Here is a 54,651-nt window from a genome sequence, read left to right as displayed (position 1 = left end):
CCACCGCTGCCGCAGAAGAGGCGACGGACGGTGTTGACCGTGACGCCGTGGCGCAGGAGCACCATGACGGTCGGGTCGCTGTCGAGCCGTCCGCGCCACCCGGCGCCGATGCTCGCGCTGGTCACAGACCCGACTCGGCCGTCCGCACGAGGATCCGGCTGCACTCGGGGCAGCGCAGCACCTCGTCCTCGGGGGTCGCGGCGATCTCACGCAGGTCGGCGCCGTTGATCTCGAGGCGGCACCCCTCACAGGCGCGGGCCCGCAGCGCCGCGGCACCGGACCCGTACTGGGCGCGCACCTTCTCGTACAGCGCGACGAGCGGGTCGGGGAGGCCGCTCGCGAGCGAGCTGCGCTCCGACGCGAGCTCACCGCTCTGGCCGTCGAGGTCGCTGAAGGTGGCGTCACGGGTGACCGTGACCTCGGCGATCTTGGAGCGCACGGCCTCGAGTGCCTCCAGCACCCCGCTGAGCTCGCTCTCGGCGGTCTCGACCTTGTCCATGACCTCGAGCTCGTCGTCCTCGAGGGTCGTGATGCGGCGCTCCAGCGCCTGCATCTCGTGCTCGAGGTTGGTGAGGTCCTTCGGGTTCGAGACGGCGCCCGAGTTCAGGCGCTGCTCGTCGCGCGTGCGGCGCGTGCGGACGAGCTCGACCTCGGCCTCGGCCTGACGCAGCTCGCGACGCAGGTCGCCGACGAGCGTGTCGAGCTCGATGCGACGGTCGTCGAGCCGGGCCTCCTCGGCCGTCGCCTCCGCCAGGATCGCGAGCTCGGGGATCGCCGAGCGGCGGTGCGCGAGCTGGCTCAGGTGGGCGTCACAGGTGGCGAGGTCGAGCAGGGTGAGCTGGTCGTGCGGTGCGGCTTTCAGCGTGGGCTCCGGTGTGAGAGATCGGGATGGACGAGCGTGGCCGTCCACGGGTCGGTGACGATCGTCGACACGTGGGCCTCCACGGTAGCGCCGAGGCGTTCGACGAGTGCAGCCGCCGCGACCGGGAGCCAGGTCCACTCGGCCGCCCAGTGCGGGACGTCGACGACGGCGCAGGCTCCCGGGCGCTCGAGGTGCTCGCTGACGGCGTGGTGCTTGAGGTCGGACGTGACGTAGACGTCGGCTCCGGCAGCGGTGGCCGTGCCGAGCAGGAAGTCGCCCGACCCGCCGCAGAGGGCCACCGTGCGGACGAGGCGGTCGGGGTCGCCGGCCAGGCGCGTGGCACCGCCGTGGGCCGGTAGCGCGTCACGGACGACCTCGGCGAAGCGCGCCAGCGTCAGCGGCTCGGCCAGCGTGCCGATGCGTCCCGTGCCGCGGTCGGAGGGCGCCGGCTCGGCACCGACGACGTCGAGGGCCGGGACCTCGTAGGGGTGCGCGGCGAGCGTCGCGGCACGCACCGTCTCGCGCACGCTCGGAGGGGCGACGAGCCGCAGGGCGACCTCGTCGACGTGCTCGACCTCACCGACGGTGCCGACGGCCGGGCGGGCGCCGTCGAGCGGACGGAACTGCCCGGTGCCCGGCCACGAGAAGGCGGCGAGGTCGTAGCCGTCGTGGTGACCCGCACCGGCGCCGTGCATCGCCGCGAGCACGGGCTCGGCGTGCTCGCGCGGCACGAAGACGGTCCAGAGGTCGAGCGCTGCGCCGGGGGCGGTCTCGAGAGGTCGGACGTCGTGCAGGCCGAGGGCCTCAGCCATCGCGGCCGAGACGCCGAGCGGCGGCACGTCGGCGTTGGTGTGGCAGGTGTGCAGGGCGATGCCGTGCGAGATCAGGGTGTGCGCGACCCGGCCCTTGGGGTCTGACGCGGCGACGGACGTGACGCCGGAGAGCCAGAGCGGGTGGTGGGTCAGCACGAGGTCGTAGCCGCCGGCCACTGCCTCGTCGGCGACGGCCTGCACCGGGTCGACCGCCAGCAGCACGCGGCGCACCTCGGCGTCCGGGTCGCCCACGGCGGTGCCGACCGCGTCCCACGACTCGGCCCACCGCGGGTCGTAGAGACCGTCGAGCACGGCGACGACGTCACGCAGCGTGGGCATGGGACGCAGCCTAGCCGCGCGTCATCCGACCGAGGCGAGGGCGAACGGGAGCACCGAGTCGGCACCGGCCTGACGGAGCGTGCGGGCGGCGACGGTCATCGACCACCGGCTGTCGACGAGGTCGTCGACCAGCAGGATGGGCCCACGGGTGGCCTCGAGCTCGGCCCGGAGGGCGTCGCCGGCCACGAACCGCTCCCAGACGGCGGCCAGGCGGAAGGCGCTGTTGCCCGTCGGGGTGGCCTCGGGGGCGCCGGGCGTGAGGTCGAGCGGCGGGAGGAGCGGGAGCCGGCCCAGGTTCGACAGTCCCTCGGCGACCGAGGCGACCAGCAGGGGGCGCTTGACCGACGGCACGGCCACGACTGCGACGGGGCGTTCGCGCCAGCCCCAGTCGCGCAGCGACCGGGCCGACGCCGTGAGCAGCGCCTCGGGAACCGGTGCGTCGTCGGCGCCGGCGGCGAAGATCTCGCGCAGCGCGCCACCCCAGCCGAGGTCGGTGAGACGGGCGACGACCCGGCCGACCTCGGGGCGCTCGGCGACGTCGATGCGACCCGAGACCTCGACCCCCAGGTTGCGCATGCCCGAGGGCCACTGACCGCGCGGGTCGATCGGCACGCCGACGCGGTCGAGGGAGGCGTTGGCCTGGGCGACGGCCTCGCCGTCGGTGGACGTCGGGTACCAGGGCCCGACGCAGACGTCGCAGCGACCGCAGGGCGAGGCCGTCGGGTCGTCGAGGTGCCGCTGCAGCAGCTCCATGCGGCACGTCGTGGCGCGCTGGTACTCGATCATCGCCTGCTGCTCGTCGAGCCGCGCCTGCGCGATGCGCTCGTAGCGCTCCTCGTCGTAGACCCAGGGCTGCCCCGTCGAGACCCAGCCGCCCTGCACGCGGCGCACCGCCCCGTCGACGTCGAGCACCTTGAGCAGGAGCTCCAGGCCGGTGCGACGGAGATCGACCCGCGCCTCGAGCGCCGGCACGGACATCGGCTCAGGACCGAGCACGCCGAGGACCTGGTCGACCTTCGCCTGCGTGGGCATCGACGCGGTGGCGAAGTAGTGCCAGATCTCGGCGTCCTCGCGGCCGGGCAGGAGCAGCACGTCGGCCGACTCGGTGGCACGGCCGGCGCGGCCCACCTGCTGGTAGTACGCCACGGGCGACGACGGGGCGCCCACGTGCACCACGAACCCGAGGTTCGGCTTGTCGAAGCCCATGCCGAGCGCGCTGGTGGCGACGAGCGCCTTGACCTCGTCGTCCTTGAGCGCCTGCTCGAGCCGGGCCCGCTCATCAGGATCGGTGCGACCCGTGTAGGCCGCGACGCCGTGCCCGGCCTCGTTCAGGAGCCGGGCGGTGTCCTCCGCCGCCGAGACGGTGAGCGTGTAGATGATGCCGCTGCCCGGCAGGTCGCCCAGGTGCGAGACGAGCCAGCCGAGGCGCTCGCGGGCCGACCCGAGCGAGAGACAGCCGAGCCGCAGGCTCGTGCGCGCCAGCGACCCGCGCAGCGTGAGGACGTCGTCGCCGAGCTGCTCGGCGACGTCCTCGACCACGCGTGCGTTGGCCGTGGCCGTGGTGGCAAGCACGGGGACGCCCTCCGGCATCGAGGCGACGAGGTCGGCCAGCCGGCGGTAGTCGGGACGGAAGTCGTGCCCCCAGTCGGAGACGCAGTGCGCCTCGTCGACGACCAGCAGACCCGTGCGGCGCCGCAGCTCCGGCAGCTGCTCCTCGCGGAAGCGCGGGTTCGTCAGCCGCTCGGGCGAGACCAGCAGCACGTCGACCTCGTCGGCCGCGAGCTGCGCCCGGACCTCGTCCCACTCGTGGGCGTTGGCCGAGCTCATCGACACGGCACGGACCCCGGCGCGGCCCGCCGCCGCCACCTGGTCGCGCATCAGCGCGATGAGCGGCGAGACCAGCAGCGTCGGCCCCGCCCCGCGGCGGCGCAGCAGCGAGGTCGCGATGAAGTAGACGGCCGACTTGCCCCAGCCGGTGCGCTGGACGACCAGGGCCCGGCGGTGCTCGTCGACCAGTGCCGTGATGGCCTCGAGCTGGCCGTCGTGGAACACGGCGTCGTCGCGCCCCGTGAGCCGTCGCAGGGCCTGCAGGGCGTCATCGGTGGTGCTCGTCGCCGTCATGCGGCCATGGTGTCAGCGAGGTCGGACATCGGTCCGGCTGAGGTCAGTCCTGGGCGACGAGCGCGGTGAACAGCGCGGGAATGAGGTCCTCGAGCTGGGTCAGGTCGGCCTCGTCGGCGTCGGACTCCAGCAGTGCGTCGCGCATCGCCATCTCGTAGGCACCGATCAGCAGCGTCACGGCCTGCTCGGCCGTCACCAGGAGCCGGCCGCCCAGCAGCTCGACCCCGCGCTCCAGCACCTTCTGGATGTCGTCGCGGGTCTCGACCCAGACCTGGCGGTAGACCTCGGCCACGGCCCGCTCCCGCACGCCATGGGTCACGAACTCCAGGTGCACCAGGAAGCTCTTGCGGTCGCGCGGGTACGCCGCGAGGAAGCGGTCGACCGCGCGGAGCGCTGCCGGCACGCCGTCGACCTCGCCCTCGCCGCCCATCTCGGAGTCGACCGCCGACTGCATCAGCGCGATCATCTGGACCTTCTCGCGATCGAAGATCTCGAGGATCAGCTCGTCCTTGGTGTCGTAGTTCGAGTAGAACGCACCCCGCGTGAACCCTGCCCGCTCGCAGATCGACTCGACCGTCGCGCCCTGGATGCCGATCTCGGCCAGCAGCTCACGCGCCGCCTCCACGAGCCGTTCACGCGTGGCTTCGCGTCGCTTCGTCGTCACGACGGCGACCGTACACCCGCGCTGGATCCCGATACGGGAGTGCATCCGACGTCACGGCCGCTCCGCCTCCGTCTGAGTGGGTCCGAGATGGGTACCTTCCGGGGGTGAGCATCCTCGACGCGCCGGACACCCCGGGTCCGGACGTCCCGCCGCAAGCGCGGCCCGTGAGCACCATCGACCCGGCGCTGACTGCGCTGCTCGACGAGGCCCGCGAACGGCTCGGCACGCAGTCGGCCTCCCTGCTGCTCGTGAACGAGTCCGGGACCGTGCTCGAGCCCCACGTCTCCCTCGGACTCCGGCACTCGATCCGCGCCGCGTCCCGCGTTCCCGTGGGCGAAGGATTCGCCGGCCAGATCGCGTTGTCGCGTCAGCCCTTGAGCGTCGACGTCTCCCGCGACACCGTCATCAACCCGCTGCTGCGTGCCGCCGGCATCCGCTCCGTGCTCGGCGTCCCCGTGCTGACGGCTGCTCGCCTCGTCGGCGTCCTGCACGTGGGTGCGTCCCACGCGCGTGAATTCGCCGCCGACGACGTGACCGCGCTGCGGGAGATCGCCGATCGCGTCGCCACGATCGCCGACGCGGCCACCCCTCGCCGCACCCACGACGCAGCGCTCGTGCTGCAACGGAGCCTCCTGCCCACCACCCCGCGCAGGATCGGCGACCTCGAGACCGCAGCACGGTACGTGCCGGCCGAGGGTGAGCTCGGCGGCGACTGGTACGACGTCTTCACCCTGCCCGACGGCGGGGTCGGGCTCGTCATGGGCGACGTCGTGGGCCACGGCCTGCCCGCCGCGGTCGTGATGGGCCGCCTCCGCAGCGCCCTGCGCGCCTACGCCCTCGAGCACGACGACCCCGCTCGCGTGCTCGAGCAGCTCGACCGCAAGATCCGACACTTCGAGGACGACGCCTTCGCCACCGTCGTCTACGCCGTGGTCCGTCCGCCCTACGACACCATCGCGATCAGCTCGGCCGGACACTGGCCGCCGCTCCTCGCCGCTCCAGGTCTCGAGTCCCGAGCGCTCGACGTGACCCAGGACCCGATGCTCGGCGTGGCCGAGTTCGAGCGGCGCGTCACACACCTGCCGCTCCCCGCCGGCGCGATGCTCTGCTTCTACACCGACGGCCTCGTCGAGCGTCGCGACGCCAACCGGCCGGGCGTCCCCTCCGTCGACGAGCAGATCGACCTCGTCCGAGGACTTCTGCGGCCCGACGACGATCCCGAGACCGCCTGCAGCCGACTCATCTCCAGCACCATCGGCGACGACTTCACCGAGGACGACACCGCCCTGCTCGTCGTGCGCCGGACCTGAGTGGGCGAAGAGGGGCTCGACTCCCCCTCGCTCTCCGCTTCGCTCTGAGCTGGGGGGACCCCCACCCTGCGGGGGTTCTCGCCCGCAGCTCATCGCATCTGACGGTGGGCGAAGAGGGGCTCGAACCCCCGACCTTCCGGGTGTAAACCGGACGCTCTGACCAGCTGAGCTATTCGCCCTGGAACGACGGAACCCTACCCCAGACGCGCCGCGACGGGTCCGGCCCGCGGGCGGGAAAAGACACGGCCGCCAGGGTCTCGGGTCCCGGGCGGCCGTGCGAGACCCATCGTGGCGCATCCGAGGTTCACGCCGCAGACAAATGCAGAATTACAGCCATTTCACAGGCTTTCCAGGCGAAAGACGATCAGATCGCGGCGAGCGCGGCGCGGTAGTCGGCCAGCGAGCGGGCGTCCGGGATGGCGTTCTCGACCTTCCACCGCACGACGCCCTCGCCGTCGATCACGAACGTGCCGCGCACCGCGGCGCCGACGTTCTCGTGGAAGACGCCGTACGCGCGCGCCACCTCGCCATGGGGCCAGAAGTCGCTGAGCAGCGAGAAGTCGTAGCCCTCGGCGTCGGCGAAGACCCGCAGCGCGAAGCGGGAGTCGCACGAGATCGCCAGGATCTCGGCACCGTCGGCCGTGAGGTCGCCCAGGTGGTCGCGCAGCTCGCAGAGCTCACCGGTGCAGACGCCGGTGAACGCGAAGGGGTAGAAGACCAGCACGACCGATCGGCCGCGGAGCGCGGCAAGGGAGACGTCCTCGCCGTGCTGGTTCTTGAGAGTGAAGTCTGGCGCCTGCTGACCGATCTCGATGCCCATGCGGTCAGCCTAGGGGCGCGCGCCCTAACGCTTGTGCGTCGAGAGCTTCGTGGCCGCCCAGTCGTCGGTCGCCGACGACGTGGTGGTGGTGGACATGCCCGCCACAGGGGCCGCCTCGCCGATGTCGGCGCCCGAGACGTATCCCGGTCGGCCCACCTTCGGCGTCAGCAGCCAGATGGAACCGCCCTCGACCAGGTCCTGCAGGGCGTCCATGAGGGCGTCGGCAAGATCGCCGTCACCGTCGCGCCACCACAGGATGACCCCGTCGACCACGAGTCCTACCTCGCCGTCCACGAGCTGGTTTCCGGAGACGTCCTCGACAGCAGCGCGCAGCGCGTCGTCGACGTCGTCATCCCATCCCAGCTCCTGGATGACCGTGTCGGGCTCGAACCCCAACTTCGCCGCGTCCACGCTGCTCCTTTCGTCGGATGTCGCCGGGATACCGGCAGACCTGTAAAACCTACTGAAAAGTAGGGAAAACCGCAGCCTTCCCGGTCTCACCCTAGCGAACGGTGCGTGGAAGGATGGGAGGGTCCACAAGACAGTTCTAGGGAGTCACCATGCCGCAATCCGGCTCGAACGATCGCCGCCCCGTCATCCACGAGGGCCTCCCCACCCAGCTGCCCGACATCGATCCCGACGAGACCTCGGACTGGGTCGCCTCGCTGGACGCGATGGTCGACGAGCGCGGACGTGACCGGGCGCGGTACGTGATGCTCCGTCTGCTGGAGCGTGCGCGTGAGCGTCAGGTCGGCGTGCCCGCCCTGCGCAGCACCGACTTCATCAACACGATCCCGCCGGAGCGCGAGCCCTGGTTCCCCGGCAACGAGGCCATCGAGCGCCGCATCCGCGCCTTCATCCGCTGGAACGCCGCGGTCATGGTCTCGCGCGCGAACCGACCCGGCCTCGGCGTCGGCGGCCACATCGCGAGCTACCAGTCGGCGGCCAGCCTCTACGAGGTCGGCTTCAACCACTTCTTCCGCGGCAAGGACCACGAGGGCGGCGGCGACCACATCTACTTCCAGGGTCACGCGGCGCCCGGCATCTACGCCCGCTCGTACCTCGAGGGCCGCCTGACCGAGACGCAGATGGACCGCTTCCGCCAGGAGAAGTCGCACGGCGAGGGCGAGGGCCTGTCGTCCTACCCGCACCCGCGCCTCATGCCCGACTACTGGGAGTTCCCCACGGTCTCGATGGGACTCGGCGGCATCAACTCGATCTACCAGGCGCGGTTCAACCGCTACCTGCACCACCGCGGCATCAAGGACACCAGCCAGCAGCGCGTCTGGACGTTCCTCGGCGACGGCGAGATGGGCGAGCCCGAGTCGCTGGGCGCGATCAGCATCGCCGCCCGCGAGGAGCTCGACAACCTCACCTGGGTCATCAACTGCAACCTCCAGCAGCTCGACGGCCCGGTGCGCGGCAACGGCAAGATCATCCAGGAGCTCGAGGCGTACTTCCGCGGAGCCGGCTGGAACGTCATCAAGGTCGTGTGGGGCCGCGAGTGGGACGACCTCCTCGCGCGCGACACCGACGGCGTCCTCGTCAACCAGATGAACCGCACGCCGGACGGTCAGTTCCAGACGCTCTCGGTCGAGACCGGCGACTACAACCGCCAGAACTTCTTCGGCCCCGACCCGCGCCTGCAGCAGATGGTCGAGCACCTCTCCGACGAGCAGATCGAGCGCCTCCCCCGCGGCGGCCACGACTACCGCAAGGTGTACTCGGCGTTCGACGCCGCCACGAAGCACACGGGTCAGCCGACCGTGATCCTGGCGCACACGATCAAGGGCTGGCTGCTCGACTCCTTCCAGGGCCGCAACGCGACCCACCAGATGAAGAAGCTCACCAAGGACGACCTCAAGGGCTTCCGCGACCGCCTCAACATCCCGGTCACCGACGAGCAGATCGACCAGGACCTGGCGCCGTTCTACCACCCGGGGCCCGACAGCGAGGAGATCCAGTACATGCTGGCCCGCCGCGAGTCGCTGGGTGGATCGCTGCCGAAGCGCAAGGTCGACCCGGTGCCGCTCAAGCTGCCTGGCGACGACGCCTACGCCGAGCTCAAGAAGGGGTCGGGCAAGCAGCAGATCGCCACGACGATGGCGTTCGTCCGCCTCCTGCGCGACCTCATGAAGGACAAGGAGATCGGGAAGCGCATCGTGCCGATCGCGCCCGACGAGTACCGCACGTTCGGCATGGACTCGATGTTCCCGTCGGCCAAGATCTACAGCCCGCACGGCCAGACCTACGAGTCGGTCGACCGCAAGCTGCTCCTGGCCTACAAGGAGTCGACCGAGGGCCAGCTGCTCCACGAGGGCATCAGCGAGGCCGGCGCCGTCGCGTCGGCCACCGCTGCCGGCACGGCGTACTCGACGCACGGCGAGCCGATGATCCCGGTCTACCTCTTCTACTCGATGTTCGGCTTCCAGCGCACCGCCGACTCGATCTGGGCGATGGCCGACCAGCTCTCGCGCGGATTCCTCATCGGCGCGACCGCCGGCCGCACCACGCTGACGGGCGAGGGCCTGCAGCACGCCGACGGCCACTCCCCGCTCATCGCGCAGACCAACCCGGCCGTCGTGCACTACGACCCGGCGTTCGCCTACGAGATCGCGCACATCATGCAGTCGGGCCTCGACCGCATGTACGGCAGCAGCGAGGGGCACCCGCACGGCGAGGACGTCCTGTACTACCTCACGGTCTACAACGAGCCGGCCGTCCAGGCGGCCGAGCCCGAGGACCTCGACGTCGACGGGCTGCTCAAGGGCATCTACAAGTTCAAGCCCGCCGAGGGCGGCACGGCGGCCACGCGCATCCTCGCGTCGGGCGTCGCGGTGCCGTGGGCGGTGAAGGCGCAGCAGATCCTGGCCGAGGAGTTCGACGTGAAGGCCGACGTCTTCTCGGTCACGTCCTGGAACGAGCTCGCCCGTGACGCCGCGAAGGCCGAGCGCGCCAACCTGGCCGAGCCCGAGGCCGAGCAGTCGGTCCCGTTCGTCACCAGCGCCCTGAGCGACGAGGTCGACGTGACGGTCGCGGTCAGCGACTACATGCGCGCCGTGCCCGACCAGATCGCCCGCTGGGTCCCCGGCCCGTGGATCGCGCTGGGCGCCGACGGCTTCGGCTTCGCCGACACCCGCGCGGCGGCGCGTCGCTACTTCCAGATCGACGCCGAGTCGATCGTCGTGGCGACCCTCACCGGTCTCTACCGCGAGGGCAAGGTCGACGCCTCGGTCGTCCGCGAGGCCGCCGAGCGCTTCCGCATCGACGACCCGATGGCCGTCGCCGGCGTGGCCCAGGAGGGCGGCGACGCCTGAGTCACGCGACGCAGCATGGTCGAACTCACGGACGTCTGAGAGGCCTCTCAGACGATTCGGTTTAGGATGACGGCCATGCTGCGTCGCAATCCCTACACGTTCATCGGCATCGTGGCGCTGGGCTTCGCGATCATCGCTGTCACGTTCTCGATCCAGCTCGACATCAAGCTGCGTGACCCCGAGGGCTTCCTCGGCCCCGCCTACGTGCGCCTACCCCTGCTCGCCCTGATGTTCTTCGCGGCGGGCATCATCCCGCAGGCCATCGGCCGCTACGGCATCAAGCGGGTCGTGTGGGGCGTGCGCGAGGTCATCCGCACCGACTGGACGTGGGCCCGCTTCGGCTACATCGCCGCCGGCCTCCTGGCGTTCTACACGTCCTACGTGAGCTACCGGAACCTGAAGGGGTACCTCCCCGAGCTCCGTCCGCCGACGTGGGACCTCGAGCTCGAGCGCTTCGACCACTGGCTGTTCTTCGGCAACTACCCCTCCGATGTCCTGCACAGCCTGCTGGGCACCGGCATCGTCGCCCAGGTCATCGCGGTGATCTACGTCAGCTACCTGATGCTGATCCCGATCACTCTCGGCGCGTACCTCGTGCTCAACCGCGACGTCTCGATCGGCGCCTGGTACGCGACGGCGCTGAGCCTGAACTGGATCCTCGGCACGATCAGCTACTACATCCTGCCGACGGTCGGCCCGGCGTTCGCCTTCCCGACTCGGTTCGAGGTCATCGACGGCACGCCTGCCTCAGAGCTGCAACGCTCGTTGTTCCGAGCGGGACGCGACGTCATCGAGAACGAGGCCAGCACCAGCATCTACGGCATCGCCGGCTTCGCCTCGCTGCACGTCTCGGTCGTGTTCACGGCCTGCCTGTTCTTCGAGATGACGAAGATCCACCCGCTCCTGCGCCTCACGGCCTGGATCTACTTCGTCGGCACCGTGCTCGCCACGGTGTACTTCGGCTGGCACTACGTCTCCGACGACCTCGCCGGCCTGGCCATCGGCGTCATCTCCGTGTGGGGTGGTGCGTGGGCCACGGGCAACACGAAACGGCAGAAGGCCAGAGCCGCGGCCGGCCATCCGGACGTCGACATCCCGGACGTGCGCCCGCACGACGACGAGCTCGAGAAGGCTCAGACCACGGCGGGCGAGGACGACTCGGACACGGTCTCCAGCAGGGCCTGATCGCCGCGGCGCAGCATCGCCCGCCACCGGCCCCGGTGGTAGGAGGCCGGTGCGTTCTCGGCGACGAACTCCGTGACCATCGCGGCGAAGCGCTCGGGATGGTCACGGTGCGGGAAGTGTCCCGCGTCGTCGAGCAGCCTGACGTCGGTCAGCGAGTGGTGCTCGGCGTTCACGGCGTGGCTCGCCGGGATGACGCGGTCGTCGCGGCCCCACACGACCATGACCGGCATGAGCTGGGCGAGGTAGGTGCGGTCGGTCATCGTCACGAACTGGCCGCGCCAGTCGAGCACGTGGCTCGTCAGGCGCCGCACGGCGGCCCGTGAGCGCGGCTCGGCGAACGACTCGTAGATGCGCGCGACCTCGCCGAGGTCGCGCGTCGAGCTGAGACCGGTGGCGGACAGGCCGCGCAGGCCCGCGGCGACGAACGGACGCCAGGCCCGCGCGGTGGCGAGGGCCATCACCAGCGGTGCACCCGGCAGGGTCAACGCGCGGATGAGGGGCGAGACCTCGCGGCCGAGCCCGCCGCTGGAGACGAGCACGACCCGCTCGGTGCGCTCGGGGAACTGGTAGGCGAACTGCATCGCCACGCCGCCGCCGAAGCTGTGGCCGACGATCGTGACCTTGTCGACGCCGAGCACCGTCAGCAGGTCGCGCATGCCGTTCGCGTAGCCGCCGATCGAGTAGTCACCGTCGGGCTTGTCGGACTCGCCGTGGCCGAGCAGGTCGGGTGCGATCACCGTGAAGTGCTGCGCGAGGGGCTCGATCACGCGGTCCCAGGTGGTCGAGTCGCACGCCATCCCGTGGATCAGCAGGAGCACCGGCCCACTGCCGACCTTGCGGTACGCCCGCCGATATCCGTGGACGACGACGAACTGGAGCTCCGTGCTCACCGGGGGGCTGATCACCCGCGCCATCGTAGAGGCGCTCCGTTGCAGCGACGTTACGTCGGACTCGGGCGCAGACGCCGGTAGAATGCCCTCATGGTGTCCGAGGGGGAGGTCAGGTCGACGGTCGTCGACCTCGTCGTCCGCCTCACAGGCACCGAGATGACGCAGATCGAGCGCACCAGCCGGCTCAAGGACCTGGGCATCGACTCGCTGCTCACCGTCGAGCTGGCCGACGAGCTCGGCCGGCGCTACGACCTCTACCTCTCCGACGCGGCCGTCGACTCGATGCGCACGGTCGAGGACGTCGTGCGCTCCGTGGTGCACCACGACGGAGCGACCGCCCCGGCCTGGGCCCAGGCCCCGGACGCCGCACCGAGCACCCCCGTCGGCGCCGACGAGCCCGCTCCCGACGACGGTGGCCCGTCGCCCCACGACGTCCCCCTCGATCGCAAGCGGCTCACCGCCGGAGCCGTCACGACCATCATCACGATGGTCGTCGTCGGCACCATCGTGGGCGGCGCGCTCGGTCTCGGCGCCTCCACCCTGCTCAGGTCGGCCGGGCTCGGCACCTCCGAGCTGCCGCCGATCTCGGCGTCGCCCACCGACGAGGACGACGCGGAGGCGGAGCCCAGCAGCACGCCCTCCCCCAGCGCGTCCGCCGAGCCGTCGGAGTCGGCAGCGCCCGAGCCCAGCCTGACCGCCTCGTCCACCACGGTGGCCCCGGGCACGCGGTTCACGCTCGCCGGCGCCATCCCCTCGCTCGGACCGGGCGCGCAGCTGCAGGTCCAGGTCAAGGACGCCGGCAGCGACTGGGACGACTTCCCCGTCACCCTCACGACCGGTGCCGACGGCGGCTTCTCCGCCGAGGTCTACACCTCCCGCACGGGCGCCCGCGAGTGGCGCCTCGTCCACGTGGAGTCCGGCGCCGCGACCCCTGCGGTCGCCGTCACGATCGGCTGAGCCTCACACCACCTGGTGCAGCCAGCGCACGGGTGCGCCGTCGCCCGCGTGACGGAACGGCTCGAGCTCGGCGTCCCAGCGCACGCCGAGCAGCGCGTCGAGCGCCTCGTCGAGGCTGACGTCGCCGCGGGAGGCCCGCTCGCGCACGGCCTTGATGCGGTCTTCCGGGATCACGATGTCGCCGTGCACCCCGACGACGGCGTGGAAGATCCCGAGCTCCGGCACGTAGGAGTAGCGCGAGCCCTCCGACGACGCCGAGGCGTCCTCGGTGACCTCGAAGCGCACGAGGTCCCAGCCCCTGAGCGCGCTGGCGATCGCGGCACCGGAGCCCACGGCACCGCTCCACGACAGCTCGGCGCGATAGGTGCCGGGCTCGGCGGGCTGGGGCTGCCAGGCCAGCTCGGTGCCGTCACCGAGCACGCCGGTCACGGCCCACTCGATGTGTGGGCACAGCGCGGAAGGCGCGGAGTGGATGAAGACCACTCCGCGTGCTGAGCGCACAGCGGCGCCGTCGGCCATGCTCATGGGGACCTCCCGGTCTCGAGTGGATGCCTTCCCCAGCGCCTCTCGAGCCGACGTGCCCGTGCACACCAACATGACCATTCTGCCCGACCGCGGGGCACCTGCCAACTGCAATGCCGGTCAGGAGCCGACGTCGTGCGCCGTGATGCCCTCCTCGCGCCACATCGCGGACACCCGCTCCTGGTCGTCCCACGCCTCCAGGACCCGGTAGCCGTCGTTCCCGATCGTGGTCAGGATCTCGCGCTTCACCTCGACGTCGGGGCGGAAGTCGCCCACGATCCGCAGGTACACGGCGTCGTGCGGGACCTCGTGCTCCACGAGCCAGTCGAGGGTGTGGTCGAGCCAGATGAACTCCCGCGAGGAGACGATGAGGACCGCCCGACCCGCCGCGGCCTGCTCGCGCGCGACCTCGACCAGCGCAGGGTTCGGCGGACATCCCACCGCCGCCTCCTGGAAGGCGCGGAAGTCCTTGTCCTCACCCTCGAGCAGGTGCTCCACCCCGGACGTGTCGACCAGCGTGCCGTCGAGGTCGATGATCACGGCGTCGCGCATGGGGTCAGTCTGCCCCAGGCGCGAACCGACCGGCAGGATGGACGTCATGACTCGGACCCGACGCCCGTCCCGTCCCCTCGTGCTCGGCTGCCTGCTCGCCGTGCTCGGCCTCGGTCTCGCCGCGTGCGGCGACGACGCGGAGCCCGACTCGTCGTCCGAGAGCACGGCCTCCGACGAGTCCGGTTCGGCCGACGCGGACCTCACCGAGATCGATCCGGTGGAGGGCATCGCGTATCCCGAGACCCCCGCTGACGGCGCCCCGGTCGTGGAGCTCTACACCGACTTCCAGTGCCCCTCGTGCGAGGCCTTCGCGTCGACCTACCTCGACGACCTCCGCACCGCCGCCGACGACGGGCGGATCAACCTCGTGTTCCACCAGTTCGCCTTCCTGGACCGCGCGAGCAGCAACCAGTACTCCAGCCGGTCGGCCAACGCCGCCTACTGCGTGTTCGCCGAGGGCGGCAGCACGTCCTACCTCGACTTCTACGAGGCACTCTTCGACGACCAGCCCGCCGAGGGCACGGCCGGTCCGGGCGACGACGACCTGGTCGAGCTCGCCGGCACGGTCGGGGTCACGGGCATCGACGACTGCGTGTCCGGCGGTGCCTACGCCGACACGGTGAAGGACGCCGCCGACGCCGCGACGGACGCCGACGTGAGCGGCACGCCCACCGTGCTCATCGACGGCGAGGTCGTGGACCTCGCCGAGCTGGAGCAGGTGTTCGGCGAGCTCCTGGCGTCGTGACATCTCGGTAGGGAGGGCGGGGCTCGAACCCGCGACCCAGGGATTATGAGTCCCCTGCTCTGACCGGCTGAGCTACCTCCCCGGGTCCGACCACCCTAGTGGAGCGGCCCGCGTCGAAGGGCGACCCGTGACGCGGCTGGGTACGTTGGCGGGATGCGCCTCCCGATCCCCGACCCCCGCGACGTCGCCGCTCTCGCTGCTCGAGGGCCCGCCCTCGCCGAGGGCCTGCTGACAGCACTCCCGCGCGCGCTGGCGCTGCTCGACGCGGCCGAGGCGCTCGTGGCCCGCGCTGCGCTGCTCGTCGAGGAGATCGACCAGACGCGGCAGGCCGCCGACGAGGTCGTCGAGCGCACCAACGAGACCGTCGAGGCGGCGAATGCCGTGATCGTGCGGACCGCGGGCACCGTCGCCAGCGTGGAGCCGACGCTGGACCGCGCGGAGAAGCTGATCGACCGTTTCGCCCCGGCGCTCGAGAAGCTCTACCCGACGCTCGACCGGCTCGCGGAGACGACGGACCCGAAGGAGGTCGACGCGCTGGTCAAGCTGGTCGACCAGCTGCCCCACCTCGTGGAGCGCCTGGATGCCGACATCCTGCCGATGCTGGCGAACCTGCAGACGGTCGCGCCCGACATCCACGACATGCTCGACGTGACCCGCGAGCTGAACCTGATGCTCGCGAAGCTTCCCGGCATGGGTCGCATCAAGAAGCGCGTCGACGAGCAGCAGGCGGTCGAGGGCGCCTGAATCTGTCCGATTCTCGCCCGCGAGGGCCCGTTCTCGGTTCATGATGCTGCTCATGCGTCGTTTCCTTGCTCCGTTCGCTCTCGTCGCCGTGCTCTCGCTGACCGCCTGCGGAGGCGGCGACAGCGAGACCGAGTCCGATGAGAGTGCCCCCTCCGACACCGGCCAGCCGGCCAGCACCGGCGACGTGTCGCCCTGCGACCTGACGACCGAGGAGACGGTCGCCGAGGTCTTCGGCGGCACCGTCGAGAGCGCCGCCGAGGGCGAGGCCCGCAACTGCGAGTACACGCTCTCGGGTGCGTCGGTGATGCTCGTCGAGGTCTACTACTTCGGCACCGCCGACGACTGGGACGCGCTGAAGGCCGGCTACGAGGCCAACCGCGGCCCGCTCACGCCGGTCGACCTGGGTGACGAGGCGTTCTACCCGGGTGACCTGCTGCAGAACGAGCACGTCGTCCTGGCGGGCGACACGGTCTTCGCGGTCGGCGTCGGCGACTTCACGACCGAGATCTCGCCGGGCATCGCCGAGCTGGCCGGCATCATCGCGGGCGAGGTCGACTGACCCGACGTCTCACGTCCGCCGGTGGGGGCGGGGTGGTGGGGATGTGTAGGTGTGCTGGGTGGGGGTGGTCCACGTGACCTCGCCGCCAGATCCGGCGTGGACGTGCCAGCCGGGGAGTTCTTTGACGAGGTTGGAGAGTCGGCACAGTCCTTGGCCGTTGGCTTGCGTGGTGGGTCCGCCGTTGCGGTGGGGTCGGATGTGGTCGATCTCGCGGATCCGGCACGAACAGCCGGGTTGGCGGCACTGATGGTGGTCGCGGGTGCGGATCCAGGAGGCCAGCGTGCCGGTGAAGCAGCGTCGGCGGGTGTCCAGACCGGCGAGGGAGCCGGTGGGCTCGGTGAACAGGCGGCGGAACCAGGCCTGCCCTGCGCTGTCGACGAGCTCAGCAGCCAGGTGCGGCGTGATGGGCCCGTGGCCGGTGAGGTCCGCGGCGCACGGGACGCCGGTGAGGGCTTCGATGGGCAGCACGATGGACAGGTCGATGTCGGGTCCGGCGACGGTCTCGACGCCGGTGACCCGCTCGAACAGGGTGTTGACCATGATCTGGCCACGATCGCGGTCGTCGCCGCGGGCGCGGAGTCGGTCGGCATGGGCCTGCAGGCTCTGACGGATGCCGACGAGCTGTTCGGCGGGCCCGTGGACGATGAGCGTGCCGACCCCGTCGGGTGAGGGCCAGTACGACACGAACTGCTCGGCGCGGGCCCTGCGCTCGCGTTCGGCGGCGGCCTCGACGTCATGACTGACGACCAGCTCGCGCACCAGGTCGGCCGCCTGCGCCGGCGTCAAACCGGCGAGGGCTCCCTCGAGGGCGGCGTCGATGAGGGTGATGGTGGCCGGGTCGAGGGTGCGCACGACCCGCACGATCGCCCGCACCACCGGCTCGGACACCACCCCTTCACCGAACGCGGTGCGCAGGATCGGCATCGGCCGCAGGCCCATCGCGAGCTCCAGCAGGTTGCGTCCCGCCGTGGGCGACTGACCCCGGGCCATCGCGGTCTCGGCCGCCACGGTCAACGCCAGGTCACGATCACCCGCATGCGTGGCCAGACGCAGCTCGTAGAAGTCGGCGACCTGCTCGACCAGACGCGCCTGCGCGACCCGGATCAACCGCTCCAACGCCACGATCGCATCGACATGCTTGGCGCCCATCACGTCGATCGGATCCACCACGCAAAAGTCCGCACCCGCCACAGCAGCAAGCACGCCCTCAGGTGCCAGGTCCTCGAACATGAGACCAGCCAACCCGCCCCCACCGACAGCGGCCCACGACGCCGACGGGGCCTGTGGGTAACCCGCCTCAGGCTCCGGCGTCGATCCTCTGGCGCAGGGCCTCGTGCAGCACGATCGAGCCGGTCACGGCGACGTTCAGCGAGCTGGCGGTGCCGACGACCGGCAGCGCGACGGTCGTCTCGCAGGCATCCCGCCACGCGGTCGACATGCCGCGGGTCTCGTTGCCGAGCACGATGACGGTGCGGCGCACGAGGTCGAGCTCGCGCAGCTCCCGCTCCCCGGTCTCGTCGGTGCCGACGTACTGCCACGTGCCCGGCTCGAGCCACTCCTGCACCTGCTCCGGACCCTCGGCCCGCAGCACGGGCACCGCGAGGAGCGAGCCGGTCGAGGCGCGCACGGCCTGCGGGTCGTAGGGGTCGGCGGCGTGCCCCGTCACCACGAGGGCCGCTCCCCCGAACGCGTCGATCGAGCGCGCCAGCATCCCGAGGTTGCGGGGCTGCGTCGCTCGGTCGATCACGACGATCGGACCGGCGTCCCGAGGCAGCCGTGCCGGATCGTCGGCCGGGATCTCACCCACCCCGACGAGCTCGGTGACGTCGGCCTTCTCCCCCAGCTCGTCCAGCATCTCGCCGGGCATCAGGACCCGTCTGGCGCTGCTGGACTGCCAGGTCTCGAGCGCCCAGTCGCTGACCTGCCGGTCGGACGGCCCGAGCAGCGCCCGTATCGGCCAGCTGCGCTCAATCGCGATGCTCAGCGGACGCACGCCCTGGATCAGGAACGCCTGCTGCCTGTGCCGCTTGGTGCGGTTGGCGACCAGCGCCTGCAGCTGCTGGAACTCCGCGTTCCGGGTGTGCAGGACCTCGTCCGGCTGCTCGAGCTGCTGCATGCGGCCTGTCTACCAGAGGGGCGCGGAGGTGGCGTCACCGTTCAAGCGCGACGGTCGGTGAGGATCTGCTGGAGGGCTTCGTTGCGCTCTGCGAGGAGCCGCGTCATGTAGTGGGTCAGGACCAGCGTCTCGACTGTGCGTCCGAGCAGACCGAGCGGAGCTGCGAACTCGACGACGTCGGTCATGCGAGTCGCGTCGCCGTCCTGCTCGAAGCGGTGCTCGTGCCACCACCGCTTGAACGGACCCTTCGTCTGCTCGTCGACGAACCGGTGGGGTGCCTGGTGCTCGGTGATGGTCGACGTCATCGTGAACGGAAGCCCGAAGTGTCGGGCTCTCCAGGTGACGCTCTCGCCCAGCGCCATCGCACCAGTCGTGACTCCGGCGACCGCCCGCTCTCCGTAGCGAGACATCGACCCGGTGTGGGCATCCACCGAGAGGCTCAGCTCGAAGCACTCCGCCGGGGTTGCTGGCAGCAGTGTCTCGAGAACGATCTTCGGCACGCACCGACGGTAGCGCGACGCGGCCACACGCGCGCGAGCCACTGGGCGCAAAAAAGCCCGGCTCCGCAGGGAGACCGGGCACTCTTGCTCCCCCATCTGGACTCGAACCAGAAACCCTTCGATTAACAGTCGAATGCTCTGCCAATTGAGCTATGGGGGATCGGCTCCCTCAGCGGGAGCACGGTGCACCACCTTAGCAAGCCCCTGCCGGAGTTGTCGCATCGCCTGGGCCTCTCGATCACGGACCTGCGACTCGGTCAGTCCGAGGAGCCGCGCGACCTCGTGGCGAGGGCGCGAGCGGCCCGCCGGCTCATCCAGTCCGAAGCGGAGCCGGAGCACCTCCGGCACCTCGGCGAGCGGGAGATCCGCAGACTTCACGTCGGACGACGATGCGGCCGCGAGGTCGTCCGGGAGCGGGTCCGTCACCACCGGCACGGCCGAGCGCATCGCGTCGCCGATCCACCACCAGGCATAGGTGCGGAGGCGGGCTCCGCCTTCGGGATCGAACCGGTCCACCGCGCGGATCAGGCCGAGGCAGCCGGACTGCACCGCGTCGTCGAACGCGTCACCGCGGAACCCCAGCATCCGCGCGCGCTGCACGACGTGGCGGAGCCCGGAGCGGATCAGGGCGGCACGGGCCTCCGCGTCACCGGCGCGGGCTCGACGAGCGAGGTCCCTCTCCGTGTCGGCGTCGATCTCGGGCTCGGCCAGCACGCTGCGGACCCACGGAGTCGTCATGCACCCACCGTGGTTCGGTGCGGACCACCACGGGGGCCTCGATCACGCGCCTGTGGAGGGAACCGGCGCCAGGCTCACCTGGGGACGACGCCGCCGACGGCCTTCTCGCGCAGCTCGCGGTGCTGCTGCTCCAGGGCGATCAGCTCGCCGAACATCCGGTTGTACGCGTCGGCCTCGTCGATGGGGTTGGTGCGCTGCAGCCGCGACTTCAGGTCGGAGACGAGACGCCCCACCGTGAGGACCTGGAGGCGGAAGATGCTCGACGACACGACCTGGACCGTGGTGCTCTCCTGGGCGAGCAGCGGCTCGACCGCGGCCCGCGAGAGCACCGGGCGCAGCGCCTCCGGCAGCAGCTCCGAGACGCGCGGGATCCAGGTGGGGTCGGGCTTCTCCGGCCAGCCGTGACCCTTCAGAGCGGTGAAGATCTCCCGGGAGACCGGGTGCGTGAAGTCGTCCTCGTCGAGGTCGACCGCGAACTCGTGGGCCAGGTGCGGGTACTGCGCCAGGGCCTTGAGCGCCTCGCGCTCGTCGGCGAACTGCGGGGCCCCGAACGACGGACCCGTCGCGACGGGCGCTGCCTCGCCGGCCGGGGCATCCTGCGGGGCAGAGCTCCGCGAGGGAGCGGCGGGCTTGCCCTTGTTCTTCTGGTGCTCCGCGCGGACCTGCTCGACCTCCACGCCGATGCGGCCGGCGACCTCGCGCAGAAACGCGTCGACCTTGGAGGCGTCGCGGATCGCGCTCGCGAGCTGCACCGCGTCGCGCACCGCGTCGACACGCTGGTCGCCGCGGTCGAGGTCGTACTGCTTGAGGGTGTTGTCGAGCACGAACCGGTAGAGCGGGATGCGCGACGCGATGAGCTCACGCACCGCGGCGTCGCCGTCGGCCATGCGCAGGTCGCACGGATCCATGCCGCGCGGCTCGACGGCCACGTAGGTCTGGCCGACGAACTCCTCGTCGCCCTCGAACGACTTCACGGCGGCCCGCTGACCGGCCTCGTCGCCGTCGAAGGTGAACACGACCTCGCCCCGGAAGGCGTCGTGGTCGAGCATCAGGCGACGCAGGATGCGGGCGTGACCCTCGCCGAACGCCGTGCCACACGTGGCGATGGCCGTCGTGACGCCGGCCTGGTGGCACGCCATGACGTCGGTGTACCCCTCGACCACGACGGCCTGGCTGGCACCCGAGATCTGACGGCGCGCCAGGTCGATGCCGTAGAGCACCTGCGTCTTCTTGTAGAGCGGCGTCTCGGAGGTGTTGACGTACTTGCCGGCCATGAAGTCGTCGTCGTAGAGCTTGCGGGCACCGAAGCCGATGATCTCGCCCGTCATCTCCTTGATGGGCCACAGCAGACGACCCTGGAAGACGTCGAACGTGCCGCTGTTGGTGCGGCGGGCGAGACCCCCGACGACGAGCTCCTCGTCGGTGAACCCCTTGTTCTTGAGGTGGCCGGTGAGGCTCTGGCGGTCCTTCGGCGCGTAGCCGAGCGTGAAGTGCTCGGCCGCCGACTGGTCGAAGCCGCGGTCCTTGATGAACTGGCGGGCGACCTGCGCCTCGGCCGCGGAGCCGAGCTGGGCGGCGTAGAACTCCCCCGCCGCCGCATGGGCCTCGAGGAGGCGCTGCCGCTGACGCGGGTCGCGCCGGGGACCGGACGGTCGGCCGTCCTCCTCGTAGCGCAGCTGGATGCCGAACTTCGTGGCGAGCCGCTCGACCGCCTCGGCGAACGGCAGGCCCTCGATCTCCATGAGGAACTTGATCGAGTCGCCGCCCGCTCCGCAGCCGAAGCAGTGGTAGAAGCCCTGAGCCGGCCGGACGTTGAACGACGGCGACTTCTCGTCGTGGAACGGGCACAGCCCCTTCCGAGCGCCGCCGCCGGCGCTCTTGAGCGTCACGTACGACTCGACGACCTCGTCGATGCGGGCACGTTCGCGGACGAGCTGGATGTCCTCGTCCTTGATCCGCGGCATGCGCGCATTCTACGGCGCGATGACCAGCTCGGTGATCAGGTCGTGGTCGAGCCCGAACCGTTGGTGGAGCGTCGCGGTGCCGCCTGGGAAGTTGCCGTCGATGCGCACCTGCACCACGACGTGACCGGCGTCGTCGACCTGGTGGCCGAGCCGGGTCGTCGTGTACTCGAAGGTCGTGGAGGACTCCTCGATCCACGCGCGGATCTGGTCGGTGCCGACGTGGGTGCCGCCGTCGTCGGCCACGCGTGCCGCGGGGGTGAACGCCGCGACGGCACCGTCGACGTCCTTCGCATCGCGGGCGTCGAGGTAGGAGGTGACGACGGCGGGCAGCGTCTGGAGATCGGTCATGCTTCGACGGTAGGGCCGACGTCGGACAGTTCAGAGGCCGAGGCGGGCGACCCAGATCGGTGCGGAGACGTCCGTCAGGCACGCGACCTGGTCGACCGCGACCCGCAGGCGGGCGGCGTCGTCAGCGGCGAGGGCGAAGTCGGCCGCGAGGTCCGTGTCGAGATCACGGCCCTCGCGTTCGAGCAGCGCGGCGACCAGGGCTGTCAGCAGGTCACGCTGCTCGGCGAGGTTTGCCGTGCGGTCGTCGGCCAGCATCACGTGGTGGGCGGCGATCGACTTCAGGATCGTGATCTCGTCCAGGGTCGCGACGGGCACCTCGAGGTCGGCGTCGAAGCGCACGAGAGGACCGTCACCCCACCGCTCGGTCGTCGCGCTCTGCGCCGCCGTGGCGAAGCGGCCGATCAGGGCACTCGTGAGGCTCTTGATCGCGGCGAGCGATCGCCGCGTGCCGTCGAAGCGGACGGTCGGCCACTCCGGCAGCGCCTGGAGCCGGTCGAGCGCCGCACCGAGCCTGGCGTCGTCGGCCTCGGGGAGGTACCAGTCACGCGCGACGGCACAGACCTGCGTGAGCTGGAGGTCGTCGGTCAGGTCGAACCAGCCGCCGACCACGCCGTCCTCGACGTCGTGCACCGAGTAGGCGATGTCGTCGGACAGGTCCATGACCTGCGCCTCGAGCGGCCGCACGAAGGGGGCCGCGTCGGCGCGGATCCAGGTGTAGATCGGCAGGTCGTCCTCGTAGACACCGAACTTCGGGCCGCCGTTCGGGGCCTCACCACGGCTCCACGGGTACTTGATGCAGGCCGCCAACGTGCCCCGGGTGAGGTTGAGGCCGACGCTGGCGCCGTCGGGGCCGAAGGTCTTGGCCTCCAGCCGGGTCAGCAGCCGCAGGGTCTGGGCATTGCCCTCGAACCCGCCGCAGTCGGCCGCGAGGGCGTCGAGGGCGACCTCGCCGTTGTGGCCGAACGGCGGGTGGCCCAGGTCGTGGGCCAGGGCTGCGGAGTCGACGATGTCGGGATCGCAGCCGAGCGAGGCACCGAGCTCGCGGGCGACCTGCGCGACCTCCTGGGAGTGCGTGAGGCGGTTGCGGACGAAGTCGTCGAAGCCGGCGCCGAGGACCTGGGTCTTGGCCGAGAGCCGGCGCAGGGCGGCGGAGTGCACGATGCGTCCGCGGTCGCGCTCGAACGGGGTGCGACCGGCCCGCTTCGGCGGCTCGGGCACGAACCGCGCTCGCGCCTCCGTGCCGTAGCTCGTCACGCCAGCACCGTAGCGGACCGCTCGCGAGAGACATTGTTCGTGGTCACGAGCGACTTTGTTCGTGGACAGGAGGAGAGAACTCTCTCCTCTGTACAGACAATCTCACTCGCGAGGGGTAACAAAGTCTCTCGCGAGGGGTACTAGAAGCGGCCGTTGCGGGGACGGGGCTGGCAGCGGGGGCACCAGTACGACGAGCGGTTCATGAAGGGGCTGCGGCGCATCGCGGTGCCGCAGCGTCCGCACGGCTCGCCCTCGCGACCGTAGGCGTTGAGCGAGCGGTCGAAGTAGCCGCTCGCGCCGTTGACGTTCACGTAGAGCGCGTCGAAGGACGTGCCGCCCTGCTCCAGCGCCTCGGCCATGACCTCGGTGACGTGGTGCAGCAGCGTGTCGACCTCGGCGCGGCGCAGCGTGCGGGTGTTGCGCGCGTAGTGCAGCGGCACGCGCCACAGCGCCTCGTCGGCGTAGATGTTGCCGACACCGGAGATCAGACTCTGGTCGAGGAGCGCCCGCTTGACCCCCGTCTCACGACGCTTGAGGCGCGACGCGAACTCGGCCGGGTCGAACAGCGGGTCGAGCGGGTCGCGGGCGATGTGCGCGACCTCGGCAGGCAGCTCGGCGCCGTCCTCGCTGAGCGCGAGACCGCCGAAGATGCGCTGGTCGACGAACCGCAGCTGCGTGCCGTCCTCCAGGTCGAGCGTGACCTTGAGGTGCTTCTGCAGCGGCGCGTCGGGCTCGCTCACGAGCATCTGTCCGCTCATGCCGAGGTGGGCCAGGAGCGCGTCGCCGTCGTCGAGCGGCAGCCACAGGTACTTGCCGCGGCGCCGGGCGTCGACGACCGTGCGTCCGGTCAGCCGCAGCGCGAAGTCCTCCGGCCCGGCGACGTGGCGTCGCAACGAGCGGACGTCGAGCACGCCCACGGAGGTGACGCGCCGACCCACGACGTGGTCGACGAGGCCGCGGCGGACGACCTCGACCTCGGGGAGCTCAGGCACTCGCGGCGCGGCCTGCGGTCAACGACTCCCACGCGATCTGGGCGACCTGCTGCTCGGCCTCCTTCTTGGAGGTGCCGGCACCCCCGTCGAAGACCTGCTCGCCCACCTGGACCGCGGCGGAGAACACGCGGGCGTGGTCGGGACCCTTGCTCTCGACGAGGTAGCGCGGCACGCCGAGCCCCTGGTCGGCCGTGACCTCCTGCAAGGAGGTCTTCCAGTCGAGCGCCGCGCCCAGGCGGGCCGCATCGGCGATGACCGGGTCGAAGATCAGGTGGACCACGGCGGAGGCCCGCTCGATGCCGAACTGCACGTAGATCGCGCCGATCAGCGCCTCGACGGTGTCGGAGAGGATCGAGGCCTTGTCGCGGCCACCCGTGGTCTCCTCGCCCCGGCCGAGGCGGACGTGCTCTCCGACCCCGAGCGTGCGCGCCACGACCGCGAGGGCCTTGGCGCTGACCACCGCGGAGCGCAGCTTCGCGAGCTGCCCCTCCGGGAGGTCGGGATGGGTGTGGAACAACGTGTCGGTGACGACGAGCCCCAGCACCGAGTCGCCGAGGAACTCCAGGCGCTCGTTGTTGGGGATCTGGCCGTTCTCGTACGCGAACGACCGGTGCGTCAGGGCATGCGTCAGGAGTCCCGGATCGAGATCCGGGACTCCGAGGACGGCACGCAGCTCATCAGCACCGGGCTGGTGCGCGCCGGAATCCTGCACGACGGGTCGGTCGGGCTCAGTCGCTCAGAGGACCTGGCGACGCTCGCCGCGCGCGCCGTACTGGCCGCACTGGCCGCACGCACGGTGCGGGATGACCTTGCTGTCGCACGCGGGGTTGGCGCAGTCGACGACCTGCACCTTCGTGGCCTTCCAGGCCGAACGACGGTGACGGGTGTTGCTGCGCGACATCTTCCGCTTCGGGACGGCCACGATTACTCCTTGGGGGGTTCGATCAGCTGGGTGAGGGCCGACCATCTCGGGTCGACCGGCTCTCCGTGCGTGTGGTCTGGATCGTCCGCGAGCCGGGCCCCGCACTCGGGGCACAGTCCCGGACACTCCGGATCACACAACGGGTGGTGCGGCAGTGCGAACACCGTCGCGTCACGCAGTGATGGTTCGAGGTCGAGCAGGTCTCCCTCGAGCCACTGGGACTCCTCGGCCTCCTCCTCGTCGGAGGGTCGGTCGAAGAGGTACAGCTCCTGGACCTCGAGGTCGATCTCGTCCTCGACATCCGTCAGGCACCGCACACACTCGCCGACTGCCGTCACCGTGGTGGTCCCTGTTGCCAGGATCCCGTCCACCAACGTCTCGAGCCGCAGCTCCAGCTCCATCGGTGAACCCTCGGGGACGCCATAGACGTCGTAGCCCCACTGCGCCGGCACCCTGACGGACAGATGGTACGAGCGTTCGTTTCCAGGTCGCCGCCCCAGCTCGTGGGTGTCGATGACCAACGGTCCCGTCTGCACGCTCATCCATTCGTCGAAAGTGCACAACACATGACCTGCGTACAGGCCAGCGTCGATCATAGCCTGCGGACCGCCCCGGGCGGTAATCGAGGGACCCCGTCCTCGGCAGTCCTGTCGGCGCCCACCCCCATGATGGGGGCATGACCGCAGGCCTCACCGAGGGCACCGTGCTGCACGCCGACCTCGACGCGTTCTTCGCGTCCGTCGAGCAGCGCGACGACCCCTCCTTGCGGGGCCGTCCGGTCATCGTCGGCGGGGGCGTCGTCGTCGCGGCCTCCTACGAGGCCAAGCGCCGCGGCGTGCGCACGCCGTCGAACATCCGCACCGCCCTCCGGGCGTGTCCGGAGGCCGTCGTCGTGCCACCGCGGTTCGAGGCGTACTCGGCAGCGAGCAGGGCCGTGTTCGAGGTCTTCGCCGACACCACTCCCCTGGTCGAGGCGCTCTCGATCGACGAGGCGTTCCTCGAGGTCGGGGGCCTACGCCGCATCCGGGGCAGGCCGTCGCAGATCGCGGCCCAGCTGCGCACCGACGTGGCCGAGCGCGTCGGCCTGCCCATCTCGGTCGGGGTGGCCCGCACCAAGTACCTCGCCAAGATCGCCAGCGCCTCGGCGAAGCCAGACGGCCTGCTGGTCGTGCACCTCGAGCACGAGCAGCAGTTCCTGCACGCGCTGCCCGTCGAGCGGCTCTGGGGCGTCGGAGACGTCACCGCGGCCAAGCTGCACCAGCACCACGTCCGCACCGTCGGCCAGATCGCCGCGATGGAGCTCCGCGAGGCCACGGCCCTTCTCGGCAACGCGACCGGTCGCCACCTCTGGGCGCTCGCGCAGGGTCACGACCCCCGACGGGTCGAGACGGGGCACCGCCGCGGCTCGATGGGCGCCCAGCACGCGCTCGGCTCCCGGCCACGGCCCGCCAGCGAGGTCGAGGCCATCCTGCTGAGCCTCGTCGACCGCGTCACCAGCCGCATGCGCAAGGTCGACCGCACCGGCAGCGTCGTCACGGTCAGCCTGCGGTTCGGCGACTTCGGACGATCCACGGCCTCCCACACCATGGCGCGGCCCACCTCGCACACGGCCACGATCCTCGAGGTCGCCCGCACCCTGCTGCGCCAGCGGTGGTCGGAGGCCGAGCGTCGCGGGCTCACCCTCATCGGCGTCTCGGTCGGGCAGGTCGACGACGCTCCCCCGCAGCTCGCGCTGCCGCTCGACGCCACGTCGGGCACCGAGCTCGACACCGCGATCGACCAGGTGCGCGCCAAGTTCGGGCGCACGTCGGTCAAGCGCGCCGTGCACGTGGGCGACTCCGAGCGCGCGCCGCAGCCGATCCTCCCGGACTAGGCGGGGCTCGGCGGCGAGACGTGACTAGTGGCCGAACTTCCGGTCGAGCGCGTTCAGCACCACCGGGGGCACCAGGTCGGCGACGTCGCCGCCGTGGCGCGCCACCTCCTTGACCAGGCTGGAGGCGATGAACATGTAGTCCGGCGCGGTCGGGATGAAGACCGTGTCGACCCCCGTGAGGTTGCCGTTCATCTGCGCCATCTGCAGCTCGTAGTCGAAGTCGGAGACGGCCCGCAGACCCTTGACGATCGCAGCGACGTCGTTCTGGGCGCAGTAGTCGACCAGCAGGCCGGCGTAGGAGTCGACCGTGACGTTGGGCCGCTCACGCAGCGAACGACGGATCAGGTCGATGCGCTCCTCGGTGTCGAAGAGGCCCTTCTTGGACTCGTTGACGAGCACCACCACCACGACCTCGTCGAAGAGGTACGAGGCCCTCGTGATGATGTCGAGGTGACCGTTGGTCACCGGATCGAACGAACCTGGGCACACCACGCGCGTCATCGCTGCACCGCCATGTCAGCGACCGTACCAAAGCGTCGTCTCGCCGTAGGCGCGCTCGGCCCACGGCTCCACCCCGTCCGGCCAGGTGAACGGGTCCCGGGTCGACCGCTCGACCACGACCAGCCCGTCAGGCAGGCACCACGCAGGCGTGGCCAGCTCGGCGACGAGGCTGCTCACCTCCGCCGTCGGCACGTCGTACGGCGGGTCCAGGAGCACCAGGTCGTAGGGCTGCAGCGGCGGCGTTCGCACGAACCTCTGCGCCGTCGCCGCGTGCACCTGGGCACTCGTGATGCCGAGCTCGTCGAGGTTGCCGCGCATCGTGCGCACGGCGTGACGGTCCGGGTCGACCAGGTCGGCGTGCACGGCTCCCCGGGAGATCGCCTCGATGCCGAGGGCACCCGAGCCGGCATAGAGGTCCAGCACCCGCAGGCCGTCCAGGCCGCTGAACGCCGAGACGAGCGTCGCGAACATCGACTCCCGCACACGGTCGGAGGTCGGGCGCGTCGCGTCGCCGGGCGGGGTGCGCAGTCGGCGGCCCTTGAAGGTGCCGGCGACGACCCGGGTCACGTGCGCTCCAGGTAGTCGGCGCTGTCGGTCTCCTCGAGGGCCGCCACGGCGGCGGCCAGGGCCGGCACTCCGACGAGATCGGGATCGGACTCGACCACGGCCGTCGCGGCCACGCGCGCCGCGGCGATGACGTCCTCGTCCCGCACGACCGACAGCAGTCGCAGGCTCGACCGGAACCCGGACTGCCGCGTGCCCAGCACGTCGCCCTCGCTGCGCATCGCGACGTCGAGCTGCGAGAGCTCGAAGCCGTCCGTCGTCGACGCGACGGCCCGGAGGCGCTCGGCGGCCGGGGAGTCGGCGTCGGCGCCGGTCACGAGCAGGCACAGACCCGTCTCGCTCCCTCGACCGACGCGCCCCCGCAGCTGGTGGAGCTGGGAGATCCCGAAGCGCTCGGCGTCCATCACGACCATGACCGTGGCGTTGGGCACGTCCACGCCGACCTCGACGACGGTGGTCGCGACCAGCACGTCGATGCTGCCGTCGGCGAAGGCCGACATCGTGCGGTCCTTGTCGTCGGCCGTCATCCGACCGTGCAGCACCCCGAGGCGCAGGTCGTGCAGGGCGCCGCCGCGGAGCTCCTCGTGCAGCTCGACCAGCGACCGGGTCGGTGAGTCGGACTCGGCGGACTCGTCGCCGATGCGGGAGACGACGACGTACGCCTGGCGGCCGCGGCCGACCTCCTCGCGCACGCGCTCCCAGGCGCGCTCGAGCCACGCCGGCCGGTCCGCGACGGGCACCACGTTGGTCTGGATCGGCTGCCGGCCCGCGGGCAGCTCGCTGAGCACCGAGACGTCGAGGTCGCCGAACACCGTCATCGCGACGGTGCGCGGGATCGGCGTGGCCGTCATGACGAGCACGTGCGGCCTGGTCTCGTAGCGGTCGACGAGGGCGGCCCGCTGCTCCACGCCGAAGCGGTGCTGCTCGTCGACCACCACCAGGCCGAGGTCGGCGAACTGCACCGTGTCCTCGAGCAGCGCATGCGTGCCGACGACGATGCCGGCCGCGCCCGTCACGAGGTCGAGCATCGTCTCCTGACGTGCTCGCGACCCCATCGAGCCGGTCAGCAGTCGGACCCGGGTGGCGCCCTCGGCGCCGCCGAGCATGCCGGAGCGTGCCAGGTCGCCGAGCATGCGGCTGATCGAGCGGTGGTGCTGGGCGGCGAGCACCTCGGTCGGGGCGAGGAGTGCCGCCTGCCCCCCGGCGTCGACGACCTGCAGCATCCCGAGCAGCGCCACGACGGTCTTGCCCGATCCCACCTCGCCCTGGAGAAGACGGTGCATGGGGTGCGACGAGGCCAGCTCGGCGCCCACGGTCTCGGCGATGTCCTGCTGGCCCTGCGTCAGCGCGAACGGCAGCTGCTCGACGAAGCGGTCGTGCAGTCCGCCTTCGCGCGGAGGTCGGGCCGTCGCGGTGGAGGCAGCGGCGCGGTGCCGGCGCTGCGCCAGCACGGTCTGCATCACGAACGCCTCCTCGAAGCGGAAGCGGGCCTTGGCCGCCATGCCCTCGGCCACTGAGTGCGGACGGTGCACGGCCTCGAGCGACGCGGCGACGTCCTCGTAGTGGCGCTCACGCCGCACGCCCTCCGGCAGCGGGTCGGGAAGGTCCGTCACGGCGTCGAGGGCGAGCGCGACGCACTTCTCGATGAACACCGAGCCGGCCGCAGCGCTGGCCGGGTAGATCGGCACGACCCCGCGCGCGAGCCGGTCGCCGATCGGGTCGTGCTGCGGATGCGTCAGCTGGAGCTTCCCCCGAAAGCTGCCGACCACGCCGGAGAACAGGCCCACGTCCCCGGCCTTGATCCCGTAGACCCGCGTGAAGAAGGTCAGCGTGATCTCACCGGTCTGGTCCGTCACGAGGACCTCGGTGCGGGTGCGGCGACCTCCCGGTCCGAACGGGAACTGCTTGAGGGCCCTGACCTCGGCCATGATCGTCACGTGCTGGTCGACCTCGAGGCTGCTCAGCGGGGTCAGCTGGCCGATCTCGAGGTAGCGGCGCGGGTAGTGACGCAGGAGGTCGCCGACGGTCTCCATCCCGAAGGCCTTCGTCAGCGGCTTGGCGGACTTGTCGCCGATGACCGGGCCGAGCTTGCTGTCGAGGGTGATCGCCACGCTCACTCCACCGCGATGAACAAGGGGTAGTGCTCCTGGCCGCCGGGGTAGACGTGGACGTCCACGTCGGGTCGACCACGGCCGATGTGCTCCTGCAGGCGGGCGCCCAGGTCCTCCTCGGCCTCGTGCCCGCACACGATCGTGACGAGCTCGGACGACGGGGTCAGGAGGCGCTCCACCACCTGGGCCGCGACCTCGAGCGGGCTCTCGCCCACGAACGCGAAGTCGCCCGAGACGACGCCCAGCACGTCGCCGGCCCGGCAGGGTCCGGCCATCGTGATGCCGGGCTCGGTGGCGACCGTGATGGCGCCGTGGGCCGTGCTGCCGGCCGCGCTCGACATCGCCACGACGTCGTCGTCGAAGTCGATGCCGGGGTCGTGCACCGCGAGCGCGGCGAGGCCCTGCACCTGCGCGTGCGTGGGGATGACCGCCACCCGCCGGCCGGCCTCACGGGCCGACTTCGCCGCGGCGTCGAACAGACCTACGTACCGGTAGTTGTTGGGCAGCACCACGACCTCGTCGGCGTCGACCGTGGTGAGGGCCGAGGCCACGACGTCGTGCGACAACGGCGCCGTGCGCGAGAACGGCATCGTCACGGCACCGCTCTCGTCGCAGAGCGCCGTGATGCCGTCGCCGGTCGTGGCCACGATGACGACGCGGCGGTGGCGCTGCGGTCGCCGCTGGGTCGCGATCTGGTCGGCGAAGTGGGTCACCGCGATCCGCCGGGGGCGGCCCGCGGCGAGGCCGGCCTCGATCGCGGCTCCGACGTCGTCGACGTGCACGTGCACGTTCCAGAGGCCCTCGCCGCCGACCACGACGAGCGAGTCGCCGAGGGCGGCCAGGGCCGTGCGGAGCTCGGGGATCGCGTCGTCGTCGCCGTCGAGCAGGTACATCACCTCGTAGGCCGGGCCGTCCTCGGAGAGGTCGATGCCGGCCTCGACCGGGATCGGGACGATGGCCTTGGTCTGGGGTGCGGAACGGCCGGTCAGCGCCTGCTCGGTCGTGTCGAGCACGACCACCAGCACCCGGCCGCCGGCGTCGACCACGCCGGCGCGGGCCAGGAGCTCCATCTGGTCAGGGGTCCGGGCGAGACCCTCCCGAGCGGCGGCAGCGGCGGCACTGAAGGCGTCGCGGGCCGAGCGACCGGCGTCGGCAGCCTCCCTCGCACCCTGGCTCGCGGCTGCGGCGACCGAGAGGATGGTGCCCTCCTGCGGATCGCCGACGGCCTCGTAGGCCGCCTTCGTGGCGCGCTCGAACGCGACCGCCACCTGCTCGGCGCTGACCTCACCGTCGATCGGCAGGCCGGAGAGGCTGCCCCGCACGAGCTGCGACATGATCACGCCGGAATTGCCCCGGGCCTGCGTGAGCAAGCCGTCGCGATACGCCTTCACCAGCGTGAGGAGATCGGCGTCGGGACCCAGCTCGGCGACCGCCTCGGCGCCCGCGGCGAACGTGACGAAGGCGTTGGTCCCGGTGTCGGAGTCCGGCACGGGGAAGACGTTGAGGGCGTCGATCTCGGCCCGGGCCGCGGCCAGCGCGTCGGCACACAGCCGCGTCCAGCGCACGAAGGGCGCCGGCCCCAGACGCAGACTCATGGCGCCGAGGGTATCCGTCTGCAGGACCGATTAGCACTGCGCACCGCCGTTCGGCTATTCTTGAGCGGTTGCCTGCTGGACGTCTTTCGGCGTGGCACCCACTTTCAGAGTTTTGTCGAGATTCGTTCAGGAGTGATCACCGTGGCAGCGGTCTGTGACGTGTGCAGCAAGGGACCCGGCTTCGGTCACAACGTCTCCCACTCGCACCGACGCACCAAGCGTCGTTTCAACCCCAACATCCAGCGCGTCCGCGCGCTCGTGGACGGCACGCCCAAGCGCGTGAACGTCTGCACCTCGTGCCTGAAGGCCGGCAAGGTCTCTCGCTGAAAAAGCCTGGCCTCCGGGTCTGCTGGCGCTAGTGTCACCGTGTGACCAGCACCACGACCCGAGTCCACGCCTTCGCTGACGACGCACTCGGCGACCTCGACGCAGTCGGGGTCGCCGTTGCCGTCTCCTCGGGCGAGATCAGCGCCGCGGAGGCCGTCGAGGCCGCCATCGCGCGTGCCGAGGCGGTCAACCCGCGCCTCAACGGCATCGTCACGCCCGACTACGACCGCGCTCGCAGCACGGCCGCGACGCCGCTGTCTGGCGTGTTCGCCGGCGTGCCGACGTTCGTCAAGGACAACACCGAGGTCGCGGGCCTGCCCACGCGCCACGGCTCCGCCGCCGTCATCGACCCGCAGCCCGCGGCCGCCACCGAGCCCTTCGCCGAGCAGCTGCTGTCGACGGGCGCGGTCAACCTCGGCAAGTCGACGATGCCCGAGTTCGGCTTCAACGCCACGACCGAGTTCCAGGACGCCGAGCCGACGCGGAACCCGTGGCACACCGACTACTCCTGCGGCGCCTCCTCCGGGGGTTCCGCCGCCCTGGTCGCCGCCGGTGCCGTGCCGTTCGCCCACGCGAACGACGGCGGCGGCTCCATCCGCATCCCGGCAGCGGCCTGCGGGCTCGTGGGCCTGAAGTTCACGCGGGGTCGTGAGCTGCCGTCCGCCGAGGCGAAGGACCTGCCGGTCAACATCATCTCCAACGGCATCGTCAGCCGGTCGGTGCGCGACTCGGCCGCCTTCCTCGACGCGGTCGACCGGCACACGCCCAACCGCGACCTCAACCGTGTGGGGCTGGTGGAGGGCCCGTCGGACCGACGTCTCCGCGTCGGGCTCATCCTCGACTCCCTCCGCTCGAAGACCGACGACGAGACCCGCGCTGCGGTGCTGGAGGTCGCGCAGCAGCTCGAGAAGGACGGCCACGAGGTCGTCGAGGTCGCGCTGCCGGTCGACGAGGCGTTCGTGGAGCACTTCCTCCACTACTGGGCGATGCTCGGCTTCTCGATGCACCGCTTCGGGGGCCGTCTCCTCCACACGCAGTACGACCGCAGCCTCAACGACTCGCTCACGAAGGGGCTCGCGCGCGACTTCATCCGCCGTCCCTGGCGCACCCCTGGCGCGATCCGCGGACTGAAGCGGTCCGAGACCATCTACAAGGACGCCTTCCGCACCAACGGCGTCGACGTCGTGCTGTCACCCGTGCTGGGCTACACGACTCCCCTGCTGGGCCACCTGTCGCCCGCTGCTGGATACGAGGTGATGCTGCCGCGCCTGCTCGACTACGCGTCGTTCACGCCGGCCAACAACGCCTCCGGCGGACCCGCGATCAGCCTGCCGCTCGCGCAGACCTCGGACGGTCGGCCGCTCGGCATCCACTTCTCGGCGGTCCACGGCGACGAGCGCACGCTCCTGGAGCTCGCCTTCGAGCTCGAGCAGAGCATCGGATTCGCCCGCATCACCGACTGACGTACCGCTCGCGAGTGAGCTTGTTGGGGGTCACGAGCGACTTTGTTGGTGCAAAGGAGTGACGAATCCGCTCCTGTGCACAGACAAGCTCACTCGCGAGGGGTAACAAAGTCTCTCGCGAGGGGTCAGGTGCGAGGGGTCAGCGGAAGTGCTCGTGGCCCGCTTCGCCGTCCCACGGGAGGCCGTCGACCGTGACGCGGGGGTGGTCACCGGCCGGCACGGCCACGACCGTGCCCACGGGGTTCCAGTCGTCGGGCAACGGCGCCTCCGGCGGGAACGTCGCCGCCAGGGCGTAGTCGTCGCCGCCCGTCAGCACGAACGAGACCGGGTGACGACCCAGCGCCTCCGCCACGGTGATGACGGCCGACTCGATCGGCACCTGCTCGGAGCTGAGGTCGATCTGCACGCCGCTGGCACGCGCCACGTGGGCGAGGTCGCCCAGCAGGCCGTCGCTGACGTCGATCATCGCGGTGGCACCGGCCTCCGCGCCCGAGGCGCCGGAGTCGTAGGGCGGGTGCGGCACACGGTGCGCCTCGACGGCCGCGCGCGGCGACCGGAAGCCACGACTCAGCGCCGCGAAGCCGGCACCCGCGAGCCCGAGCGTGCCGGCGACGGCCACGATGTCACCCACCTTGGCCCCGTTGCGCCGCACCGTGCGGTCGGCCTCCCCGATCACCGTGACGGCGATCGTGAGCACGTCGGACGCCGTGACGTCGCCCCCTACGACCGCAGCGCCGACGAGCTCGCACTCCTCGACGATCCCGCGGACGAGCTCGTCGATCCAGGCGACGGGCAGGTCGCCCGGCACCGCGAGCGCCAGGGTCAGCGCGGTGGCGCGGCCGCCCATCGCGTTGATGTCGGACAGGTTCGCGGCAGCGGCCTTGCGGCCGACCTCGTGGGCCGTCGACCAGTCGCGCCGGAAGTGGCGCTGGTCGACCAGGACGTCGGTCGAGACGACGAGCGTCCCGCCGACCGTGATCTCGGCGGCGTCGTCGCCCGGGCCGACCAGGACGGCGTCCGTCGTGGGCAGCGCGCGCGTGATCCGTTCGACGAGTCCGAACTCTCCCAGCTCGGACACCGTCTCGACGGTGAGGTCCCTCGTGCCTCCTCCGGATGCGTGCATGCGGCCATTGTCGCCCAGGCGGGCATCAGTTCCGTGCAGGACATCCGGTAGGTTGTGCCGGTCCCGTTACAAAGGAGTCACGATGACCGTGCAGGCGTACGTCCTGGTCCAGACCGAGGTCGGCACCGCATCCGACGTCGCCACGGCGATCGGCGAGATCGAGGGTGTGAAGTCCGCTCAGGACGTCACCGGCCCCTACGACGTCATCGTCCTGATCGAGGGTCCCTCGATCGACGAGCTCGGCACGCTCGTGGTCAGCCGCATCCAGAAGACCACCGGCATCACGCGCACCCTGACCTGCCCCGTCGTCCGGGTCTGACCCCGGGACGCCCCGCTAGCGCAGGCCCGTGGGCCGCGCCAGGGCCTGCCGCAGCAGCAGGTCGACCAGCTCGGCGTAGGGCACGCCCGACGCCTCCCACAGCAGGGGGAACATCGACGACGTCGTGAACCCGGGCATCGTGTTGATCTCGTTGATCACGAGGTCCTCGCCGTCCAGGAAGAAGTCGACGCGCGCGAGGCCCTCGCCGCCGATCGCCTGGAACGCCTGGACCGCGTAGGCGCGGATGCGCTCCGAGACCGTGGGTGACAGGTCGGCGGGCACCAGGTTGGCGCTCGTGCCGTCGAGGTACTTCGCCTCGAAGTCGTAGAACGCGTGCGAGTCGTGCAGCACCTGCACCTCTCCGACCACGCTGGCCTGCGGCGTGCCGTCGACGGCCTGCACGATGCCGCACTCGACCTCGCGCGCACCGACCTTGCCCGCCTCGACCAGCACCTTGGGGTCGAAGTCGCGGGCCTTCTCGATCGCCGGCGCCAGCTCCTCCCAGGTCTCGACCTTCACGACGCCCGAGCTGGAGCCCGCCCGCGACGGCTTGACGAAGACCGGGAGCCCGAGGGCACGCACGCGCGCCTCGACCCGGTCGCGGTCGGCCGGCCAGGCGGACGGCTCGATCGGCACGTACGGCACCTGCGGGAGCCCGGCCGCCGCGAACACGACCTTGGCGAAGACCTTGTCCATGCCCACGGCGCTGGCGAGCACGCCCGCCCCGACGTAGCGGACGTCGGCGAGGTCCAACAGCCCCTGCAGGGTGCCGTCCTCGCCCCACGGGCCGTGCAGGAGCGGGAACACGACGTCGGCGTCGGTCACGGACTCCCACGGCACGGCAGCGGCGTCCTCATCGACCTCGGGCAGCTGGCCGGGCACGAGCTCGGGCCAGCGCGGTTCGGCCTCGACCCACGTGCCGGAGCGTGTGATGCCGATCGCACGCACGTCGTAGCGCTCGGGGTCGATGACCGACAGCACCTCGCGCGCCGTCAGGCAGGAGACGCCGTGCTCGCTGGATCGACCGCCGTAGACCAGGCAGACGCGCGTCCGGGATGCGGGACGTTCCGAGATCATTTTCAGGACCCTATCGCCCGGCCACCCCGGACCTTGCACAATGGAGCCATGTCAGTCCGCCCGACGTCGCTCGAGACCCTCGCCGTAGCCGCCGGACGACCGGCGCACGAACCAGGCGGACCCCTCAACCCGCCCATCACGCTGGCGACCGCGCTCGTGCCCGGAGGCGACTCGGAGTACACGCGCCACGGCCACCCCGGCTGGGAGGCCTTCGAGGAGGCGGTCGGAGCCCTGGAGGGCGGCCACGCCGTCTCGTTCGGCTCGGGCATGGCAGCGACCGTCGCGGTCCTGGAGCTCCTGCCCGTCGGCGCGAAGGTCGTCGCCGCGAGCGGCAGCTACTACGGCACGACCGTCGAGCTCGAGCGCCGCGCCCGTCGTGGCCTGCTGCAGCTCGAGACGGTCGACGTCACCGACACCGAGGCCGTCATCGCGGCAGCGGCCGACGCGGCCATGGTCTGGCTCGAGTCCCCCACGAACCCCGCGCTCGACGTCGCCGACATCCGCGCGATCTGTGCCGCCGTCACCGCGGTCGGCACCGCCGTCGTCGTCGACAACACGCTCGCCACTCCCCTGCGCCAGCGCCCGCTCGACCTGGGCGCCGACTTCGTCGTGCACTCGGCCTCGAAGCTGCTCTCGGGCCACAGCGACGTGCTCATGGGCGTCGTCGTGACCCACGACGACCGGGCAGCCCGCGCCCTCGCGACCCGGCGCACCTCGCTCGGCTCGGTGCCGGGCTCGCTCGAGGCCTACCTCGCCCTGCGCGGGCTCCGCACCCTGCACGTGCGGCTGGACCGCGCTGAGGACAACGCCACCGAGATCGCCGCACGTCTCCTCGAGCGCTCCGACGTCACGGGCGTCCGGTACCCCGGCTTCGGCACGATGGTGAGCTTCGAGGTCGTCGGCGGGGCCGAGGCGGCCCAGCGGGCCACGGAGTCCAGCGAGGTCGTGGTGCACGCCACCAGCCTCGGCGGCGTGGAGTCCTCCTGGGAGCGCCGCCGACGTCACGCGGGCGAGCCCGCCGCCGTCCCGGAGTCGCTGATCCGCCTGTCGGTCGGCATCGAGAACGTCGAGGACATCTGGGAGGACATCGCTCGCAGCCTCGACGCCGTCAGCGGCCACACGCCGGCCGGTGGGGCCCGGCGTGAGCCTCAGCGCACCTCGGGCTGGGTCTGACGCGCGATCATCGCCTTGACCAGCTCGGTGGGCGTGATGCTGCCCTGCACGAGCGCGTCGACCGCGTCGACGATCGGCATCTCGACGCCGTGCAGCGCGGCGAGCTCCTTGACCGAGGTGCACGACTTCACGCCCTCGGCGACCTGACGCATCTGGGCGGCGGCCTCGTCGACCGACAGGCCCTGGCCGAGCTTCTCGCCGAAGCTGCGGTTGCGCGACAGCGGCGACGAGCACGTGGCCACGAGGTCGCCCAGGCCTGCGAGACCGGCGAAGGTCATCGGATCGGCACCGAGCTCGGCGCCGAGGCGCCCGGTCTCGGCGAGGCCACGCGTGATGATCGAGGCCTTGGCGTTGTCGCCGAACCCGAGCCCGACCGCCACGCCGACCGCCAGGCCGATGATGTTCTTGGTCGTGCCGCCGAGCTCGCAGCCGACGACGTCGGTGTTGGTGTAGGGCCGGAACGCCGCGGAGTGGCAAATCGTCTGGAGCCGCAGCGCGGTCTCCTCGTCGGCGCAGGCCACGACGCTCGCCGCGGGCTCGCGCATCGCGATCTCGCGGGCGAGGTTCGGGCCGCTGACCACGGCGATGCGCTCCGGGCCGGCCCCCGTGAGCTCGGCGATGACCTCGCTCATGCGCAGGTGCGTGCCCAGCTCGACACCCTTCATGAGGCTGACGAACACTGCGTCGTCGGGCACGTGCGAGCCCCAGTCGGTCAGGTTCGTGCGCAGCTGCTGGGAGGGCACGGCGAGCACCACGACCTCGGCACCGTCGAGCACCGCGGCGGCGTCGGAGGACGCCGTGATGGTCTCCGGCAGCACGATGCCGGGCAGGTAGTCGGGGTTCTCGTGCGTCGACGAGATGGCCTCGCACAGCTCGGCGCGGCGCCCCCAGATGCGCACCTCGTTGCCGGCGTCCGCCAGGACCAGCGCGAACGCCGTCCCCCAGGAACCTGCTCCCATGACCGCGATCGATGCCATCAGTGCTCCTCGGTGCTGGTGGTCGGGGGTGCCTGGTAGTTCGTCCGGGGCTTCTCGAGCTGGCGGACGTCGACCCGGGGGCCGGTCGGCAGCTCGCCGCGGATGTCGGAGACGAGCCCGGTGAGCGCGTCGATCAGGCGGTCGGTGGCCTCGTGCAGGAGCTTCTCGGTGAGCTCCTGGCCCGCGAGGTCCGACAGGTCGACGGGATCGCCGACCCGCACGTGCACGGTCTTGCGGGGGAAGAAACGGAGCCGCTTGGAGTAGGGCCACAGGATGTCCTGCGCCCCCCACTGGGCGAGCGGGACGAGCGGGCGTCCGCTGGCGAGCGCCACCCGCACGGCGCCCGTGCGCCCGTCCATCGGCCACAGGGCGGGGTCGCGGGTGATGGTGCCCTCGGGGTAGATCGTGACGACCTGTCCGGCCTCGACGGCCTGGGTGGCCGCGGCCAGGGATTCCGCGGCGCCCACGGTGCTGCGGTAGACCGGGATCTGCTCCGCACCTCGCAGGATGCGGCCCACCACGGCGACGTCGAACAGCGTGTCCTTCGCGAGGAACCGCGGCGTGACGCCGTGGTCGACCATGAAGTGCGAGATCAGGATGGGGTCGAGGTGCGAGATGTGGTTCGGGGCGAGCACGTAGCCGCCGCTCGGAAGCTTCTCCGCACCGCGCCAGTCACGGCGCGTGACCCGCATCAGGAACGGGTGGAGGAGGCGAACCACCCACCGCGTCATGCGCGGCATGTTCGACCACCTGCCCATGGATCAACACTAGTACGTCGACGCCCGAGCATGACGTGGGTCACCCCTGCGTCGCCGCGCGAGCTGCGGCAGGAGGCCCGCGCCGAGCAGGACGAGCGCCGCACCGAGGAAGGCCGGCCCGAACCCGACCCCGGCAGCAAGGCCCCCGACGAGCGAGGAACCGCTCGCCTGACCGAGCACGAGCACCACGAACAGCAGGGACGTCCCGGCCGCGGCTCGGGCGCCGTCGATCTCCGACGTCCCCGCGATGAGCGCCCCCGTCGCCGCCGTGAACCCCCACCCGAAGAGCGCGCACGCCCCGAGGGCCAGGACGGCGGAGCCCGGCGCGAGAGCCAGTGCCGCAGTCGCGGCAGCGGCGGACAGGGTGGAGACGGCCCAGGAGGCCTGGGTGCCGAGACGGACCATCGGCCGGGCCGTCGCGATCACCGCAGCTCCGCCGATCCCGAGCGCGACCCAGGCCAGGACCGACGTCCGCTCGCCGGACCCTCCCTCGACCAGCAACGACCGCCCGAAGCTCCAGACCGCGGCGGACCCGGTGCCCATCACGAAGGCCGAAGCAACGGCGTGACGGTGTGCCATGAGCCAGCGCCGGTCGGGCGTCGTGCGTCTGCGGACCGGCGTCTCGACCGGCGCGCGGTCCTCGTCCAGCAGCAGGACGGCCGCCGTGGCCACGAGGGCGGCCACGGCAGCCAGCGCCCAGGCCAGGCGCCAGTCCGGCAGCAGCAGGAGCGCCAGCGCACCGGCGGCCACGAGTCCCGGACCGGTCCCGGCGTTGACCGAGGTCTGGTCGCGCTCGCGCGTCTGGGGACGGACGTTGCGGTCGACCAGGCGCACCATGGCCGGCGAGGCCAGCCCGGCGGCCGTCGAGCCGACGACGGCCGCGACCGAGAAGGTCAGCGGGCCGTCGGCCGCGGCCATGCCCGCCGAGCCCACGACAGCGGTCAGCCCGGCCGCGAGCACCAGCAGGCGAGGATGCTGCTCCGCGGCGAGGAATCCGGTCACGGCACCGAGGCAGTACGCCAGCGAGGCAGCGGACGACACCCGGCCAGCAGCGGCCGTCCCGAGACCCAGGTCGGCCTGGACGTCGGGCAGGAGCAGGCCGTACGCCAGCCTGACGAGTCCGTAGGTCACGGCGACGAACCCCGTCCCCGCGATGACGAGAGACGTGCTGCGCGTTCCGCCAAACGATAACGGTCGTTTCATATTGAGAGTCTAGGATGGGGTCATGGCCATCCGCACCTCCAGCGAGAAGAAGCTGCTCGACGCAGCGGAGGAGCTGTTCTTCACGCACGGCATCGGCGCCACCCCGATCGACGCCGTGATCGCCCGCGCCGGCGTCTCCCCCGCGACCCTCTACCGCGGCTACGCCAGCAAGGAGGCACTGGTGGCGGCCGCCCTGGAGCGACGACACCAGGACTGGGTCGACGTGTGGCAGCGCGCCGTCGACCAGCAGACCTCGCCGACCGCTCGCCTGCTCGCCGTCTTCGACGCCCTGGACGACTTCCGGTCGCGTCCGGAGGGCGCTCGCTGGTGCGCGTTCCTGGGCTCTGCGGCCGAGTACGCCGACCCACCGCCCGAGATCGCGCAGGCCGTCACCCGCGACACCGACACCCTGAGGTCCCGCCTGCAGGACCTCGCGGCGCCGTGGGGAGAGCCCGACGCCGAGCGCCTCGCCGACGAGCTCCTGCTCCTCGTCTCCGGCCACCTGGCGATGCGCCTGCGCGACGCCGAGCACTCCACCGGCACGGCCCGCGCGATCGCAGCGTCGCTGCTGGCCGCGCGTCCCGAGGTGCCGGCCTGAGTCAGAGCGTGGCGGGCTTGAACGGCAGGCGCTTGGCCTCGTAGGCCTCGATGTGGTCCTCGTGCGAGAGCGTGATGGCCACGTCGTCGAGACCCTCCAGCAGGCGCCAGCGCGTGTAGTCGTCGATCGTGAACGAGTCCTCGACTCGGTCGACGCCCTCACCGGCCGAGACGGTGCGGCTCTCGAGGTCGAGCGTGACCTGGGCGCCGGGGTTGGCCTCGACGTGGTCCCACAGCGCCTGGACGACCTTCTCGTCGACCTCGGCCGCGAGCAGGCCCGCCTTGCCCGAGTTGCCGCGGAAGATGTCGCCGAAGCGCGAGCTGATGACGGCCTTGAAGCCGTAGTTCTGCAGCGCCCAGACCGCGTGCTCGCGCGAGGAGCCCGTGCCGAAGTCGGGACCCGCGATCAGCACGGTGGCCTTCTCGTAGGCCGGCTGGTTCAGCACGAACTCGGGGTCGTTGCGCCAGGCGGCGAACAGGCCGTCCTCGAAGCCGGAGCGGGTGACCCGCTTCAGGTAGACCGCCGGGATGATCTGGTCGGTGTCGACGTTGCTGCGACGCAGCGGGGCAGCGACGCCGGTGTGCGAGGTGAACTTCTCCATGGTCAGGCTCCCGTCGTGGTCAGGGCGGGCAGGTCGGACGGCGCTGCGAGGTGCCCGAGCACGGCCGTGGCCGCGGCGACCTCGGGCGAGACCAGGTGGGTGCGCCCACCCTTGCCCTGGCGACCCTCGAAGTTGCGGTTCGACGTCGACGCGCTGCGCTCGCCGGGGGTCAGGGTGTCGGGGTTCATGCCGAGGCACATCGAGCAGCCCGCGCCGCGCCACTCGGCTCCGGCCTCCTTGAAGACGAGGTCGAGCCCCTCCTCCTCGGCCTGCAGACGCACCCGGACCGAGCCGGGCACGACGAGCACCCGCGTGTTGTCGGCGACCGTGCGGCCCTTGATGATGTCGGCGACGACCCGCAGGTCCTCCATGCGGCCGTTGGTGCAGGAGCCGATGAACACCGTGTCGATGTCGATCTCGCGCATCGGGGTGCCGGCGGTCAGGCCCATGTACTCCAGCGCCCGCTCGGCGGCGACCTTCTCGTTCGCGTCCTCGAACTCGTCGGGGATCGGGACGTTGGCCGACAGCGGCACGCCCTGGCCCGGGTTGGTGCCCCAGGTGACGAACGGCGTGACCGTGGACGCGTCGATCGTGATGATCTTGTCGAAGTGCGCGTCGTCGTCGGTGACCAGGCTGTCCCAGTAGGCGACGGCCTCGTCCCACTGCTCGCCCTGCGGAGCGTGGACGCGGTCCTTCAGGTACTCGTAGGTCGTCTGGTCGGGCGCGATCAGGCCCGCCTTGGCGCCCCACTCGATGCTCATGTTGCAGATCGTCATGCGGGCTTCCATCGACAGCTTGCGGATGGCCTCGCCGCGGTACTCGACGATGTAGCCCTGGCCGCCACCGGTGGTCTCCTGCGTGATGAGCGCGAGGATGAGGTCCTTCGCGGTCGAGCCCGGGGGCAGCTCGCCGACGACGTCGACGGCCATCATCTTGGGCTTGGCCTGCGAGAGCGACTGCGTCGCGAGCACGTGCTCGACCTCGCTCGTGCCGATGCCGAAGGCGATCGAGCCGAACGCGCCGTGCGTGGAGGTGTGCGAGTCGCCGCACACGATCGTCATGCCGGGCTGCGTGAGTCCGAGCTGGGGTCCGACCACGTGCACGATGCCCTGGTCGATGTCGCCCATCGGGTGCAGGCGGACCCCGAACTCCTCGGCGTTGCGCCGGAGGGTCTCGACCTGCGTGCGCGACACGAGGTCCGCGATCGGCTTGTCGAGGTCGGTCGTCGGGATGTTGTGGTCCTCGGTCGCCAGCGTCAGGTCGGGACGACGCACGGTGCGGCCCGACAGGCGCAGGCCATCGAAGGCCTGCGGGCTGGTGACCTCGTGGATGAGGTGGAGATCGATGAAGAGGAGGTCGGGTTCGCCCGCGTGGCTGCGGACGACGTGGTCGTCCCAGATCTTCTCGGCCAGAGTCCTGCCCATCGCTGCCACTCCTCATATCGGTTGTCGTCGCATCATCGACCTGACCGCCGCCGCACCGTCAACGCAGGGTCGGCTTACCGGGTGCTTGCGTCTCACGATTCGATACGGCAGTATCAAGACATGGACAACTCTAGCGGAGTCGGCGTGCTCGACAAAGCCGCTCTCGTGCTGGCGGCCCTGGAACCGGGCCCCGCCACGCTGGCCGGACTCGTCGCCGCCACGGGCCTGGCCCGACCCACGGCCCACCGCCTCGCCGTCGCGCTGGAGCACCACCGCCTCGTCGCCCGCGACATGCAGGGCCGCTTCATCCTCGGTCCGCGGCTCGGTGAGCTCGCCTCCGCTGCCGGCGAGGACCGCCTTCTCGCGGCCGCCGGTCCCGTGCTCGCCCGCCTGCGCGACATCACCGGCGAGTCCGCCCAGCTCTTCCGCCGTCAGGGCGAGCACCGCGTGTGCGTCGCCGCGGCGGACCGCCCGACCGGTCTGCGCGACTCGATCCCGGTCGGCAGCCAGCTCACGATGACGGGCGGATCCGCCGCCCAGGTCCTGCTGTCGTGGGAGGACCCCGAGCGCATGAACAAGGGCCTGCTGAAGGCCACCTTCTCGGCGGCCGAGCTCGCAGCGGTGCGCCGCCGCGGCTGGGCGCAGAGCGTGGGCGAGCGCGAGAGCGGCGTCGGCTCGGTCTCGGCGCCCGTGCGCTCCCCCTCCGGCAAGGTCGTCGCTGCCGTGTCGGTCTCGGGCCCGCTGGAGCGCCTCACACGCCAGCCCGGGCGCATGCACGCGCCGGCCGTCGTGGCCGCGGGCGAGCGCCTGTCGCAGAGCCTGCGCCGCGGCCTCTGACCGCGACGCAGGCCCCGCGGGTCAGCCCAGCTCGGTGAGCAGCTGCGCCTTGGTCTTGCGGGAGTAGCCCGCGACGTTGCGACGACGCGCCTCGGCGCGCAGCTGCGTCACGGTCCAGTCGGCGCTCGGCGAGGCGCTGGTCGCGGACGAGGCGGGAGCGGGCGTCGCCGCCTTCTTCGCGGGAGCCTTCTTCGCGGCCGTCTTCTTGGCGGGAGCCTTCGTAGCCGGCTTCGCGCTCGTCGCGCGAGTCACGGCGTCGCGCGTCTCGCGCGCGGCGGCGGCCACGCGGGAGCCGGCCTTCTCGGCGGCGTCCTCGACGGCGTCCTCGATGTCGTCCGCTGCGTCCTCGACCTTGGCCGCGAAGCGCTTGGCGTCGTCGGCGGCCTTGCGGGCGGCCTTCTTGGCCTTGTCCTTGTACTTGCCGGCCTCGGACTTGTACGAGTCGGCGAGCGCCTTGTACTTCTTGACGTCGACCTTGCGCTCCTCGAGGCGCGCCTCGAGCCGGTCGATCGTCTTCTCGTACTTCTTGATCTGCGCCTTCAGCTCGGCGACGACGCTGTCGGCCGCGGACTTCTTCTTCGCCATGACTCTCCTCGGTTGGTTCCGGTTGCGCACATGGTGCCGCATCCGGGTGAACGTCGGGTAGGCGTCCACGATGCGACGCGCCGGTCAGAACAGCCCGGGGTTCTCCAGGTTCAGCAGGATCTGCTTGCGCTCGATGCCACCGGCGTATCCCGTCAGCGTGCCGTTCGACCCGATCACCCGGTGGCAGGGGACGACGACAGGGATCGGGTTGGCCCCGTTGGCCGCACCCACCGCGCGCGAGACGACGGGCTCGTAGCCGAGCCGCGCGGCGATCTCGCTGTACGAGGCGGTCTGGCCGAACGGGATGCGGCGCAGCTCGCCCCAGACCTTCTGCTGGAACTCGGTGCCGTCGTTGGCGAGGGGCAGGTCGAACTCCTGACGCTCGCCCGCGAAGTACTCGGCGAGCTGCGCCTCGGTCGCGTCGAGCACGGGGTCGGCGACCCGCGAGCCGCGGACCTCGGCGCCGAAGTCGATCGCGGTGAGGAGGCCGGCGGAGGTGTGGAGCCGGAGTCCGCCGATCGGCGAGTCCATCCAACGAGTACGCGTGCTCATGGTTCAGATCCTTCCGGGTCGGGTGGCGGCACGCCAGAGGTGCATGCCGGCGTAGGACCGCCACGGGGCCCAGCGGGCCGCGTCGGCGGCGGTGACGTGGTGGCGCTCGAGCTCGCGCCGGAGCACGAGGTCGGAGGTCAGGAGGACGTCAGGGTCGCCGAGCCCGCGCATCATGACGTAGTCGGCCGTCCAGGGGCCGATGCCCGGCAGGGCGAGCAGTGCGGCTCGGGTGGCCGCGCGGTCGGCACCGGGCGTGAGGTCGAGGTCGCCGGACACCACCGCGCCGGCCACGGTCGCCACGGCGCGACCTCGCGAGCGGGGCATCGGCAGCGTCTCCGGGTCGAGCCCCGCGAGCACCCCGACCGACGGGAACAGGTGCGTGAGCCCGTGCTCGGCGGCGAGCGCGAGCTCGACCGGCTCGCCCTCCTGCGCGACGAGGCGCCCGAGGACCGTGCGCGCACCCGCCACCGAGACCTGCTGGCCGACGACCGTGCGCACGGCGACCTCGACCGCGTCGAAGCCACCCGGGAGGCGAAGGCCGGGCGCCTCGCGCACCGACTCGGCGAGCACCGGGTCGGCGCCCAGCACCTCGTCGATCGCGACGGGGTCGGCGTCGAGGTCGAGCAGGCGTCGGGCCCGCTCGACCGCGACGGCGGTGTCACGGAGGTCGGCCAGCTCGAGTCGCGCGACGACGTGGCCGTCGGCGGGCGTCAGCTCCACCACGCCGACACCGTGCGGCAGGCGCACCAGGCGGGCGTAGGTGCCGTCGCGCACCGACTCCAGGCCCGGCACGGCGTGGTCGTCGAGGAACTGCAGGAGACCGACGCCGTCGAAGGGTCGGCGCACCGCGAGCCGGAGGGTCAGGTGACCGCCCGCCGTGCCGGGCCCCCGCTTGCTGCGGAGCTGCGACGGCGTGGCGTCGTAGACCTCGCGCATCGTGTCGTTGAACTGCCGCACCGACGCGAAGCCGGCGGCGTGGGCGACGTCGGCCATCGACAGCGTCGTGGTCTCCACGAGGATGCGCGCCGTGTGGGCGCGCGCTCCCCGCGCGAGCGCGAGCGGACCGACGCCGAGCTCGGCGGTCAGCATGCGGTGCACCTGACGGCTGCTGTAGCCGAGGCGCGCCGCGAGACCTTCCACCCCGTCCCGCTCGACCACACCGTCACGGACGAGGCGGACCGCACGGCCGACCGCGTCGGCGCGGTGGTCCCACTCCGGCGAACCCGGCACGGTGTCGGGACGACAGCGTCGGCACGCCCGGAAACCGGCACCGTGGGCGGCGGCCGACGAGCGGTAGAACACGACGTTCTCGCTGCGCGGCGTGACCGCCGGGCACGAGGGACGGCAGTAGATGCCGGTCGTGCGCACGGCGGTGAAGAACACGCCGTCGAACCGTGCGTCGCGCGAGCGCACCGCGCGGTAGCGGCGCTCGTGCAGCGGATCGGTCGTCGTCATGACTCCATCATGCGTCGGCCCGCCACGTGCGTCTGGCGGGTTTCGGACATGACCGTCAGCGTTGGTTCGGCGACTCCTTGCGCCGCAGCTGGACGTTGGCCGTGGACTTGTCGATCTCGAACAGATCGATCTCCTCCAGCAGCGTGATGAGCTTCGCGTAGCCGTAGTTGCGCGGCTCGAACGACGACTGGTTGCGCACCTGCTTGCCGACCGCCGAGAGCGTGGCCCACCCGTGGTCGTCGGCGTCAGCGTCAACCGCAGCTCGCAGCATCTGCACCAGACGGGAGTTGCCGCGCATCTCGCTGCCGCTCATGCGGGTGCCGCCCGAGCGCTTCTCGGGGCGCTCCTGGTCGGCCTCCTCGCCGCCGATGCGCTCGAGGTAGACGAAGCGGGTGCAGGCGTTGACGAAGGCCGCCGGGGTCTTCTCCTGGCCGAAGCCGAGCACCGTGGCGCCCGACTGGCGCAGGCGCATGACGAGCGGGGTGAAGTCGGCGTCGCTCGAGACGATCGCGAAGCCTTGCGCGTTGCCGCTGGCCAGGATGTCCATGGCGTCGATGACCATCGCGATGTCGGAGGCGTTCTTGCCCTTGGTGTAGGCGAACTGCTGGATCGGCGCGATCGCGTACTCCTGCAGGACCTTCGCCCACGGACCGATCGTCGCGTTGGTCCAGTCGCCGTAGGCCCGGCGCACGTGCGCCACGCCCACCGTCGCGACCTCGCTCAGGATCGCGTCGATCTTCTTCGCGGGCGCGTTGTCGGCGTCGATCAGGACGGCGATCCGAGACTCTTCCATGATGCGGACGCTACAGGTGACGCACGGGCCGAGCCCACACCGCGCACCCCCGGGCCGCGAAAAGGTAAGACCCCCACCGGGTGGAGCCGATGGGGGTCTTGTAGCCCCGACGGGATTCGAACCCGCGCTACCGCCTTGAGAGGGCGACGTGCTAGGCCGCTACACAACGGGGCCATGACTCGTGACGAGCCATGAGGACCTTCCCCGAAGGAAAGGTTTCGTACCCCGTACCGGATTCGAACCGGCGATCTCCGCCTTGAGAGGGCGGCGTCATAACCGCTAGACCAACGGGGCGCGGGGTCGGACGAGCCGACCTTAGCTGGGGTACTAGGACTCGAACCTAGAACAACTGAACCAGAATCAGCCGTGTTGCCAATTACACCATACCCCAAGGGGGTATCGAATCCCTTGCTTCCGCAAGGCTTCCGAACCGAGGTGACACTCTACCCGACGTCGTTCCCGGGGCCCAAACCGGTCACGCCCTCGGGCCGGCCGGCCCGCACTCACAGGGCGGCCGAGAGCCTGGCGAGGGTGCGGGAGCGGCCGAGCAGCTCGAGCGACTCGAACAGGGGCGGCGAGATGCGGCTGCCGGTCACGGCGACGCGCACGGGACCGAAGGCCAGACGCGGCTTGAGGCCGAGCCCGTCGACGAGGGAGGCACGCAACGCGGCCTCGATCGACTCGGTGTCCCAGGTCTCGACGGCCTCGAGCGCATCGCGAGCGGCGCGCGCGGTCTCGCGGCCCTTCTCGTCGAGGTTCTTCGCCGCGTCCGCCTCGTCGACCGAGAAGTCGTGCTCGTCGATGAAGAGGAACCGCAGCATGTCGACGGCCTCGGTGAGCTTGGCGATGCGCTCGTGCACGAGCGGCGTGGCCGCGGCCACCAGCGCCTCCTCCTCCTCGGAGGCCGGCTCGTTCACCAGACCCGCGGTCGCCAGGTACGGCACGAGGCGCTGCGCGACGTCCTCGACCGGCAGCCGCCGGATGTGGTCGCCGTTGATGGCCTCGCACTTGTCGAGGTCGAAGCGCGCCGGGTTCGGGTTGACCCGACCGATCTCGAAGGCCTCGACCATCTCGGCCAGGCTGAACACGTCGCGCTCGGCGTCGAGCGACCAGCCGAGCAGCGCGAGGTAGTTGAGCAGCCCCTCGGGCAGGAAGCCCTGCTCGCGGTAGCCCAGCAGGTTGGACTCGGGGTCGCGCTTGGAGAGCTTGCGGTTGCCCGCGCCCGTCACGTACGGGAGGTGGCCGAAGCGGGGAGTCGAGCCGTCACCCACGCCGATCTGCGCGAACGCCTCGTACAGCGCGATCTGCCGCGGGGTCGACGACAGGATGTCCTCGCCGCGCAGGACGTGCGTGATGCCCATCAGCGCGTCGTCGGTGGGGTTGGTCAGCGTGTAGAGCGGCTGGCCGTTGGCGCGCACGATGACGAAGTCCTGCACGTTGTCGGCACCGAAGGTGATCGGGCCGCGCACGAGGTCGTCGAAGGTCCAGTCCTTCTCGGGCATCTTGAAGCGGATGACCGGCTTGCGTCCCTCGGCCTCGTAGGCCGCCTGCTGCTCCGGCGTCAGGTCGCGGTGCAGCCCGTCGTAGCCGCTGGGCCGGCCCGCGGCGCGCGCCGCGTCACGGCGCTCCTCGAGCTCCTCGGCGGAGTCGTAGGCCTTGTACGCCAGACCGGCCTCCAGCAGGCGCTGGGCGACGTCGGCGTAGACGTCCATGCGCTCGCTCTGGCGGTACGGGCCGTTGTCGCCGCCGACCTCCACGCCCTCGTCCCAGTCGAGCCCCAGCCAGCGCATGACGTCGACCAGCAGGTCGTACGACTCCTGGCTGTCGCGGCTCGCGTCGGTGTCCTCGATGCGGAACACGAACCGGCCGCCGTGGTGGCGGGCGAAGGCCCAGCTGAACAGGGCGGTGCGGGCCATGCCCACGTGCGGGTTGCCGGTCGGCGACGGGCAGAAGCGCGCGACGACGGGCTTGCCGGGGATGACATCAGTCATGCGAGACCACCTGGTTGACGAGGGTGCCGATGCCGGCGACCGTGACGCTGACGGAGTCGCCGACGACCATCGGTCCGACGCCCTCCGGCGTGCCGGTGAGGATGACGTCGCCGGGCAGCAGCGTCATGAAGCTCGAGACGTAGGCGATGATCGTGGGCACGTCGAAGACCATGTCGGCCGTCGTGCCGTCCTGCTTGGTCTCGCCGTTGAGGGTCGTGCGCACGCGCAGGTTCGACGTGTCGAGGTTGGTCTCGATCCACGGGCCGAGCGGGCAGAACGTGTCGTAGCCCTTGGCCCTGGCCCACTGGCCGTCGGACTTCTGCAGGTCGCGGGCCGTCACGTCGTTGGCGACGGTGTAGCCGAAGACGACCTTCGCGGCGTCCTCGGCCGGCACGTCGCGGCAGATGCGGCCGATGACGACCGCGAGCTCGCCCTCGAAGTGCAGGTCCTTGGTCGGACGCGGGTACACGATCGGGTCGCCGGGGCCCACGACGCTGGTGTTGGGCTTGATGAAGACGAGCGGCTCGGTCGGCAGGTCGTTACCGAGCTCGGCCGCGTGGGCGGCGTAGTTGCGTCCGATGCCGAGCACCTTGCTGCGTGGGATGACGGGCGCGAGCAGCCGCACGTCGTCGAGCGGGACCTTCTGGCCCGTCAGCTCGATGCCCGCGTACAGCGGGTCTCCCTTGAGCACCGCGATCGTGGGGGTGCCGTCCTCCTCCCCCACGACGCCGAACTGGGGATCGTCATCTCCGGCAAATCTCGCAATACGCACGAGTCCGAGCCTAGCGGCGTGGCCGCGGGCCGGACCGCGCGCCGGGTTCTGGACAGATCGATCCAGATTGGTCTACGGTCGTCGCGTGGCCCGTCCTCGCTCCTTCGACGCCGACACCGCGCTCGCCGCGGCGGTCGACGACTTCTGGGACTCCGGGTACGGCGCGACCTCCACCGACGAGCTGTGCCGCAGCACGGGCCTGTCACGCAGCAGCCTCTACAACGCCTTCGGCAGCAAGCGCGACCTCTACCTGCAGGCGATCTTGCGGTACGCGGCCGAGAAGCAGGGGCAGCGCGCCGACCTGCTGGCGACCGACCTGGACGGCCGGGCGCTGCTGCGGGTCGTGCTGACGACCGTGCTCGACGAGCAGTGGGGCGACGACGACCGCCGCACGTGCCTCATGATCAACGCCTGCGTCGAGGTCGGCTCGAGCGACGAGGAGGTCCGCAGGGCCCTGGCCGACAACGCCGACGACTTCCGCCGCATGATCGCCGACGTCGTGCGACGCGGGCAGCTCGACGGCTCGCTGACCGACCGCGCCACGGCCGACCAGCTGGCCGCGGTGCTGCACGCCGCGGTCGACGGCCTGCAGGTGCGCTCTCGCATCGACCGCGACCGCGACCCCGTCGACGACGCCGTCTCGACGCTGCTGACCCTGCTCTGACCCCGGCCCCACCCCGGCCGGCCTTCGCACGCCCGCATTTTGTACTGATCGATCCAGAATCTCGGGAGGACCACCATGACGACCGCCACCACCACGCCGACCAGGCTGCCCGTCGCCGTTCCCGTCCTGGCACTCGGGATCTTCTGCCTCGGGACGTCCGAGTTCATGCTCGCCGGGCTCCTGCCCGAGATGGCCCGCGAGCTGGGCGTGTCGATCCCCGCGGCCGGTTCGCTGATCAGCGCGTTCGCGATCGGCATGCTCGTCGGCGCACCGGTCATGGCATTGCTCACGCTGCGCCTGCCGCGCAAGGTCACCCTGGTCGGGGCGGGTGTCGTCTTCGCCCTCGCGCACCTCGCCGGCGCGCTCACCACGAGCTTCGGCCTGCTGGTCACCACCCGCGTCGTCGCCGCCGTCGCGTGCGCCACGTTCTGGGCCGTCGCCAGCGTCACGGTCGTCGCCGTGACACCGAAGAACCTCACCGCCCGTGGTCTCGGCACGCTCATCAGCGGCATCACGCTCGCCAACATCGTCGGCGTGCCGGCGGGCACCTGGGTCAGCGACCACTGGGGCTGGGAGTCCACGTTCGTCGCCGTCGCCGCCCTGAGCGTCGCCGCGACCGTGGCGGTCGCGCTCCTGGTGCCCGAGACCGCCAGCGACGAGAAGATCGCGATCGGCGCCCTCGCGCGACGCGAGCTCCAGGGGCTGACCGGCAGCCGGCTCTGGCTGGCCGTGGGCACCACCGTCGCGGTGCAGTCGACGATGGTTGCGACGTTCTCGTACCTCTCCCCCTTGCTGACCGACGTCTCCGGCCTCTCCGCAGGGGTCGTGCCCCTGGTGCTGCTGGCGTTCGGCCTGGGGTCGTTCGCGGGCATCACCGTCGGCGGCCGGTTCGCCGATCGCGACCCGCTGCTCAACGTCGTGGTGTCGCTGCTCGCCACGATCGTGTCGCTGGCCGTGGTCTGGCTCGCTGCTCCGTCAGCCGTCGCGATCGTGCCTGCCGTCGTCGTCTGGGGCTTCGCGACCTTCACCGTCGCGTCGGCCATCAACGCCCGCATCTTCCAGCACGGCGACCAGGCCCCCAACCTCGTCGCCGGCGTCAACGTCGCGGCGTTCAACATCGGCAACGCCATCGGCCCGTGGGCCGGCGGACTCGTCATCACGGCCGGCCTCGGCTATCGCGCCCTGCTACCGCTGTCGATCTCGCTCGCGCTCGTCGGGCTGCTGGTCGCCGCGGCGTCCTGGCGGGTCGAGCGTGGGCGCACGGTCGAGGTCGAGGCGGCTCCCTGCCCAGCATGCTAGGCTCCTCCGGCTCAGGTGAGCCTTGCCTGAGTGAATTCTGTGAGCAGGCACCGGACGGAGCATCGTGGTCGGCACGTTCATCATCGGGCTCCGTGAGGGCCTCGAGGCCGCGCTGGTGGTCGGCATCCTCCTGGCCTACGTGCGCAAGGTCGGCCGGCCCGAGGTCCGGGCCCGCATCTGGCTCGGTGTCGCCGCCGCGGTCCTGCTCTCGCTCGCGGTCGGCGCGATCCTGACGTTCGGCACCTACGGACTCACGTTCCAGGCCCAGGAGCTCATCGGCGGCACGATGTCGATCGTGGCGGTCGGGTTCGTGACCTGGATGGTCTTCTGGATGGCCCGGACCGCCCGCCACCTCAAGAGTCACCTCGAGGGCGAGGTCGACCAGGCCCTCACCGGTGCGGCATGGAGCCTCGTGCTCGTCGGGTTCCTCGCCGTCGCGCGCGAGGGCATCGAGACGGCCCTCTTCCTCTGGAGCGCCGTCAGGTCCTCCGGCGAGGGCGAGTCGCCGTGGCTCGGAGCCGTGCTCGGCCTGGCCGCCGCCGTCGCGCTCGGCGCCCTGATCCACCGCGGGATCGTGCGCATCGACCTCGCGAAGTTCTTCCAGTGGACCGGCGGCCTGCTCGTCGTCGTCGCCGCGGGCGTGCTCGCCTACGCGGTGCACGACCTGCAGGAGGCCCGCTTCCTCCCGGGCCCGTTCGAGCCCGCTCCCGAGGGCGCCGGCTCCTTCGTCTCCGGCCTGTACGGCGAGTCCGCGTGGCTCTTCCGCATCCCCGACGTGATCGACCCGTCGGGCCTTCCTGCCGCGATCCTCAAGGGCACGATCGGCTTCAGCCCCGAGATGACGATCCTCGAGGTGCTCGCCTGGGCCCTCTACCTCGTCGTCGTCCTGACCCTCTTCCTGCGCGTCACCCGCCGCCGCACGCCCGCGGCCACCCCGCTCATCCCTGAAGGAGCCTCATGAACCGCACTGCCTCCCAGTGGGCGATCCCGCTCGTCGTCACCGGCGCCCTCGCCCTGACCGGGTGCGTCGAGAACGACGACGCCTCGGCCACCGCGATCGCCGTCACGAGCACGGCCGACGAGTGCCAGGTCGAGACCGCCACCGCCACGAGCGGCCCGGTGCGCTTCGAGGTGGAGAACACGGGCGACGACGTCACCGAGTTCTACGTGCTGGCCGACGACGGCCTGCGGATCATCGGCGAGGTCGAGAACATCGCCGCCGGGTCGAGCCGCGACCTCACGGTGCAGCTGCAGCCCGGCGACTACTTCACGGTCTGCAAGCCCGGTATGGTCGGTGAGGGCGTCGGCCAGGCCGACTTCAGCGTGAGCGGCGACGAGCTCGAGGCCTCCGAGAGCGACCAGGCGGCGACCGACGAGGCCGTCGCGAGCTACACGGCGTACACCAAGACCCAGGTCGCCGAGCTCGTCACGGGCACCAAGGCGTTCACCGACGCCTACCGCGCCGGTAACGACGACGAGGCCCGCCGCCTCTTCCCGCTCGCCCGCATCAACTACGAGCGCGTCGAGCCCACGGCCGGCAACTTCGGCGACCTCGACCCGAAGATCGACTACCGCAAGCCGGGCGCCGAGGCCGAGGGCCTGGAGTTCACGGGCTTCCACCGCATCGAGATGGACCTCTGGATCGACGAGGCCCGGGTCAACTACCCCGGCGAGGACATCCAGCCGCTCGACCAGGCCGGCCGTGCCGCTGTGGCCGACCAGCTCGACGCCGACATCCAGTCGCTGTACGACCAGGTGCACGCCGACGACTTCGAGCTGACCGTCGACGACATCACCAACGGCGCGATCGGCCTGCTCGACGAGATCGCGGCACCTGACGGCAAGCTCCCCGGCGAGGAGAACGAGTTCGCCCACACCGACCTGTACGACTTCCTCGCCAACGTCGAGGGGGCCGAGGTCGCCTACGGCACCGTGCGCGACATCGCGGCCGGCAAGGGCCAGGACGGCGAGGACCTCGTCGCCGAGCTCGACGAGCAGTTCGCCGCCATGAAGGCCCTGCTCGCGACCTACGGCAGCTACGACGCCGGCTTCGTCTCCTACGCCACGGTCGACCAGACGGCCCGCAACGCGCTCGGTGCGCAGCTCAACGCCCTGAGCGAGCCGCTCTCGCAGCTCACGTTCACGGTGCTGGGCGTCGATCCGGGCGAGTGAGCGACCCGACCAGCCCCGAGGGCACCCCCGCGCGAGGCGTCTCGCGCCGGGGTGCCCTGGGCATGGCTGCCCTGGCGGCCGCCGGGACCGCCGCCGGATTCGGTGCCGGCCGCGCCACCGCGGCGCGCGTCGACGACCCGAGCTCGCAGACCTACGCCTTCCGTGGCGAGCACCAGGCCGGCATCACGACTCCCGTGCAGCAGCACCTGTACTTCGCGAGCCTCGACATGACCGCCGGGGCCGACCGCGACGACCTCATCTCCCTCCTCCAGGACTGGACCGAGGCGGCCGAGCAGCTGATGGCTGGTCGGGAGGTCGGCGACACCGGTGCCGTCGACGGCTCCCCCCTCGCTCCCCCGGACGACACGGGCGAGGCGCTCGGTCTCGGCCCCCACCGCCTGACGCTGACCTTCGGCCTCGGGCCCTCGTTGTTCGACCGCGAGGGCGACCCGTTCGGCATCGCCGACCGACGTCCGGAGGCGCTCACACCCCTGCCCCTCTTCGCCTTCGACCTCCTCGAGGAGCCGATCAGCGGCGGCGACCTCTGCATCCAGGCGTGCGCCGACGACCCCCAGGTCGTGGTGCACGCGATCCGCAACCTCAGCCGGATG

General features: G+C 71.3%; 57 protein-coding genes and 6 tRNA genes (2 of these 63 running past the window's edge). 19 read left to right on the top strand and 44 right to left on the bottom strand.

Annotated features, from left to right (window positions below; all coding sequences use genetic code 11):
• The 5 genes in view from LO931_RS09700 to LO931_RS09680 are tightly spaced (at most 43 nt apart) and all read right to left on the bottom strand, a layout consistent with a single transcriptional unit that may run on beyond the window.
• A protein-coding gene (locus LO931_RS09700; RefSeq protein ID WP_229053389.1) for a histidine phosphatase family protein crosses the window boundary here: on the bottom strand, window positions 1-125 show its beginning. 535 nt of this gene lie to the left of the window's left edge; only the first 125 of its 660 coding nucleotides appear in the window; its start codon is at window positions 123-125; its stop codon lies beyond the left edge, outside the window.
• Window positions 122-910, bottom strand: a complete 789-nt coding sequence (locus LO931_RS09695) for a zinc ribbon domain-containing protein (RefSeq protein WP_229053388.1) — start codon at window positions 908-910, stop codon at window positions 122-124. Before LO931_RS09695 ends, LO931_RS09700 begins: the two co-directional genes overlap by 4 nt.
• Window positions 859-2,013, bottom strand: coding sequence for a Nif3-like dinuclear metal center hexameric protein (locus LO931_RS09690; protein WP_229053387.1), 1,155 nt, complete (start codon window positions 2,011-2,013; stop codon window positions 859-861). The genes LO931_RS09695 and LO931_RS09690 overlap by 52 nt, the downstream gene beginning before the upstream one ends.
• A gap of 21 nt (window positions 2,014-2,034) precedes the next feature.
• Window positions 2,035-4,134, bottom strand: a complete 2,100-nt coding sequence (locus tag LO931_RS09685) for an ATP-dependent DNA helicase RecQ (RefSeq protein ID WP_229053386.1) — start codon at window positions 4,132-4,134, stop codon at window positions 2,035-2,037.
• Window positions 4,135-4,177: 43 nt separating this feature from the next.
• Entirely contained in the window at window positions 4,178-4,798 is a 621-nt protein-coding gene (locus LO931_RS09680) for a TetR/AcrR family transcriptional regulator (RefSeq protein ID WP_229053385.1), read from the bottom strand.
• A 104-nt stretch (window positions 4,799-4,902) separates the two neighbouring features.
• Here LO931_RS09680 and LO931_RS09675 point away from each other — a divergent pair, with 104 nt between their 5' ends.
• Window positions 4,903-6,108 (top strand): PP2C family protein-serine/threonine phosphatase, encoded by a 1,206-nt coding sequence (locus LO931_RS09675; RefSeq protein WP_229053384.1) that lies wholly within the window; start codon window positions 4,903-4,905, stop codon window positions 6,106-6,108.
• Between the two features lie 105 nt (window positions 6,109-6,213).
• On the opposite strand, the gene LO931_RS09670 is transcribed toward LO931_RS09675, so the two are convergent.
• The 3 genes from LO931_RS09670 to LO931_RS09660 all read right to left on the bottom strand — a co-directional run bounded on the left by LO931_RS09670 (window position 6,214) and on the right by LO931_RS09660 (window position 7,339).
• Window positions 6,214-6,287: transfer RNA gene (locus LO931_RS09670), tRNA-Val, on the bottom strand.
• 185 nt (window positions 6,288-6,472) lie between these two features.
• Window positions 6,473-6,928: a peroxiredoxin gene (locus LO931_RS09665; RefSeq protein WP_229053383.1), complete on the bottom strand. Its 456-nt coding sequence runs from the start codon at window positions 6,926-6,928 to the stop codon at window positions 6,473-6,475.
• A gap of 24 nt (window positions 6,929-6,952) precedes the next feature.
• Window positions 6,953-7,339 carry a DUF3052 domain-containing protein gene (locus tag LO931_RS09660; RefSeq protein WP_229053382.1) on the bottom strand — a complete coding sequence of 129 codons (387 nt, stop codon included), beginning with the start codon at window positions 7,337-7,339 and terminating at the stop codon, window positions 6,953-6,955.
• A 149-nt stretch (window positions 7,340-7,488) separates the two neighbouring features.
• Between LO931_RS09660 and aceE the strand changes: the two genes are divergently transcribed.
• Together aceE and LO931_RS09650 are read left to right on the top strand one after the other, a co-directional pair.
• Window positions 7,489-10,245: a pyruvate dehydrogenase (acetyl-transferring), homodimeric type gene (gene aceE, locus LO931_RS09655; protein WP_229053381.1), complete on the top strand. Its 2,757-nt coding sequence runs from the start codon at window positions 7,489-7,491 to the stop codon at window positions 10,243-10,245.
• 75 nt (window positions 10,246-10,320) lie between these two features.
• Window positions 10,321-11,430 (top strand): phosphatase PAP2 family protein, encoded by a 1,110-nt coding sequence (locus tag LO931_RS09650; RefSeq protein ID WP_229053380.1) that lies wholly within the window; start codon window positions 10,321-10,323, stop codon window positions 11,428-11,430.
• On the opposite strand, the gene LO931_RS09645 is transcribed toward LO931_RS09650, so the two are convergent.
• Window positions 11,379-12,335: an alpha/beta fold hydrolase gene (locus LO931_RS09645; RefSeq protein ID WP_229053379.1), complete on the bottom strand. Its 957-nt coding sequence runs from the start codon at window positions 12,333-12,335 to the stop codon at window positions 11,379-11,381. The two genes, LO931_RS09650 and LO931_RS09645, sit on opposite strands and share 52 nt — an antisense overlap.
• 75 nt (window positions 12,336-12,410) lie before the next feature.
• Here LO931_RS09645 and LO931_RS09640 point away from each other — a divergent pair, with 75 nt between their 5' ends.
• Entirely contained in the window at window positions 12,411-13,277 is an 867-nt protein-coding gene (locus LO931_RS09640; RefSeq protein WP_229053378.1) for an acyl carrier protein, read from the top strand.
• 3 nt (window positions 13,278-13,280) lie between these two features.
• Here LO931_RS09640 and LO931_RS09635 read toward each other — a convergent pair whose 3' ends face one another.
• Together LO931_RS09635 and LO931_RS09630 are read right to left on the bottom strand one after the other, a co-directional pair.
• Complete coding sequence (locus LO931_RS09635; RefSeq protein WP_229054275.1) at window positions 13,281-13,796, bottom strand: DUF3145 domain-containing protein; 516 nt, start codon at window positions 13,794-13,796, stop codon at window positions 13,281-13,283.
• Between the two features lie 123 nt (window positions 13,797-13,919).
• Entirely contained in the window at window positions 13,920-14,351 is a 432-nt protein-coding gene (locus LO931_RS09630) for a hypothetical protein (RefSeq protein WP_229053377.1), read from the bottom strand.
• Window positions 14,352-14,397: 46 nt separating this feature from the next.
• Between LO931_RS09630 and LO931_RS09625 the strand changes: the two genes are divergently transcribed.
• Entirely contained in the window at window positions 14,398-15,096 is a 699-nt protein-coding gene (locus LO931_RS09625; RefSeq protein ID WP_229053376.1) for a DsbA family protein, read from the top strand.
• Between the two features lie 8 nt (window positions 15,097-15,104).
• Here LO931_RS09625 and LO931_RS09620 read toward each other — a convergent pair.
• A tRNA-Met gene (locus LO931_RS09620) sits at window positions 15,105-15,178 on the bottom strand.
• Window positions 15,179-15,249: 71 nt separating this feature from the next.
• Here LO931_RS09620 and LO931_RS09615 point away from each other — a divergent pair.
• Complete coding sequence (locus LO931_RS09615) at window positions 15,250-15,840, top strand: phasin family protein (RefSeq protein ID WP_229053375.1); 591 nt, start codon at window positions 15,250-15,252, stop codon at window positions 15,838-15,840.
• A gap of 52 nt (window positions 15,841-15,892) precedes the next feature.
• Complete coding sequence (locus tag LO931_RS09610; RefSeq protein ID WP_229053374.1) at window positions 15,893-16,399, top strand: hypothetical protein; 507 nt, start codon at window positions 15,893-15,895, stop codon at window positions 16,397-16,399.
• 9 nt (window positions 16,400-16,408) lie between these two features.
• Here LO931_RS09610 and LO931_RS09605 read toward each other — a convergent pair whose 3' ends face one another.
• From LO931_RS09605 to LO931_RS09550, 12 genes are all read right to left on the bottom strand, one after another.
• Window positions 16,409-17,629, bottom strand: coding sequence for an HNH endonuclease (locus LO931_RS09605; protein ID WP_229053373.1), 1,221 nt, complete (start codon window positions 17,627-17,629; stop codon window positions 16,409-16,411).
• A 67-nt stretch (window positions 17,630-17,696) separates the two neighbouring features.
• Window positions 17,697-18,515 carry a TrmH family RNA methyltransferase gene (locus LO931_RS09600; RefSeq protein WP_229053372.1) on the bottom strand — a complete coding sequence of 273 codons (819 nt, stop codon included), beginning with the start codon at window positions 18,513-18,515 and terminating at the stop codon, window positions 17,697-17,699.
• Between the two features lie 41 nt (window positions 18,516-18,556).
• Window positions 18,557-19,015, bottom strand: coding sequence for an SRPBCC family protein (locus LO931_RS09595; RefSeq protein ID WP_229053371.1), 459 nt, complete (start codon window positions 19,013-19,015; stop codon window positions 18,557-18,559).
• Between the two features lie 87 nt (window positions 19,016-19,102).
• Window positions 19,103-19,175 (bottom strand) — tRNA-Asn (locus LO931_RS09590).
• Window positions 19,166-19,753: a sigma-70 family RNA polymerase sigma factor gene (locus tag LO931_RS09585; RefSeq protein ID WP_229053370.1), complete on the bottom strand. Its 588-nt coding sequence runs from the start codon at window positions 19,751-19,753 to the stop codon at window positions 19,166-19,168. The genes LO931_RS09590 and LO931_RS09585 overlap by 10 nt, the downstream gene beginning before the upstream one ends.
• Window positions 19,754-19,827: 74 nt before the next feature.
• Complete coding sequence (gene dnaG / locus LO931_RS09580) at window positions 19,828-21,717, bottom strand: DNA primase (RefSeq protein ID WP_229053369.1); 1,890 nt, start codon at window positions 21,715-21,717, stop codon at window positions 19,828-19,830.
• A gap of 9 nt (window positions 21,718-21,726) precedes the next feature.
• Window positions 21,727-22,065 carry a nuclear transport factor 2 family protein gene (locus LO931_RS09575; RefSeq protein ID WP_229053368.1) on the bottom strand — a complete coding sequence of 113 codons (339 nt, stop codon included), beginning with the start codon at window positions 22,063-22,065 and terminating at the stop codon, window positions 21,727-21,729.
• 30 nt (window positions 22,066-22,095) lie between these two features.
• A complete protein-coding gene (locus LO931_RS09570; protein ID WP_229053367.1) occupies window positions 22,096-23,319 on the bottom strand; it encodes a deoxyguanosinetriphosphate triphosphohydrolase in 1,224 nt (407 codons plus the stop codon).
• A 140-nt stretch (window positions 23,320-23,459) separates the two neighbouring features.
• Window positions 23,460-24,311, bottom strand: coding sequence for a bifunctional DNA-formamidopyrimidine glycosylase/DNA-(apurinic or apyrimidinic site) lyase (gene mutM / locus LO931_RS09565; protein ID WP_229053366.1), 852 nt, complete (start codon window positions 24,309-24,311; stop codon window positions 23,460-23,462).
• The gene (rnc, locus tag LO931_RS09560) at window positions 24,304-25,023 is read right to left on the bottom strand and encodes a ribonuclease III (RefSeq protein WP_255657853.1); all 720 of its coding nucleotides are present in this window, start codon (window positions 25,021-25,023) and stop codon (window positions 24,304-24,306) included. The genes mutM and rnc overlap by 8 nt, the downstream gene beginning before the upstream one ends.
• A 24-nt stretch (window positions 25,024-25,047) precedes the next feature.
• Window positions 25,048-25,233: a 50S ribosomal protein L32 gene (gene rpmF, locus LO931_RS09555; protein ID WP_229053365.1), complete on the bottom strand. Its 186-nt coding sequence runs from the start codon at window positions 25,231-25,233 to the stop codon at window positions 25,048-25,050.
• A 2-nt stretch (window positions 25,234-25,235) separates the two neighbouring features.
• Window positions 25,236-25,775 carry a DUF177 domain-containing protein gene (locus LO931_RS09550; protein WP_229053364.1) on the bottom strand — a complete coding sequence of 180 codons (540 nt, stop codon included), beginning with the start codon at window positions 25,773-25,775 and terminating at the stop codon, window positions 25,236-25,238.
• Window positions 25,776-25,909: 134 nt separating this feature from the next.
• On the opposite strand from LO931_RS09550, the gene dinB reads away from it, so the two are divergent.
• Window positions 25,910-27,106 carry a DNA polymerase IV gene (gene dinB, locus LO931_RS09545; RefSeq protein WP_229053363.1) on the top strand — a complete coding sequence of 399 codons (1,197 nt, stop codon included), beginning with the start codon at window positions 25,910-25,912 and terminating at the stop codon, window positions 27,104-27,106.
• A gap of 24 nt (window positions 27,107-27,130) precedes the next feature.
• Here the strand turns inward: dinB and coaD are convergent, their stop codons facing one another.
• From coaD to LO931_RS09525, 4 genes are read right to left on the bottom strand one after another with little or no spacing between them, the layout of a single operon-like run.
• Complete coding sequence (coaD, locus tag LO931_RS09540; protein ID WP_229053362.1) at window positions 27,131-27,607, bottom strand: pantetheine-phosphate adenylyltransferase; 477 nt, start codon at window positions 27,605-27,607, stop codon at window positions 27,131-27,133.
• Window positions 27,608-27,622: 15 nt separating this feature from the next.
• Window positions 27,623-28,174, bottom strand: a complete 552-nt coding sequence (rsmD, locus tag LO931_RS09535; RefSeq protein ID WP_229053361.1) for a 16S rRNA (guanine(966)-N(2))-methyltransferase RsmD — start codon at window positions 28,172-28,174, stop codon at window positions 27,623-27,625.
• The gene (locus LO931_RS09530; RefSeq protein ID WP_370636098.1) at window positions 28,171-30,288 is read right to left on the bottom strand and encodes an ATP-dependent DNA helicase RecG; all 2,118 of its coding nucleotides are present in this window, start codon (window positions 30,286-30,288) and stop codon (window positions 28,171-28,173) included. Before LO931_RS09530 ends, rsmD begins: the two co-directional genes overlap by 4 nt.
• Entirely contained in the window at window positions 30,285-31,877 is a 1,593-nt protein-coding gene (locus LO931_RS09525) for a DAK2 domain-containing protein (protein WP_229053359.1), read from the bottom strand. Before LO931_RS09525 ends, LO931_RS09530 begins: the two co-directional genes overlap by 4 nt.
• 141 nt (window positions 31,878-32,018) lie before the next feature.
• On the opposite strand from LO931_RS09525, the gene rpmB reads away from it, so the two are divergent.
• A complete protein-coding gene (rpmB, locus tag LO931_RS09520) occupies window positions 32,019-32,204 on the top strand; it encodes a 50S ribosomal protein L28 (RefSeq protein WP_229053358.1) in 186 nt (61 codons plus the stop codon).
• 41 nt (window positions 32,205-32,245) lie between these two features.
• A complete protein-coding gene (locus tag LO931_RS09515) occupies window positions 32,246-33,667 on the top strand; it encodes an amidase (protein ID WP_229053357.1) in 1,422 nt (473 codons plus the stop codon).
• Window positions 33,668-33,806: 139 nt separating this feature from the next.
• Here the strand turns inward: LO931_RS09515 and LO931_RS09510 are convergent, their stop codons facing one another.
• Window positions 33,807-34,790: a thiamine-phosphate kinase gene (locus LO931_RS09510; protein ID WP_229053356.1), complete on the bottom strand. Its 984-nt coding sequence runs from the start codon at window positions 34,788-34,790 to the stop codon at window positions 33,807-33,809.
• Window positions 34,791-34,872: 82 nt separating this feature from the next.
• Here LO931_RS09510 and LO931_RS09505 point away from each other — a divergent pair, with 82 nt between their 5' ends.
• Complete coding sequence (locus LO931_RS09505) at window positions 34,873-35,109, top strand: Lrp/AsnC family transcriptional regulator (protein WP_229053355.1); 237 nt, start codon at window positions 34,873-34,875, stop codon at window positions 35,107-35,109.
• 15 nt (window positions 35,110-35,124) lie between these two features.
• On the opposite strand, the gene LO931_RS09500 is transcribed toward LO931_RS09505, so the two are convergent.
• The gene (locus LO931_RS09500) at window positions 35,125-36,186 is read right to left on the bottom strand and encodes a D-alanine--D-alanine ligase family protein (RefSeq protein WP_229053354.1); all 1,062 of its coding nucleotides are present in this window, start codon (window positions 36,184-36,186) and stop codon (window positions 35,125-35,127) included.
• A 48-nt stretch (window positions 36,187-36,234) separates the two neighbouring features.
• Here LO931_RS09500 and LO931_RS09495 point away from each other — a divergent pair, with 48 nt between their 5' ends.
• A complete protein-coding gene (locus LO931_RS09495; RefSeq protein WP_229053353.1) occupies window positions 36,235-37,359 on the top strand; it encodes a PLP-dependent aspartate aminotransferase family protein in 1,125 nt (374 codons plus the stop codon).
• Here LO931_RS09495 and LO931_RS09490 read toward each other — a convergent pair.
• Genes LO931_RS09490 through LO931_RS09480 form a run of 3 tightly spaced genes read right to left on the bottom strand, consistent with a single transcriptional unit; the run spans window position 37,335 to window position 40,225 of the window.
• On the bottom strand, window positions 37,335-38,336 hold the full coding sequence (locus LO931_RS09490; RefSeq protein WP_229053352.1) for an NAD(P)H-dependent glycerol-3-phosphate dehydrogenase: 1,002 nt from the start codon (window positions 38,334-38,336) through the stop codon (window positions 37,335-37,337). The two genes, LO931_RS09495 and LO931_RS09490, sit on opposite strands and share 25 nt — an antisense overlap.
• Window positions 38,336-39,094 carry a 1-acyl-sn-glycerol-3-phosphate acyltransferase gene (locus tag LO931_RS09485; RefSeq protein WP_229053351.1) on the bottom strand — a complete coding sequence of 253 codons (759 nt, stop codon included), beginning with the start codon at window positions 39,092-39,094 and terminating at the stop codon, window positions 38,336-38,338. Before LO931_RS09485 ends, LO931_RS09490 begins: the two co-directional genes overlap by 1 nt.
• Window positions 39,095-39,103: 9 nt before the next feature.
• The gene (locus tag LO931_RS09480; RefSeq protein ID WP_229053350.1) at window positions 39,104-40,225 is read right to left on the bottom strand and encodes an MFS transporter; all 1,122 of its coding nucleotides are present in this window, start codon (window positions 40,223-40,225) and stop codon (window positions 39,104-39,106) included.
• Between the two features lie 94 nt (window positions 40,226-40,319).
• Here LO931_RS09480 and LO931_RS09475 point away from each other — a divergent pair, with 94 nt between their 5' ends.
• On the top strand, window positions 40,320-40,895 hold the full coding sequence (locus LO931_RS09475) for a TetR/AcrR family transcriptional regulator (protein ID WP_229053349.1): 576 nt from the start codon (window positions 40,320-40,322) through the stop codon (window positions 40,893-40,895).
• Window position 40,896: 1 nt separating this feature from the next.
• Here the strand turns inward: LO931_RS09475 and leuD are convergent, their stop codons facing one another.
• On the bottom strand, window positions 40,897-41,496 hold the full coding sequence (leuD, locus tag LO931_RS09470) for a 3-isopropylmalate dehydratase small subunit (RefSeq protein ID WP_229053348.1): 600 nt from the start codon (window positions 41,494-41,496) through the stop codon (window positions 40,897-40,899).
• Window positions 41,497-41,498: 2 nt separating this feature from the next.
• Window positions 41,499-42,920 (bottom strand): 3-isopropylmalate dehydratase large subunit, encoded by a 1,422-nt coding sequence (gene leuC, locus LO931_RS09465; RefSeq protein WP_229053347.1) that lies wholly within the window; start codon window positions 42,918-42,920, stop codon window positions 41,499-41,501.
• 120 nt (window positions 42,921-43,040) lie between these two features.
• On the opposite strand from leuC, the gene LO931_RS09460 reads away from it, so the two are divergent.
• Window positions 43,041-43,757 carry an IclR family transcriptional regulator gene (locus tag LO931_RS09460; RefSeq protein ID WP_229053346.1) on the top strand — a complete coding sequence of 239 codons (717 nt, stop codon included), beginning with the start codon at window positions 43,041-43,043 and terminating at the stop codon, window positions 43,755-43,757.
• Between the two features lie 21 nt (window positions 43,758-43,778).
• Here LO931_RS09460 and LO931_RS09455 read toward each other — a convergent pair whose 3' ends face one another.
• The 9 genes from LO931_RS09455 to LO931_RS09415 all read right to left on the bottom strand — a co-directional run bounded on the left by LO931_RS09455 (window position 43,779) and on the right by LO931_RS09415 (window position 49,905).
• Window positions 43,779-44,342: a hypothetical protein gene (locus tag LO931_RS09455; protein WP_229053345.1), complete on the bottom strand. Its 564-nt coding sequence runs from the start codon at window positions 44,340-44,342 to the stop codon at window positions 43,779-43,781.
• An 84-nt stretch (window positions 44,343-44,426) separates the two neighbouring features.
• Window positions 44,427-44,894 (bottom strand): methylated-DNA--[protein]-cysteine S-methyltransferase, encoded by a 468-nt coding sequence (locus LO931_RS09450; protein ID WP_229053344.1) that lies wholly within the window; start codon window positions 44,892-44,894, stop codon window positions 44,427-44,429.
• Between the two features lie 3 nt (window positions 44,895-44,897).
• Window positions 44,898-46,349 (bottom strand): AlkA N-terminal domain-containing protein, encoded by a 1,452-nt coding sequence (locus tag LO931_RS09445; RefSeq protein ID WP_229053343.1) that lies wholly within the window; start codon window positions 46,347-46,349, stop codon window positions 44,898-44,900.
• A gap of 55 nt (window positions 46,350-46,404) precedes the next feature.
• Window positions 46,405-47,142, bottom strand: a complete 738-nt coding sequence (locus LO931_RS09440) for an NYN domain-containing protein (protein WP_229053342.1) — start codon at window positions 47,140-47,142, stop codon at window positions 46,405-46,407.
• 101 nt (window positions 47,143-47,243) lie between these two features.
• Window positions 47,244-47,316: transfer RNA gene (locus tag LO931_RS09435), tRNA-Glu, on the bottom strand.
• A gap of 47 nt (window positions 47,317-47,363) precedes the next feature.
• Window positions 47,364-47,436 (bottom strand) — tRNA-Glu (locus LO931_RS09430).
• A 25-nt stretch (window positions 47,437-47,461) separates the two neighbouring features.
• Window positions 47,462-47,533: transfer RNA gene (locus tag LO931_RS09425), tRNA-Gln, on the bottom strand.
• Window positions 47,534-47,645: 112 nt separating this feature from the next.
• Entirely contained in the window at window positions 47,646-49,133 is a 1,488-nt protein-coding gene (gltX, locus tag LO931_RS09420; RefSeq protein ID WP_229053341.1) for a glutamate--tRNA ligase, read from the bottom strand.
• On the bottom strand, window positions 49,126-49,905 hold the full coding sequence (locus LO931_RS09415; protein ID WP_229053340.1) for a fumarylacetoacetate hydrolase family protein: 780 nt from the start codon (window positions 49,903-49,905) through the stop codon (window positions 49,126-49,128). Before LO931_RS09415 ends, gltX begins: the two co-directional genes overlap by 8 nt.
• 85 nt (window positions 49,906-49,990) lie before the next feature.
• On the opposite strand from LO931_RS09415, the gene LO931_RS09410 reads away from it, so the two are divergent.
• The 5 genes from LO931_RS09410 to efeB all read left to right on the top strand — a co-directional run.
• A complete protein-coding gene (locus LO931_RS09410) occupies window positions 49,991-50,569 on the top strand; it encodes a TetR/AcrR family transcriptional regulator (RefSeq protein ID WP_229053339.1) in 579 nt (192 codons plus the stop codon).
• Between the two features lie 75 nt (window positions 50,570-50,644).
• Entirely contained in the window at window positions 50,645-51,868 is a 1,224-nt protein-coding gene (locus LO931_RS09405; protein WP_229053338.1) for a Cmx/CmrA family chloramphenicol efflux MFS transporter, read from the top strand.
• A gap of 64 nt (window positions 51,869-51,932) precedes the next feature.
• Window positions 51,933-52,829: an iron uptake transporter permease EfeU gene (gene efeU / locus LO931_RS09400; RefSeq protein WP_229053337.1), complete on the top strand. Its 897-nt coding sequence runs from the start codon at window positions 51,933-51,935 to the stop codon at window positions 52,827-52,829.
• Window positions 52,826-54,040 carry an iron uptake system protein EfeO gene (gene efeO / locus LO931_RS09395; protein WP_229053336.1) on the top strand — a complete coding sequence of 405 codons (1,215 nt, stop codon included), beginning with the start codon at window positions 52,826-52,828 and terminating at the stop codon, window positions 54,038-54,040. Before efeU ends, efeO begins: the two co-directional genes overlap by 4 nt.
• On the top strand, window positions 54,037-54,651 hold the 5' end (the start) of the coding sequence (efeB, locus tag LO931_RS09390; protein WP_229053335.1) for an iron uptake transporter deferrochelatase/peroxidase subunit. It continues 651 nt past the right edge of the window; the window shows 615 of its 1,266 coding nt (coding positions 1-615); the start codon lies at window positions 54,037-54,039; its stop codon lies beyond the right edge, outside the window. Before efeO ends, efeB begins: the two co-directional genes overlap by 4 nt.

Source organism: Aeromicrobium sp. Leaf350 (genome assembly GCF_916858655.1).
Classification (GTDB): Bacteria; Actinomycetota; Actinomycetes; order Propionibacteriales; family Nocardioidaceae; genus Aeromicrobium.
Note: the sequence above shows the minus strand (reverse complement) of the source record. Positions and strands in the feature narration are given on the sequence as shown.

Excerpts from the sequence above, each read along its gene's own strand:
- LO931_RS09635 (WP_229054275.1), bottom strand. The coding sequence starts at position 13,796 with ATGGCCGACGGCGCCGCTGTGCGCTCAGCACGCGGAGTGGTCTTCATC.
- LO931_RS09525 (WP_229053359.1), bottom strand. The coding sequence starts at position 31,877 with ATGAGTCTGCGTCTGGGGCCGGCGCCCTTCGTGCGCTGGACGCGGCTG.
- LO931_RS09450 (WP_229053344.1), bottom strand. The coding sequence starts at position 44,894 with ATGAGCACGCGTACTCGTTGGATGGACTCGCCGATCGGCGGACTCCGG.
- LO931_RS09650 (WP_229053380.1), top strand. The coding sequence starts at position 10,321 with ATGCTGCGTCGCAATCCCTACACGTTCATCGGCATCGTGGCGCTGGGC.
- LO931_RS09490 (WP_229053352.1), bottom strand. The coding sequence starts at position 38,336 with ATGGCATCGATCGCGGTCATGGGAGCAGGTTCCTGGGGGACGGCGTTC.
- leuD (WP_229053348.1), bottom strand. The coding sequence starts at position 41,496 with ATGGAGAAGTTCACCTCGCACACCGGCGTCGCTGCCCCGCTGCGTCGC.
- LO931_RS09455 (WP_229053345.1), bottom strand. The coding sequence starts at position 44,342 with ATGGCGAAGAAGAAGTCCGCGGCCGACAGCGTCGTCGCCGAGCTGAAG.
- LO931_RS09615 (WP_229053375.1), top strand. The coding sequence starts at position 15,250 with ATGCGCCTCCCGATCCCCGACCCCCGCGACGTCGCCGCTCTCGCTGCT.
- LO931_RS09625 (WP_229053376.1), top strand. The coding sequence starts at position 14,398 with ATGACTCGGACCCGACGCCCGTCCCGTCCCCTCGTGCTCGGCTGCCTG.
- LO931_RS09405 (WP_229053338.1), top strand. The coding sequence starts at position 50,645 with ATGACGACCGCCACCACCACGCCGACCAGGCTGCCCGTCGCCGTTCCC.
- dnaG (WP_229053369.1), bottom strand. The coding sequence starts at position 21,717 with ATGCCGCGGATCAAGGACGAGGACATCCAGCTCGTCCGCGAACGTGCC.
- LO931_RS09505 (WP_229053355.1), top strand. The coding sequence starts at position 34,873 with ATGACCGTGCAGGCGTACGTCCTGGTCCAGACCGAGGTCGGCACCGCA.
- LO931_RS09685 (WP_229053386.1), bottom strand. The coding sequence starts at position 4,134 with ATGACGGCGACGAGCACCACCGATGACGCCCTGCAGGCCCTGCGACGG.
- LO931_RS09550 (WP_229053364.1), bottom strand. The coding sequence starts at position 25,775 with ATGAGCGTGCAGACGGGACCGTTGGTCATCGACACCCACGAGCTGGGG.
- LO931_RS09475 (WP_229053349.1), top strand. The coding sequence starts at position 40,320 with ATGGCCATCCGCACCTCCAGCGAGAAGAAGCTGCTCGACGCAGCGGAG.
- LO931_RS09500 (WP_229053354.1), bottom strand. The coding sequence starts at position 36,186 with ATGATCTCGGAACGTCCCGCATCCCGGACGCGCGTCTGCCTGGTCTAC.
- gltX (WP_229053341.1), bottom strand. The coding sequence starts at position 49,133 with ATGACTGATGTCATCCCCGGCAAGCCCGTCGTCGCGCGCTTCTGCCCG.
- aceE (WP_229053381.1), top strand. The coding sequence starts at position 7,489 with ATGCCGCAATCCGGCTCGAACGATCGCCGCCCCGTCATCCACGAGGGC.
- efeO (WP_229053336.1), top strand. The coding sequence starts at position 52,826 with ATGAACCGCACTGCCTCCCAGTGGGCGATCCCGCTCGTCGTCACCGGC.
- dinB (WP_229053363.1), top strand. The coding sequence starts at position 25,910 with ATGACCGCAGGCCTCACCGAGGGCACCGTGCTGCACGCCGACCTCGAC.
- LO931_RS09575 (WP_229053368.1), bottom strand. The coding sequence starts at position 22,065 with ATGACCGATCTCCAGACGCTGCCCGCCGTCGTCACCTCCTACCTCGAC.
- LO931_RS09585 (WP_229053370.1), bottom strand. The coding sequence starts at position 19,753 with ATGACGACTCCGTGGGTCCGCAGCGTGCTGGCCGAGCCCGAGATCGAC.
- LO931_RS09610 (WP_229053374.1), top strand. The coding sequence starts at position 15,893 with ATGCGTCGTTTCCTTGCTCCGTTCGCTCTCGTCGCCGTGCTCTCGCTG.
- LO931_RS09485 (WP_229053351.1), bottom strand. The coding sequence starts at position 39,094 with ATGGGCAGGTGGTCGAACATGCCGCGCATGACGCGGTGGGTGGTTCGC.
- LO931_RS09600 (WP_229053372.1), bottom strand. The coding sequence starts at position 18,515 with ATGCAGCAGCTCGAGCAGCCGGACGAGGTCCTGCACACCCGGAACGCG.
- LO931_RS09605 (WP_229053373.1), bottom strand. The coding sequence starts at position 17,629 with ATGTTCGAGGACCTGGCACCTGAGGGCGTGCTTGCTGCTGTGGCGGGT.
- LO931_RS09690 (WP_229053387.1), bottom strand. The coding sequence starts at position 2,013 with ATGCCCACGCTGCGTGACGTCGTCGCCGTGCTCGACGGTCTCTACGAC.
- LO931_RS09630 (WP_229053377.1), bottom strand. The coding sequence starts at position 14,351 with ATGCGCGACGCCGTGATCATCGACCTCGACGGCACGCTGGTCGACACG.
- leuC (WP_229053347.1), bottom strand. The coding sequence starts at position 42,920 with ATGGGCAGGACTCTGGCCGAGAAGATCTGGGACGACCACGTCGTCCGC.
- LO931_RS09445 (WP_229053343.1), bottom strand. The coding sequence starts at position 46,349 with ATGACGACGACCGATCCGCTGCACGAGCGCCGCTACCGCGCGGTGCGC.
- LO931_RS09510 (WP_229053356.1), bottom strand. The coding sequence starts at position 34,790 with ATGCACGCATCCGGAGGAGGCACGAGGGACCTCACCGTCGAGACGGTG.
- LO931_RS09665 (WP_229053383.1), bottom strand. The coding sequence starts at position 6,928 with ATGGGCATCGAGATCGGTCAGCAGGCGCCAGACTTCACTCTCAAGAAC.
- LO931_RS09495 (WP_229053353.1), top strand. The coding sequence starts at position 36,235 with ATGTCAGTCCGCCCGACGTCGCTCGAGACCCTCGCCGTAGCCGCCGGA.
- LO931_RS09460 (WP_229053346.1), top strand. The coding sequence starts at position 43,041 with ATGGACAACTCTAGCGGAGTCGGCGTGCTCGACAAAGCCGCTCTCGTG.
- LO931_RS09440 (WP_229053342.1), bottom strand. The coding sequence starts at position 47,142 with ATGGAAGAGTCTCGGATCGCCGTCCTGATCGACGCCGACAACGCGCCC.
- coaD (WP_229053362.1), bottom strand. The coding sequence starts at position 27,607 with ATGACGCGCGTGGTGTGCCCAGGTTCGTTCGATCCGGTGACCAACGGT.
- LO931_RS09640 (WP_229053378.1), top strand. The coding sequence starts at position 12,411 with ATGGTGTCCGAGGGGGAGGTCAGGTCGACGGTCGTCGACCTCGTCGTC.